This is a genomic window from Corynebacterium sp. 20-84 (assembly GCF_053479455.1).
In genome coordinates, this window is the sequence record NZ_JBRBCB010000011.1 from 56298 (window position 1) to 113277 (window position 56980).

Consider the following 56980-nt stretch of genomic DNA (forward strand, 5'->3'; position numbering starts at 1 on the left):
ACGGCTCCACCAGCGAATCTTTCAGGCCGAGCTCGGTGAAGAAATCCACTGCGTCTTGGCGCCGCGCCATGAACGCTTCGGCACCCATGTCCGTCGGGCCGCCCTCGAAGGCGACGGTGTGCAGCTTGCCGCCGATCCGGTCGGTGGCTTCGTAGACATCGACCTTCGTATCCGTACCGCGGAGTTCGTACGCGGCGGTGAGTCCAGCGAGTCCTGCGCCGATAATGGCGATTTTCATTAGCTCTCCTCGTGAATAATGCGCACAGCTTCGGTGATGGCCTCAGCATCAGTGGTGGGCAGCACGCCGTGGCCGAGGTTGAAGATATGGCCCGTGGCGGTGCCAGCCTCAATCGCGCGAGCGGCCTCGGCCTTGATCCGTACGACCTCCTCGCGGACGACGTCCGCACCGGCAAAGAGCATCGCCGGATCGAGGTTGCCCTGCAGTACGCGCGGCGACGCGAAACGCTCCGCGGCGCGGTCGAGCGGAACACGCCAATCGACGCCCATGACCTCGCTTCCCGCCTCCGACATGGCACCGAGCAGCTCGCCCGTGGACACGCCGAAGTGAATGCGGGGGATCTCGCCCGCGACGGTTTCCAGGATCTCCGTGGAATACGGCAGCACGTGGCGGCGGTAATCGGCCTCGGTGAGGAAGCCTGCCCAGGAATCGAAGAGCTGCATCGCGTCGATGCCCGCAGTGACCTGCGTGCGCAAGAACGCCGTGATCGTGGGCACCAGGCGGCGCATCAGCTCGTGCCACGTGTCCGGATGGTCGTGCATCATGGCTTTGGTCTTCTCGTGGTTCTTGCTCGGCCCACCCTCGACGAGGTAGCTGGCCAGCGTGAACGGCGCGCCCACGAAACCGATGAGCGCCTGGGCGTCATTCAGCTCGTCGAGAATGTGGCTGATGCCTTGAGCGACCTCATCGACCTCGTGGTCGAGGACCGGCAGGTTGGCCACATCCTCCTTCGTGCGGATCGGTGTGCTCATCACCGGGCCGCGGCCCGGCACGATCTCCACGTCCACGCCGGCAGCCTTGAGCGGCACGACGATATCGGAGAACAGAATCGCGGCATCCACATCGTGGCGGCGCACCGGCTGCAGCGTGATCTCCGCGAGCAGCTCCGGCATGAAGCACGAGTCCAGCATGGCGATGCCTTCGCGCACTTCGCGGTATTCCGGTAGGGAACGGCCAGCCTGCCGCATGAACCACACCGGGGTTCGCGACGGCGTGCGGCCATAAGCGGCCTCCACAATGGGGGCTTGATTCAGCTCACGTCGGGTCATGCAGTCCATTGTGGCCCATCGGTGCCACAGGTGTCACAACCGGTTGATCCGGGGGAAACGTCGCGCACGCATCGACAGCACTTCGATGAGCAAGGAGGCACCGAGCATGAGCACCGTCGCGACGATCGGCGGGATCACACCGGCCACCGCGGCGACGAGCACCGCGATGTTGTATCCCCATGCCAGAACCTGGTTCCGGTCGATGATCGCGCCGACGCGCTGCGCGTGAACGATCAACTGCGGCACCGCCATGACGTCGTTGCGCAACAGGACCGCAGACAGCCTACGGCGGCGCTGCTGACCGGTCTCAATATCGTCGGCGGTGGCGTACATCAAACTGACATTCGCCGCCCGCAGCGCATCCGTGATGGTGTTATCGCCGACCGCAGCCACGCGCGCACCGCCCGCGCGGAGATTGCGGATCGCGCCCGGCTTGCGGTCGTGCATGATGCCGGCCAGCACCGTGGACACACCCAGGTAATCGGCATAGCGACGCGCGACGGGATACGTGTCGCGTGTGAGCATCACCGTCTCCAGCCCGCGTGACTCCAGGGCCATGACAGCTGCATCGGCATCGTCCTTGAACGGGTCGAACAGCGTAATCACGCCACGGTTCTTGCCCTTCCAACTCACCACCACAGGGGTGCCGCCGGATGTGGCCGCCACGGCCAAAGCGCCGTGCAGGTTGGACAAGTTCACTGGACGCCACAGCTGCGCATCCACCTGGGTGGCAGTCTCGTGGCCTTCCTCGTCGACATAGATCATCGAGATCCTGCCCGCCATGTCGCCGCTGGGGTGCTGGTCCATGTGGACCAGCTCGTAGCGCACAGGCATATGCGGGTCATCATCCGACTGGGAACGAGCCTCACGCGCCCCGTGCACCAGAGCGCGGGACGCCGGGTGGGACGATTCCATGGACAGCGCACCGGCGATGCGCAGCACCATTTCCTCGCTCTCCCCTTCCAGGGCCGTGACGGACTCGATGAACATCTTCGGTTTCGCCAGCGTACCCACACGGTTGAACACGACTGTGTCCACATCTTCCAGTGCGCGCAGCGTCTCGCCGTCGCGCACGAGAATGCCGTTGCGGGCGGCGGACTCGACACCCAACCGCCGCGCCAGAGCCGGTGACAGGGCGAGCGCCGGCGGGGCGACACCGGACAGCACCGCCAAAGCGGTGCGTAACGCGGCGTTGTAATCCTGGGCGATCAAACCCCACAGGATGAAACTGAAAAACGCCACGGTCATCGCCACCGGCAAAAGCAGCGCCGCTGCGCGGGCGTACTGCACGGACGCGTAGCGCTGGCGGCGCTCCACATCGGTCAGCCAGTGGTGCACCGCCTGCCAACGGGTGGCGTGGCCGGTGCGCTGCGCACGAACCTTGATCTCGCCCTCGCGGATCACGGTTCCGGAGTAGACGACCGAACCGACCTTGACGTCCATCGGCTCGTGCACGTCGATCAAGCCCGGCTCCAGCAGTGCACGGCCACCCATGATCTTGCCGTCCACCGGGATGGTCTCCCCCGCATGCACGACAATGTCATCGCCGCGGTTGATCTCCGAGACCGGGATCATCTCCTCGGCACAGTCCGCGCCGCCGCGCCTTTTACTGATGCGGATGTACTCGGTGTCGGGAGAGACAGTGGCGTCGGTGAGTTCGTCGATAAGCAATGTGCGCGCGCGGATCGAGTACCGCCGCCCGATGAGCAGCAGCGTCGTGATGCCGCAGGCGACATCGAGGAAGAGCTCCGGGCCGTCGGCCGTGCCCGGCGCGAAGGCGAACCAGGAGAATGTGGAATGCCAGCCGCGATGGCCCGTCGGAGCGAATGCGATGACCGCGGCCGACCACACATACGCGATGATCGCCGCGGTCGAACTCGCGCCGTCGAGCGCCGCGATGCCGCGCCGCACACCGCCGAGCATCGCGCGGTGGAACGGCAATGCGCACCACGTGACAACCGGGGTGGCCAACGCCAGCGACACCCACTGCCAGCCGTCGAATTGCGCCGGTTCGAAATACGCCATCACCAGCACCGGGATGGTGAGCACCAGCGCCAACCACATGCGCGCCGGGGTGACCAGGTCGCGGGCGGTGTACAGCACGTCGTCGTGCTTGTGCTCCTGCCGGGGCTGGCCGTATCCTGCCCGGCGCGCCTTATCCATCGAGCGGGCGGCCAGGCGGCGGCGCCGGCGCATGCGGCTGGGCATGTCCTTTACCGGCTTGCGGCGGGTATGGTGCTCGGCTGTCTGCGCCCGCGCCGCATAACGCAGCAGGGACGTCTCCGACATCGTCGCTGAGATTCCTTGGGCGGCGATGGCCTCCAAGATCACCATGGGGCTCATCGTGTCCGGCGCCGTCACCCACGCGGTGGAACTGGGGTAGACAATGCGGCACTGGACTCCGTCGAGTTCTTCCACCGCCTCCTCGACTTCGTTCACGTCCGGAACAGCAGGAAGGTCCTCGAGCAAGAACGAGTAAGAGACGTGCGGGCGGTCCGGCAGGTCACCGACACCGACAGCCGCCCACCCGGAGTGGTCCGAGCTGTCCGGCTCGTCGCCGATGGCGAAGCCCGCCTTGCGCGCGGCCTCGTGCGCGTCCTCGATGGAGCGGCCCAGCGCGCTCGACTCCGATGAATCAGCGGAATCGATCCCTTCAGCGACTTCATAATTGCCGGTCGCTTCCTCCGGCTCCGCCGGGGCAGACGCCGAGTCTTTGTCGTCGTAAGTAGCGAAGTCCCCGCTATCTTCAGCGTTGTCTTGCTCCCCGTCGCCGGAGGTCTCGGCGTTGTCGGAGTCATCGGAGTTGTCGGAGCGGTCGGAGTCTGGGCCGATCGTGCTGGTATTCGCAGCAATTTCGGCATTTTCCGCTGTCTGGCGGATCGATTCCTTGCCTAAAAATCCGCTGGTGTCCGGGTCGCGGATGTCGTCTTCGCTGTGTGCCATGTCGTCTCACCCCTTTCCGTGCTCGGCCATGATCAATTCGTCTTTAGTCGGTCAACACTGTTCGCTCCCCCAACCCCGCATTGTGGGCTCGCAGAGCGACATTAAAATCGCGGGCTCATCTTATCCACGAACGCGTTGGAGTCCGGCCGGAAGGTGAAGAACAGGCCGAAAGCCAGCGCAATGACGATGGACATGGCCGCCCAGAGCGAGAGAACCTTCGTCAAAAATGCAGCCAGGTTGAGAAAGAGCGCCAAGCCGATGAACACGCTGGCCCAGCGGCGCGCGGAGCGGCTGCCCTGGCGGAAGAACGACGCGGCGGAGACCAGCAGCACGGCCAAGATGATGTTGCCGAAAGCAGCGACGCGCATATTGGTCATGAAATACCCGCGCAGGGATTCGTCGATCCCGTCGGGAAGGCCCTGGCTGAGCAGGGTCATTGCGCTGAGCAACATGAGTACAGCCGCGGCGCAGATCAGGTAGAAGCCGATCTGTAGCGGCCGCGGCCATTCATCGCCAGCCTGCCCGGCAGAGCTGCGACGGTTCGCGTCGTCCGGGTGGCTGAGCATCGTGGGGAACATTCCGGCCATGGTCGTGTGACTTCCGATCAGGTTCAAACAGGACTGGAATCATTATGATGGCCGCGTCCGCCTTTAGCATCTTGCTTGGCAATCCACTTCTTGGCTTCGTCCTGCTGGGCGAAGATGAGGCCGCAGATTCCGGCGACACCGGCGATGATCTGGATGATGCCGTCAAGCGCCACCACCGCAGTAGGAATCCCGTCGGTATGCGCGCCAACGACGAGGAAGACGGTGATCATGCGCAGCAGGAAATAGCCGGAGAACACCGTCAGCAGCATGGTGGCATTCTGGGCCCATTTCTTCCGCCGCGCGATCGCTTTCAGCGCCAGCGCAAGCAGCAAGACAACGGCGAGCGCGAACAGCCCCATCAGCACGATCGCGATGTAGACGATCAGCTTGACTTGGTCGTCGCTCACGGCTTCCGCGCCACCGACGGACTTATTCGCCTCGCGCGCGGATTCCATCAGCGCCGTCGGATCAAGCAGCGCCATGGCCACGCCGAAGAGTTGGTGCACGAGCTCGGCGCCGATCATGACCGCCCACGCAAGAAGCAGGTAGCGCACGGCCTCCGGGGGTTTGTGCGGGTCGTGCGCGTCACGCTTTCCGCTTGTCGACGCCCCCTTGTCCCCCGCATTTCCCACCGGCATCATTCCGGGATTAGGCACGGTCATCGCTGCCCCGCCTTGTCCTCGCGGCCAGTGAGAATGCGTGCCGCGTCGAGGGCGAAGTAGGTGAAGATCTGGTCGGCACCAGCGCGCTTGATGGACTTAAGCGCCTCCATCATGGTGGCATCGCGGTCAGTCCACCCGTTGGCGCCGGCAGCTTGGATCATCGCGTACTCGCCGGAGACCTGGTAGGCCGCCACTGGCACAGGGGACATTTCCGCGATCTTGGCCAGCACGTCCAAGTACGGCAGGGCGGGCTTGACCATGACGAAGTCCGTGCCTTCTGCGAGGTCGAGCTCCACCTCGAGCAGGGACTCGCGAATATTCGCCGGGTCCTGCTGGTAGGTGCGGCGGTCGCCGGTCAGCGAGGAGCCGACGGCATCGCGGAACGGCCCAAAGAACGCCGAGGCGTATTTCGCGGAATAGGCCATGATGGCCACATCCTGGTAGCCAGCGTTATCGAGTGCTTCACGGATGACCTCGATCTGGCCGTCCATCATTCCCGAGGGGCTGACAATGTGCGCGCCGGCTTCCGCCTGCGAGACCGCCATCTTGGCGTAGAGCGGCAGCGTGGCGTCGTTATCCACCACATCGTTGCCGTGGGCGTCAGTGACCACGACGCCGCAGTGGCCGTGGTCGGTGAATTCGTCCAGGCAGGTGTCGGCCATGATCAGCAGGTCCTCGCCGAATTCTGCGCGTAGGCGGGCAAGCGCACGGTTCAAAATGCCGTCAGCGGCCCAGGCCTGGGAGCCTTCCGCGTCCTTGTCCTCGTCGAGCGGCACACCGAACAGGTCCACGCAGGGAATGCCGAGGTCGACTGCTTCGCGGCAGATCTCCACCAGGGAGTCCATGCTGTGCTGGTAGACGCCCGGCATCGAGGGGATCTCGCGACGCTCGCCGTGCTCGCCCAAATCGTCGGCGATGAACAGCGGCAGGATGAAATCCGTCGGGTGCAGCTGGGTCTCGGCGACCATCGCGCGCATCACGGGGCTGCGGCGCAGCCGACGCGGACGACGCACGGGACCAGCATTCTGGGGGTTCAAAGCTGAATCAGACACGCACCCCATATTAGGAACTTCGGGGTGCAGGCAAAAATGGCTGACCGAATGCAGTTTTAGGAACGACGCGAGCGACGCTTTTTGCGCGGCGGCGGCAACTGGCCTGCGGCGCGGAGTCCGGCGACATGCTCGGCCAAAGCGTCGACAAGCGAGGGCACGTCAGCGACCTCGGGCACGACGTCGACACGCAGCCCCTGCTCCTTCGCCTCTGCCGCGGCCATCGGGCCGATGCACGCGATGATGGTGCGCGCGTGCGGCTTGCCCGCGATACCCACGAGGTTCTTTACCGTGGATGCCGAGGTGAAGCAGACGGCGTCGAAGCCGCCGGTCTTGATCATGTCGCGCACTTCCGGTGCGGGCGGCGCGGCGCGGACGGTGCGGTAGGCGACCACGTCGTCGACCTCCCAGCCCTTCTCCAGCAGGCCGTCGACAAGCACATCGGTGCCGATATCGGCGCGCGGCAGCAGCACGCGTCCCACCGGGTCGATCTCCTCGACATATTCCGGGAAGACATCCACGAGACCCTGCGCGTTCTGCTTCGTGCGGTGCGGGAGCAGCTCCGGGAACATGCCGCGGGCGCGGATCGCGTCGGCGGTCTTGCCGCCCACGGCCGCGAGGTGCACGCCTGCGAATGAGCGCGCGTCCAAGCCCAGCTCCTCGAATTTGTCCCACACGGCATTCACACCGTTGACGGACGTGAACACGATCCACTGGTAGCGGCCCTCGACGATGCCCTTGATCGCACGGTCCATCTGGGCCGGGTTGCGCGGGGCTTCCATCGAGATCGTCGGCACGGATTGCGGGATCGCGCCGTAGGAGGTCAGGCGGGCATTCATCGGCCCCGCCTGCTCCTTTGCACGCGGGACGAGCACGCGCCAGCCGTACAGCGGGCGGTTCTCCCACCAGGAGTACTTCGAGCGGTCGTCCACAGCGGTGCCGATGGTGACCACGAGGGTGCCGTCCAGGTCTGCGTCGAGCTTGCCCACTGTCCCCAGCGTCGCGTCGAATGTGCGCTGCAGACGCGTCGTGCCATTGACAGTGACGGTCAGCGGCGTCGTCGGCGCATATCCGCGCGCGGTGAGCTCATCAGCGATGACCGGCAGGTGGCGGGCCTCGCCCTGGAGAACCAGCGGCTGCGGGGCGGCAGCCAGGCCGTCCCAGTCCACAGGCTCATTGCCCAGGTCGGCCTCCGTGTACGTGGAACCGAGACCGATGCCGGCGAAAGACGGCACGGTCGACGGCAGGGACATGCCCGGCACGACCTGGAATTCCAGGCCGGCAGCGGCCACGGCGGAGATCTCCTCCATGATCGCGTTGCGGGTCAGCGGGTTGCCCGCCACTAGACGGATCACATCACCGTCGCCCGCTTCCCCGCGGTCGATGGCGGCAGCTGCCTCACCCAGCGCGGTTTCCAGCGGGGCGACAATGCCTTCGCCCTGCGGCGCGGCGTCGCTGAGTTCCGCAGCCGTCGGGCCCGCCGGGCGCGGCGGCTTGCGTCGGGCTCCCGCTTCCTTCGCCTTCGCGCACATTTCCTCGTAGGCCTTCTCCGCGGCCTTCCGCTTGTCCTCCGGCACGGGCAGACCGGCACCGACGACCTCCCGCACACCAGCGGAGACGGCCGGGTCGACCACTGCGACGGCATTGCGCTCGAGAACTTCGCGGGCGCGAATAGTGAGCAAATCCGGGTTGCCCGGACCTGCACCGACGAAAATCACTTTCCCCTTCGGCACGTTCACCTCCACAGAGGTTGCAGACGCGTTTTCGTCCGCGGAAAGCGGCATGGCAGCACTCGTCATTGACTCAAATCTTTTCTAGGCAGATCGCGACAATTCTTACTTACAAAGGTGCGCATCGCGCCTGCTTGAGACCCCCGGAAACACGCAAGGGGGACCAGATGGGAAGCGGCGCTGACGGCGTATGGTAACTACACCTTAATTTAGTAGCGCGATTTCAAGAAATTACCGCGGGAAACGGCGTTTAGAGGAAGCGGGCGGCGCCGCCGTCGAAAAGCTTTTTCGCCACCTCGCGGCCGAGCTCGACCGGGTCGGTGCCCGTTGCTTCCTCGACGAGCTGCGCGGAACCGTCCAACGCGAATACGCCGCCACGCAGCGTGATCTGCTCCCCGTCGATCGTCGCACTCGAAGCGACCGGCGCTGTGCAGCCCGCCTCGAGCTCAGCGAGCACCGTCCGCTCGGCCATCGCGCATTTCGTGTCCTGAGCACTGACAAGCTTATCGACGGCCGCCCTCGCGTACTCGTCGTCTGCCCTGCACTCCACAGCCAACGCACCCTGGGCTGGCGCCGGCATGAACTCAGCCGGGTCGAAGACCTGCGTGGCTTTTCCGCCCAGTCCCACTCGGGTCAGACCCGCGAAGGCCAACACCACTGCGTCGAGCTCACCGCTGGTGACACGTCCCATGCGCGAATCGATATTGCCGCGCAACGGGCGGATATCCAGGTCCGGGCGCATCGCCTTGAGCTGGGAGATGCGCCGCGGCGCAGACGTTCCCACCTTCGCACCCTCCGGCAGGTCCGCAAGCTTCATCCCGTCGCGAGCGATCAGCGCTTCACGACGGTCCTCGCGTGCCGGAATCACCAGGTGCGTGCGCGGCTCATCCGCCGTCGGCAAGTCCTTGAACGAGTGAACGGCCACGTCCGCCTCGTTATCGAATACCGCCTGTCGGATCGCCGTGGTGAACACCCCGACGCCGATGCGCTCCACCGGCGCCTGGCTCAGGTCGCCCGCGGTGGTGACGATGGTGAGCTCGGCGGGGTACCCGGCGTCGATAAGCGCATCGCGCATGTGCCCCGCCTGGGTCTGCGCGAGCTTGGAACCGCGCGTGGCCACGCGCAATATCCGCTGCCCAGCGTTGTCTTTCTCAACCGTGGTCTCGTTCGCGTTCGTCACTGCTCGTTTCCTTTCTCGCAGAACCCGGACAGCGAATTCTTCTCGAATCTGCCCGCGGACTTGATGCCGGTCGCGTCGCCTCTGGCTAACCCTGTCGTCGTGTCTTTGCCGCCGGTGAGCCCGAATAATTCCTCGATGGCGATCTCGTAGCTGACCTCATCGGGCGACGCCGCGAGCTCCTTGATCTTCACTGTCGGCTGGTGAAGAAGCTTGTCCACCACGCGCTTGACCGTGCGGGAGACCTCTTCAAATTCGTCCTCGTCGAGCTGCGGCAAACGCGAGCGCAACCGATCCAGCTCCGCTTTCGCGGTCTGCGCCGCATTGACGCGCAGCTGTTTGACCATCGGCGCGACATCGCGCACGCGCTGCTCGCCGCTGAAATTGGCGATCTCCTGCGCGACGATCTCCTCCGCGCGGCGGCGCGCCACGCTGCCTTCCTCGGTCGAGCCCGGATTGACATCGCCGTCTGCGAGCTTCGCATGCAAAGCCTCGATATTGATCAAGGTGACGCCGTCCAGCTTCCCCACCGCGTCGTCGATATCGCGTGGCAGCGACAAATCCACCAGTGTCGCCGGACCCGAAATGTCTTCAGCCGTGAGCGTGAAGCCGTCGCTCGCCGTGGCGGAGACAGCGATATCCACGCGCGACAACGCGCCCGCCCGCGCCGAGAAATCGACCACCTCCGCGGCCACGCCTGCCTCGCGCGCGTGCTCAGCGAGGCGCTCCGCGCGGGAGCGGGTGCGGTTAGCCAGGATGAGCCGGCTCACGCCACGCTTGCCCAGATTCGTCGCCGCGAGCGACGACATCGCGCCTGCGCCGAGCACGAGCGCTGTTTTCCCCTCGAGGGTGTCCGCACCCATCGCCTTCATCGCCTCATCGAGCGCGAAGGTCACCATGGACGCCCCGGCATCGTCGATCGCCGTCTCGGTGTGGATGCGCTTGCCGGTGTGCAGCGCCGACTGCGCCAGCGCATGAAGCGCCGGGCCGATCGTGCCGCGCTCCGCCGCATCTTGGTAGGCCGCGCGCACCTGCCCGATGATCTGCTGCTCCCCCACCACCATGGAGTCCAGGCCGGAAGCGACCCGCATGAGGTGCTCGGCGGCAGCATCGGCGTAGCGGACGTACAGGTAGCCGCGCAGCTCAGCGACATCCACGCCAGAGAAGCGCTCCAACACGCGCAGCACGTCGTTGACGCCCGTGTGGAAGGCATTCGTGACCGCGTACACCTCGAGCCGGTTGCACGTGGAGATGATCATCGCCTCAGACAGGCTCGGCTGCTGCGTGAAAACCTCGCCGGCCTCGTTCTGCACGGCGTCGTCCATGCTCAGCCGCTCCAGCAGCGCAACGGGCGCCGAGCGATGGGACATGCCCACCACGAGAACACTCACGAAAACTTCCTCCAGACCAGCTCACTGGGGCATCCGGCGCAAAGGCACCGTGCCACAAGTCAACCCAAAGACTACCCCCGGCATCCAACCAGGTCACAAACGCCCAGCCGTTCCGGGGTCACCCGCGATGTGCCTCCAGCTCTGCGGCGAGCTCATCATTATCCACTTCCCAGCAGGCGAATTCCTCGCCGTCGATGACGATCACCGGCACCCGGTCGCCGTACTCAAGCGCGAGTTCGTCGTCGGTGTCCACGTCCACCGTCACCAGCCGTGCCCCGGCGGCACTCACGACAGGGGTGATCTGCTCCACCACGCGCGCGCACGAACCGCAGGTCTGCCGGACCATCACTTCCACCAACTGGGGTTCTGTATCACCGCGCGACATATATGGGGCTCCTTCTCGTCGATGCGCATCTGCGAAGGCTTACGATGGTTAATCAGGCTACCTGTCCCGCACCCCCTTCCAAAGGAGACCACCCCGCCGTGAGCCCCGACAACGGTTCCCTCCCCGGCCGCGATTACCTCGCACAATGGTCCATTTCACGGGGCAATCTGCGCCGCTTCATCGAGGAGACTGCGCTTCCGCCTATCGACGACGACCACCAGCGCGCCGCCGGTGAAGCCGCCGCCGAAGCAGCGATCCAGGAGACCTTCGGAATCGGCATCGAGCAGTTCGCCACGGGCGTCGATTCTGTGTCCGGCGCCGCGGCGAATGCCGGCGGCATGCGGCTCACCCCGCCCGACCCTGACATTCCGCAGCACTCGAGCGCCGCCGCTTTCTTCGACGTGGACAACACCCTGATCCAGGGTTCCTCGCTGATCCTGCTCGGCTTCGAGTTGTTCCGCCGCAAATTCTTGAGCTTGGGCGAGATTTTCCCGTACCTCGTCGCGCAGGTCCAGTACCGCGTCTTCGGTTCGGAGCTGCCCGATGCCATGGGCTCAGGCCGCGAAATGGCGCTCAACTTCGTCAAAGGCCAGGAAGTCGACGCACTGAAGGAAATGTGCAGCGACATCGTCGACGACCGACTGATCGACCGGACGTACGCCGGCACCCGGGAGCTCGCCGGAATGCACATCGCCGCCGGCGAACAGGTCTGGCTCGTCTCCGCCACCCCAGTGCAGATCGGCCAGTTCCTCGCCGCGCGGATGGGCTTCACCGGCGCACTGGGCACCGTCGCCGAAGAAAAGGACGGGAAATTCACCGGCCGTCTCGTCGGTGACATCCTCCACGGCCCCGGTAAGGCCCACGCTGTGGCCGCACTCGCCGCCATTCAAGGCCTCGATCTGGCCGAGTGCACCGCATATTCCGATTCCGCCAACGACATTCCCATGCTGTCCATGGTGGGCACGCCGGTGGCGATCAACCCGGACAGCAAGCTGCGCAAGCACGCCGAAGAGAACGGCTGGCTCATCCGCGACTACCGCCCCGTTCGCCGTCTGCTGTTCAGCTGGGTGCTGCCCGCGGGACTCGCCGCTGGCGCCGCCGGTGCGTTCTTCTGGCGCCGCCGTTCCAAGCGATAAGAAAAGCGCCCGATCCTTCTCCTCGGTTTAAAGGGAGTAGATCGGGCGCTTTTCTTCTGGGCGTGGTTTACTTGCCCAGCTTACGACGCTGAACGCGGGTACGGCGAAGCATCTTGCGGTGCTTCTTCTTGGACATACGCTTGCGGCGCTTCTTGATCACAGAACCCATTAGGTTTCCTCACTTTTCGTCTGTCGTACGTACAGTTCCCTACCGCATCCGCCGGCTGAAACATCGTGTTCAGCGGCGCGTCCCAGGGTGCACTCCCGGGCCAGAATCGAGGAAAATCTCGATGCACGGCACGAATACTGCGAAAATTCTACCGCTGTGGCAGGTCGAAACCAAAAACCGGGCCCTGCTCCTGCGGGCAGACGAAAGCGGCGGCCCGCACCAGATGCCGTGAGAAAATCGACCACACTCCCCAGGCCTGAACCTGGAAAAACCCCCTGACCTGCACTTCGAAAAAGTGCCGTCGCGAGGGCTGGTCGATTTCTTCAGGATGTCGGCGCGGACCGCCGCAAATGAGCCCTAAATAACGGGCTTATCCCACGTCGTAGACGGAGGATTCGAGGTATTCGCTGACAGCCGTCTCGTTCACGCGGAACGAGCGACCCACGCGCACTGCCGGCAATTCACCGGAGTGAACGAGGCGGTACACCGTCATCTTGGAAACGCGCATGATTTCCGCGACTTCGGCCACGGTCAGGAACTTGCCTTTATCTTCATTTGCCATGTGTTTAATCAACCTCCAGCACTGTGGCGCGCTGTAGGCTTCCCCTCCCACAGGACGTACACGCACGTGCCGAGAACAGCCTAGCGTGAAACCCGTGTCACATGCGACTCAAAAGCCGGAAAACTTTAACTTTCTTCACAGTTCTTTCTCGGCTCACTGGTGTCGCTAATTGCACTGCCAGCACAAATAGCTTCTCGGGCACCGCGCCGAAAAATTTTCCGAGAGGGGCCCTACTTGCTACTTGCCAATCTCTCCGGCGCGCGATGCCGCAGCTTCGGTCGCGCGGTAGAACGCCCCGCGCACGCCGGACTCCTCCAGCTCGCGGATCGCCGCCACCGTGGTGCCCGCCGGGGAACTCACGCCTGCGCGAAGCTCCACCGGCGTCTTACCGGAGTGCGCAAGCATGGCGCCAGCACCCTCAGCCGTGGCGGTCGCCAATGCCGTGGCGGTCTCACGGGGCAAGCCAAGGCTGACAGCCGAATCCTCAAGTGCTTCCGCGATCATGAAGAAATAGGCGGGGCCGGAGCCGGAGATAGCAGATGCGGCGTCGATAAGCTTCTCGGGAACGACGACGACCTCGCCGGTAGCTCCCAGCAGATCCGTGACGAGCTCTCGCTGGTCTTCTTCCACGAAGCGGCCGAAGGAGACGACGCACACGCCCTTGCCCACCTGCATCGGCGTGTTGGGCATGACGCGCGCCAGCGGCGTACCTGCGCTCGAGACCGCCTCCGACATCGCATCGAGGGTCACGCCCGCCGCCATGGACACCAGGACCGTCGACGTGTCATTCGCCGCGATCGCGTCCGACAATTCCTCGATCATCTCCGCGATCGCATACGGCTTCACGCACAGAAAACACACCTCCGCGTCCGTGACCGCCTCGACATTGTCGTCGGTGGTGATCACGCCGTAGCGCTGCGTGAGCTCCTCGCGGCGCGCTTCCGTGCGGTTCGTCGCCGTGATGGTCTCCGGGTTGACACCGGAATTGACAAGGCCGGAAATCAGGGCTTCCCCGATATTTCCGGCACCGATAACTGCGATTGTGGTGCTCATGCACCCAAGGGTGCCACAGCAGCCCCGCAGCAGGCCACCGTGGGGCGAAGCGCCGCCGGTCTTAAAGCACCGTCACGGCCGCCGGGCCGAATGTCATTGCGGCGCCTGCAATCGCGGCCAGCGTCATCGTCAGCGCATCGCGGCCCGTCTTCATCGCGCGCACGAGCAGCACCACGCCGCCCGTGACCGCGGCCGCCAGCAGCCCCACGAGAATCGGGCTGAACGACTCCCACAGGTACTGGAAGCCAAGGAACATCAGCACGCCGACGACCAGGCCCGCGAACACCAGCAGCACGAGCAGAATCGGGTTGACGCTCGCGTCTTCCTCGTAGTCCTCGGCCACCTCATCCGCACGCACGGGCTCTTCCGGCAGATGCTCGTCGCGCACCACCGGGCTTTCCTGCGTGACTTCCGCCTCGGAGGGCTCAGCCAAGGACGCACGCTTATCGACGTCCCCTTCACCCGTCTCATCCAACATCACCACTTGGGTGATCGGGCCCGTCTGCTCCGTCTTCGACGGCTGCGGCGCGACGGCCTTGAAGCTGCTGCTGGTCGGGGCCGGGTCCTTCAGCTTCGGTTCTGGCTGCGGCTTCGGTTCTGGCTGCGGCTGCGGCTTCAGCTTCGGCTGCGCAGGCTTAGCGGGCTCGACCTTGACCGACGATGCCGTGGGGGTGCTCGGCGTGGGCTTCGGGGCCGGCTTCGGAGCGACCTTCTCCACCTTCGGTGCGGGCTTCTCGGTCTCCGGAGCGGGGGTGGTGGGCTTCGCCGGCTTTGCGGGCTCGGCGTCGATCGGGTCGGAGGAGTGCTTGACATCAGCCAGGCGGACCTCGACCTTCTTCATCGAACCGGTCAGCTCGGCGACGGAGACACCGCCCTCATCGAGGCTGCGACGACGACGTCGCCGAGGCTGGGCATCCGGGTTTTCTTTCTGGGCCCGGGCCATCAGCTCGGCAACGGTCAGTTGCTTATCAGCCATCTCGTAGTCTCCTTAATTCTGACCTTTGTCGATTTGTCGGAGGATCACGCCTTCGCGCAAAGCCCACGGACAGATTTCTAACTTATCAAGATTAAGTGCGCGCATCGTTGCTTCCGCAACGAGGGCCCCTGCCACGATCTGGTGGGAGCGGTCTGAACTGACGCCCTCCAACTCGGCGCGGTCCGATGCCGTCATGCGGGTGATGAAGGCGATCAGCTGCCGCAGACCCGGCGCGGTGAGCGTGCGCTTGACGTACGGACCTGCCGATGACGGGGCTGAACCAGTCAGGCGTGCCAGCGTGCGGAACGTCTTCGAAGTGCCCACGGCCAAGCCTGCTTCGCCCTGGTCGAGGAAATCGTCCGCGACGGCGGACAACTCCGCGTCAATGTAGTCGCGCAGCGTGTTGACCATTTTCTTTTCCGGCGGGTCCGTCTCGAACCACTCGTGCGTGAGACGGCCAGCGCCCAAATCGAGGGACACGGCGACATCGGGAACCTCGTCGGTACCGGTGGAGATCTCCAGCGAACCGCCGCCGATATCCAGGTTGGTGATCCGGCCGGCGGACCAGCCGTACCAGCGGCGCGCCGCGAGGAAGGTCAAGCGCGCCTCATCCTCGCCGGAGAGGACCTTCAGGCGCACACCCGTCTTCTTCTCCACGTGGTCCAGCACGTCGTCCGAATTCGCCGCCGAGCGGACTGCGGAGGTGGCAAAGGCGAGGAATTCCTCGCACTTGAGGTTGTCAGCCAGATCGGCTGCCTCTTGCACCGCCTCCGTCAGCTTCTTGACGCCTTTGTCGTCGATAGCGCCGTCATCATCCAACATCTCCACGAGACGAAGCGATTGCTTCCAGTCGCTCATGGGGGTCGGACGTCCACCACTGCGGGCATCTACAGCCACAAGGTGGACAGTATTGCTGCCCACGTCCAATACACCTAGTCGCACAGGGTCAACCCTAGACCGTCTACCGTGGTGCAGTGTGAATCAACCTGTGTTTCTTGGGTTTCCGAAGAACTCCCCCGCCGGTAAATCAATCCGCGCCGGCCACGAATTACCGCCGGATTTTCCGCGTGAATGGTTCGAATTCACCCACCCGGACGATCCGCACCACTACTTCAGCATCGACCTGACGTGGCTCGAATCCACGTGGTCGTGCCGCTTCGGCACCCCCCAATGCCGGGGTATCTCGGAAGACCTGCCCGTCGTCGGCTGCTGCATCCACGGGGCCTACTTGTCCGACGAGACAGACCGCGACGACCTCTACAACGCCGTCGCTGAAATGCCCGCGAAATATTGGCAGCTGCGCCCCGACGACGTGGACAGCTATCTCGCCGCCGGCGACCCGGTCGTGCTGGAGCCATGGCTGGAATGGGACGACGACGAAGAAGAACCGTCGCTAAAGACAACGCTTGTCGACGGCGCGTGCATCTTCGCCAACCGCCACGGCCACCCCACCGGCCCCGGTTGCGCACTGCACCAGTGGGCGATGGCGGAAGGACGCAATATCATCGGCTCGAAGCCGGAAGTGTGCTGGCAGGTGCCGTTCTCCCGCGAAGACGAATGGCAGGAGCGCTCCGACGGCCAGGAGATCCTGCGCACCACCATCGGCGAATACGACCGGCGTCAGTGGGGCGACGGCGGCGAGGACTTCGACTGGTGGTGCACCAACGACCCCGCCTGCCATTCCGGCAACAGCACGCCGGTGTGGCAGTCAATGCGGGACGAGTTGGTGCAGTTGATCGGTGAAAAGCCGTACGCGATCGTCGAAAAGCACTGCAAAGCTCGCGCCGCTCTGCCCGCGGACGCGAAATCCGTGCACCCGGCGACGCGCTCCGCTCATTCGTGATGCCGCCGCGGCATCACGCCTCGAATTTGTAGCCCAGGCCGCGGACAGTGATGAGCTGCTCCGGGCGGGACGGCTCCTTCTCGATCTTCGTGCGCAGACGCTTCACGTGCACGTCGAGCGTCTTCGTGTCGCCGACGTAGTCCGAACCCCAGATCCGGTCGATGAGCTGACCGCGGGTGAGCACGCGGCCGGTGTTGCGCATCAGGTACTCGAGAAGGTCGAATTCCTTGAGCGGCATCGGCACCGGAGTCTCGTCGACGAAGACCGTGTGACGCTCGACGTCGAGGCGGACGCGGCCGCCCTCCAGCACGTTCTCCGATGTAGTCTTCGACTCCGGCTCGGAGACATCAGAGCGACGGCGCAGCACCGCGCGGATACGGGCGATGAGCTCGCGGGTCGAATACGGTTTGGTCACGTAGTCATCCGCGCCGAGCTCCAGACCGACGACCTTATCGATCTCCGAGTCGCGCGCCGTGACCATGATGATCGGCACATCAGACGTCGCGCGCAGCTTCTTGCACACGTCAGTGCCTGACATGCCCGGCAACATCAAATCCAGCAGGACGAGATCGATGTCGTTCGCGGCAAAGTCAGAAAGAGCGGTCTGCCCGTCTGCAGCGACGAGAGCCTCAAAACCTTCCTTCTGTAGGAGGTAAGCAAGCGGATCAGCCAGCGATTCCTCATCCTCGACAATCAGGATGGTCGTTGTCATTGCGTGTCCTTAACCTTCTCTAACCTTCTTTGTCCTGGTCCTTCTCCCGCCGGCGCGCCACCACACGGGCGACCGGCGAGGTCTTGGCCAGCTTCGAATCGGACCCATCCCCGTTTTCGAGGCTGTCCAGCTTCGCGATCTCCTCCGGCACCACCGCAGAAGCGAGCTTCTCGGGAGCAAAGACCGGCAGCTCGATCGTGAACGTCGATCCAGTGCCGAGCCTGGACCATAGTTTGATATTACCGCCATGGTTCGCCACCACATGCTTAACGATGGCTAATCCCAAACCCGTGCCCCCTGTTTGCCGCGAGCGCGCCTTGTCCACCCGGAAGAAACGCTCGAAAACGCGCTTCTGATCCTCCGGGGCAATGCCGATGCCGCGGTCCGTGACGCGGATCAGCACCACCGAGTCGCGCACGACCTTCTGGGTGACGCTGACCGCCTTGCCCTTCGGCGAATAGTTGATCGCATTAGAGATCAAATTGGACAAGGCCGTGACCAACATGGACTTATCGCCCACGACGTGGGTGTCGTAGCGCTCGCCGCGGTTCAGCTCGATCTCGTTGTTGTCGGCGGTGAGCTGGTTGCGCTCCACCGCCTCATCGATAATGTCGTCGACCCGCACCGGCGCCATCTCCGGCAGAGCCTCAGCTCCTTGCAGCTTGGACAAATTGATCAAATCGGCGATCATCGCGCCCATGCGGTGCGCCTCACCCAGCAGTTTCTCGCCGAAGTAGTTCACCAGTTCCGGGTCGTCGGGGTCTTCGAGCAGCGCTTCCGCCAGCAGCGACATACCGCCCACCGGAGTCTTCAGCTCATGGGAGACATTGGCGACGAAATCGCGTCGCGCGGATTCCATGCGCACATTCTCCGACTCGTCCATGGAGTAGACGATGATGTGCTCCGTCTCCGACAGCGTCAACGGCTGCACCACAGCACTCACATTGTTGACGCGGCTGCCGGTGGAGCGGTTCTTCAGGTTCATCTCCAGGTCGCGAGCGTCGCCATCGGCGAAGACCTTCTTGCCTACGTTCCACACCTCGGGGTTCAAGGTGCGGTCGTGCACGATCGACATGTGGTGCGCTGCCGCATTCGACAGAATCACTTCACCCTTGCGGCCGACGACGGTAATACCCGTCGGCGAACCCTGGATGACCAAATGCAGGATCTGGCTGACCGTGCGGACCTTGGTTTCTTCGGCGTTGATCTGCGCACGGCTGCGCCCCCGCCACTGTCGGTACCTAAGGGATCCGACGGCGACGAGGGCGGCAACTGCCACTCCCGCGAGGAAAGCGAGAAGAGTGTTCACGGAGACGAAAGTTACTTATTCCCCTGGTTGGCCACGGCAGCAGCGCCCTCAGCGGCGGCCTCCGGGTCGAGGTAGGTGCCACCCGGGTTGGTCACGTTGCCTTCGGCATCGAACTCGTAGACCAAGGGCATGCCGGTCGGGATGTTCAGGCCGGCGATGTCCTCGTCGGAGATATTGTCCAGGTACTTCACCAGCGCGCGCAGGGAATTGCCGTGCGCTGCGAGCATGACATTCTTACCGGCGAGCACTTCCGGCAGCACGGAGTCGATGTAGTACGGGGTGAAACGTTCCACGACGTCCTTCAGGCACTCGGTGCGCGGCACCTCAGGCAGGAAGGAGTAGCGCGGGTCATCGGTCTGCGCGTATTCGTTATCCGTATCGATCTCCGGCGGCGGAGTGTCGTAGGAGCGGCGCCACTCCATGAACTGCTCTTCGCCGAATTCCTCGCGGATCTCAGCCTTATTCAGTCCCTGCAGCTTGCCGTAGTGACGCTCGTTGAGGCGCCAGTTGCGCTCGACCGGGATCCAGTGCCGGTCAGCCTCGTTCAGCGCGATATTGGCGGTGCGGATCGCGCGACGCAGCAGCGAGGTGAAGACGATGTCGGGGAGGATCCCCTTTTCCTTCATCAGCTTGCCGGCGTTGACGGCTTCAGCTTCGCCTTTTTCAGTCAGGTCGACGTCGACCCAGCCGGTGAATTGGTTGGATTCGTTCCACTGGCTTTGCCCGTGGCGGACGAGGATTAGCTTTCCGTTGCTCATGATCTCCAGCATGCCAGTTTCATGCGCTTCCCGCTGCGGTTCGGACAAGGGGGTGCGGGGGTGATGCGGCCATGTTCCCGTGCGAACAGGAGCAACAGGATTCACAGGTTTGAGGCGCCACGGAAGGGGCCTAAGTGGTCTACATTCACTTGTGTGATTGTGCGTCGAATTGTTTCTCAAGTTGCCCTTCTCGGCCTCGCGCTGAGTGTCACTCCGATCGCCCAGGCGGTCCCCGATTCAGGTACTGAGAAGCAGGTGAACGCCATTGCGGCACCTGGCGCACCCATGCGCGTGCGCCCATACGACGTCGAATATCCGTTCGGCCCGGAGTATCCGGATGTTCGCGAGACGACGGGCCTGGACACGCACCCCGAGATGTTCACGAAGACGTGCACGCAGGGCCCCGTCGGCGATGTCGCTCTCGACAGCGGCGACAAGCAGCGCGTCATGCTCACCGCCGGCCACTGCGTGACGGGCATTTCCGATCAGGGCGTCCTCATGGGACAGGATGTCTACGCGCCCGTCCGGGGCGGCTACCAGCGCGTCGGGGGCACAGGTCTTGTGCACACGGTCAACGTCCCAAGTGGGTACGACGGCTTATCGACGTCCCTTCGTAAAGCCCGCAACTCCACCGACTGGGGCATTGTGGTGCTGGATCCGTCCACGTCCGCCGACGGAGCCGCTGCCTCCCGCGATAAATTCGGCGGCCACCCCAGCACCCCGGTCCCCATGACCGGTGTGCGCGACTACCCGACGCTCGCGCCCGGCCAGATCCGCCTCGACAATTTCGGCCAGCCGGTGTGCAAGGACGGTGCGATGGGCGCACGTAAGTGCGGCTACCAGCTGGCCTACAATTCCGACACGGTGTGGAGCTGGGCCCTCGATTACAAGCCCGGTGATTCCGGCGGCGTGAATTACGACCCGAAGACCGGCAAGATCGTCGGCATGACCTCCCTGGGCATCGGCCCGATCGGTGCTGCGCAGCGCGCCGACCGTGCTCTCGAAGAGGGCTACGGCATCCCCGACGGCCAGGTCAACGAGAAATTCACCCCGGCGCCCCCTGCCGACGAGCGCGCCGACTTCGTCCCCGGCGAGGAAGAAAAAGCCGAGATCGAGCAGTACCTGCGGGACAAGAACCCGGGCCTGCCCGAAGAAGCGATCACCCCGCCGAGCCCGAAGGAGCAGTTCGACGGTGTCGTGAGCGCAGCGCAGCGCGACGCCGCCACCATCGCCGACGACACGCGGACCCTGGCGGTGTCCGCCACCGTCGCTCTCGCCACCGGCGGTGCCACCCCTGCCGAGGTCGGCGACACCGTCAACCGCTTCGGCACCATCGCCGGCTCCTACGCATCCGCTCACGCGGACAATATCGCCAGTGCCGGCCTGAACTGGGCGCTCGACGAGATGGGCTACAACTAAGCCAGTTAGTCTCCGGTGGCGTGGCGGCGCTCGGTCGTGGGCTCGAAGCCTGACCGCGCCTTTTCGTACACCTGCTTCAGCGCAGCAGCCGAGGCCGACCAACTGAACTGGGCGGCGCGTCCGACGGCGGCTTCGGCCATGGAGAGACGACGGGCGTCGTCGTCAAGCAAGCTTGCAAGCGCATCCGCCCACGCATCCGCATCGTGCCCGTCGACAAGCACCCCCGTCTCCTCGTCCGCGACAGCGAGCGGCAACCCGCCGACGCGCGCGGCAACCACCGGCGTGCCCGTCGCCTGCGCCTCCACCGCGACCAGGCCGAAAGACTCGTTATAGCTGGGCACCGCCACGAGATCCGCGGCCTGATAAACCGCCACCAACTCCTCCGGCGGGCGCGGCCCCAAAAAACGCACTGTGCGGCTCAGCCCCAGCTTGTGTGCGAGCGCGCGGTAATAATCCACCGACGCATCGCTTCCCGACGCCCCACCGCACACAATCACCCTGATATTCCGCTCCGGATCCCGCTCCACCATCTCCGCGGCAGCCCGGAGCAGCACCTGCGGCCCCTTGAATTCCTGCAACCGGCCCACGAACGCCACCACCTGGCTGTCCACCGGGATGCCCAGATGGCGCCGCGCCCGCTCCGTATTGCGGTTCGTGCCCGGCGTGAACAAGTGCGTGTCCGCCCCCGGAGTGACCACGCGGATCAGCGACGGATCGACATCGTAATGGTGGCTGAGCTGGTCAATCTCATCGTCGGTGTTGACCACGAGCACATCCGCGTTATCCACCAGCTGCTGCTCGCAAATCCGCCGCGCCTCTGTCTCCCCCTGGGCCCCGCCTGTGCTCTTTTGCGCGGCATTTTTCACCGCCGCCCACGTGTGCCCGGTATGGATGAGCGGCACCCGCACCAAATCACGCAACAGCCATCCCACCTGGCCAGAGAGCCAATAGTGCGAATGAATCAGGTCATAATCACAGCCCTGCTTCCGCGCGAACTGGACGATTCCGCCAGCGAATGCCGCCAGCTGCGTGGGCAGATCCTCCTTGGCCAGGCCCTCGTACGGACCTGCCACGACGTTGATCACCCGTAACCCGTCTGCGACGTCGACGACCTCGCCCTGGCTCGGCCTCGTCGCGCGGGTGAACACGTCCACCTCCACGCCCGCCGCCGCGAGCTCGCGCGCAATATTGAGGACATAGACATTCATTCCGCCCGCATCACCCGAGCCCGGCTGTTCGAGCGGGGAGGTGTGCATGGAGATCATCGCGACGCGCATGCACCCAAGTCTAGAAAGTTCCGCGTCTAGCGCGCGTGCTTGTGCCACTGATCGAAGTCCACCGCGATCATCGCCGCCAGATTGCGGTACGCGCGCAGTGTATTCGGCCTCAGCCGCTCGATGTCCACGACCGCGCCCTCCGCCAAATGCGGGTCGAACGGAACGACGTGCACCGCCCGGGTTCGCGCCGCGAAATGCGCGATCACTGCCTCCATGTCGACGGCTGTCTTCTGGGTCGCCGGTGCGGACACCACCACGACGGCATTCGCCGCCAACCGGCCGTACCCGTGCAGCTCCAGCCAATCCAGCGTCGCCGCCGCCGACTGCGCTCCGTCCAGCGCCGGTGAGCTGACCAGCACTAGCGTGTGCGCGAGGTCGAGAACACCCGCCATCGCCGAGTGCATCAGCCCCGTCCCGCAATCCGTGAGAATCAAGTTGTAGTGGTGCTGGAGAATATCCACCGCACGGCGGTAATCATTCTCGCTGAACGCTTCCGACACCGCCGGGTCCCGCTCGCTGCCGATCACTTCTAGGCGCGAAGCCCCCTGCGTGGTGAATGCTTTGATCTGCGCGTACCGCGACGTGTCCTCCGCCTGCAGCAGGTCCCTGATTGTCGCCGGCCCCGGCGCAGCCACACGCTGGGCCAGGGTGCCGAAGTCCGGGTTCGCGTCGATCGCTATCACCCGGTCCCCGCGTGTTTGCGCCAGCACCGACCCCAGCGCCACCGTCGTCGTGGTCTTGCCCACCCCTCCTTTCAGCGACATCACCGCGATGCGGTAATCACCGCGCAATGGCGTCCGGATCGCATCTGTCACCCGCGCACGCTGCTCCTCCCGGTGCGACTGCCCCGGGTTCACCTTCCCGCCCGTCGCCCCGTGGACGAGTCTGCGCCAGCCTTGCCGCGGCGGCGCCTTCACCGGACGACGCACAATATCGACGTAATCGAGCGGTTGGGGCTGCTGCGGCTCGTGCACCTCCACGGGCTCGGGTGCTGCCGCCGGCGGTTCCTGCCGCTCAGGCGCGCGATGCAGCCCCACCCCCATTTCTGGCACCCACTCCCCTAATCCGGTGTTGGCGTAGCGACGGTATTGGATCTCGGCCTGAATATCAGTCACGTGCTCTACCCCCCAAGGCATCTCTTTGCTGAGTGACTCCCACAAGTGACACTACGTGGGTCTGCCGCAACCGTGGGGTCGAGAATGTCTACTTCAGTGCGCAACGGAGCACCTACGGACGTGAGCCGCACCCCTCATCGCCCCCCGATTCGTGACCGAGATCATAAATTATCTGACAACCCACTGAAATCACTTATATACTTTGTCGGAGTAAATCAATCGGAAATTTACTAACCGCCGTACGACCTACTGACGAGACACATTTACGGAGGGCAGACCATTGTCGGCATTTGAGGAAAAAGCCTGGCTGTCGAGCTACGCGGAGTGGACCCCCGCGGAAGTCGATCTCGGCGACGACACGCTTCTGGACCTGTACGAAGAGACCCTTTCCAAGCGGTCCTACAAGAACGCTATGTGGTTCTTCGGCCGCACGATCACCTACTCCGAGCTGGACAAGCAGGTCCGCAGCTGTGCCGCCGGCCTGAAGGCCTTCGGTGTTCGCCCGGGCGATCGCGTCGCGCTGGTCATGCCGAACTGCCCCCAGTTCGTCATTTCCTTCCTGGCGGTGCTCCGTCTCGGCGCATCCGTCGTGGCGCACAACCCGCTGTACACCGCGCATGAGCTGCGTGGCCAGTTCAACGACCACGGTGCCCGCGTAGCCATCATGTGGGACAAGGCCGTCGAGGAGCTGGCGGTCCTGCGCGGCGATACCCCGCTGGAGACCATTGTTTCCGTTGACATGACCAAGGCCATGCCGAAGTACATGGAGCTGGCCCTGAAGTACGTGCCGCTGAAGAAGCTGCGCGAATCCCGCAAGAAGCTCTCCGGCCCGGCACCGGACACCATTCCGTTCGAAACGCTGCTGTCCGCGGCGATCGGCGGCGAGGGCCACAACCTCGAGACTCCGGAAATCACCCAGGACACCACCGCCGTTATCCTGTACACCTCCGGCACCACCGGTGAGCCGAAGGGCGCTCAGATCACCCACGGCAACTTCAACCACCAGATGAAGGCCGGCAGCGCCTGGATGAAGGACCTGGGCAAGGAAGACGAGAAGGTCCTGGCGGTGCTGCCGCTGTTCCACGTCTACGGCCTTGCCCTGAACTTGGGCCTGGGTCTGCTGGTCGGCGCGGAGATCACGCTGCTGCCGGCACCGGAGCCGGATCTGATCCAGGACGCGCTGAAGCGCAACCCGCCGACATTCGTCCCGGGCGTCCCCACTCTGTACCAGCGGATCGCTGCCTCGGCTGCTGAGAAGGGGCAGAAGCTGTCGTCGATCCGCAATTCCTTCTCTGGCGCCTCCACCCTGCCGGTGTCCACGATCGAGAGCTGGGAGAAGATCACGGGCGGCAAGCTCGTGGAGGGCTACGGCCTGACGGAGACCGCCCCGATCGTCACCGCGAACCCGATGGATGGCAGCCGCCGCCCGGGCTACATCGGTGTGCCGTTCCCGAACACCTTGGTGCGCATCGTCGACCCGGACAACCCGACGGAGCTGATGCCGGACGGCGAGCCGGGCGAGGTCCTGGTCAAGGGTCCGCAGGTGATGAAGGGCTACCTGAACAAGCCGGAGGCCAACGAGAAGGCATTCGTCGACGGCTACTTCCGCACCGGCGACATGGGCGTCATGGAGGAAGACGGCTGGATCCGCCTGGTCTCCCGCATCAAGGAGATGATCATTACGGGCGGCTTCAACGTCTACCCGGACGAGGTGGAAAACGTGATGCGTGCGCACCGCGACATCGCGGATATCGCAGTCGTCGGCCGTCCGCGCGAGGACGGTTCCGAGGACGTCGTCGCGTGTGTCACGCTCGAGGAGGGCGCCGCGCTGGATCCGCAGGGCCTGCAGGACTTCGCCCGCGAGCGCCTCACTCCGTACAAGGTGCCGCGCACGTTCTACCACTTCGAGGAGCTCAACCGCGATATGACGGGCAAGATTCGTCGTCGCGAGGTGCAGCAGTCGCTCATCGACCGCCTCAACGCAGGCACGGCCGCTGACGGCGAGAATGCCGAGGGCACGCCCGAGGAGCCGACCGAGGAGCAGATCCAGCAGGGCGAACAGGAAAACGGCTGGTCGCTTGAGAAGGGGCCGGACGCTGACGGCGGCGACGATGCGGGCCGCCACCGCCTCGAGGACAACTAGTCCATCGACAGCCCGATCCACACGGGTTCGGGCACAAGTTCGACGTCGAAACGCTCGCGCACACCGTCACGCACAGTGCGCGCTAGCTTGACGACGTCATCTGCCACCGCCCCTGACCTGTTTGTCAACGCCAACGTGTGTTTGGTGGACAACCGGGCAGGGGCGTTGTCGTCGGGGAACCCGCGGTGAAAACCAGCGCGCTCGATGAGCCACGCGGCAGACAGCTTCACCTTGCCGTCGGCCTGCGGGTACCGGGGCATGGTCTCCCCTTCGCCGGGCCTTTCTGCCTCGACGATGCGGGCGATCTCGTCAGCGAGTTCCGGTGCGACGACGGGGTTGGTGAAAAACGACCCCGCTGACCATGTGTCGTGGTCGTCCGGGTCGAGCACCATGCCTTTGGCGGCGCGGACGCGCAGGATCTCCTCGCGGGCTTCTTTCAGCGGGAGCTGCTTTCCGCCCAAATGCCGCAGCGGAATCGATAGTTCAGCCGGGGTGAGCTGCAATTCGATCTCCAGCACCACCGCGCGACCGGTGAACTTCAGGTTGGAAAAGCGGTACGCCAATTCCAGGTCACTGGCCGGCACCCACTCAGTCTCACCGGTTTCACGGTTATACAGGTGCACGCGGGTGAGCACGTCGCCGACCTCGGCCCCGTACGCCCCGACATTTTGCACCGGCGTCGCGCCCGCGGAGCCTGGAATCCCTGACAGGGTCTCGATCCCAGACAGCCCCGCGTCCACCGCAGCGGCGACAACGTCGTCCCACACAGCGCCAGCACCGGCGCGGACCAGCCCGTCGGGGCGCACGTCAATGTAGTCGTTGCCCGCGATCACCACAGTCAGGTCCACATCTCCGTCGGCCACCACGAGGTTCGACCCGCCGCCGAGAATGAGGAGGGGCTCACGGGCGGCGTCGAGAAGCGAAACTGCGTGCGCGAGCTCCGACGCGGAATGTGCGCGCCACACCGCGCGCGGCGCACCACCTATGCGCAACGTCGTCAAATCCTTCAGACGCACGCCGTCCAAACGCTCCAATTCCAGATGAGTCGCAGATGTTTCAGCCACGACAACAACGGTAGTCTGTGGGGCATGGCTACTCATAGCGACAACACCGTTACCATCAACCAGCCCGCCGAGAAGGTTCACAAGGCGTACTCCACCCGCGAATACTGGGAGTACATCGCCGCGAACCTCTCTCCCGAACCGGGCGAGGTCAACGAATTCACCGACAACTCCGTCACCCTTTACGAAGTTCTCCCGCAGACCCTGCTGCCCGAGGCCGTGCGCGCCATGGTCTCCCAGGCGCTGAAGGTCAAGCGCGTCATCAATATCGGCGCACTCGAGGGCGACAACGCCGACATCTCGTTCACCGCCGATGTGAAGGGCACCCCGGTCGACTTCGGCGGCTCCATCAAGCTCGCCGGCGAGGGCGAGACCACCAAGCTCAACTACGAGACCGAGACCTCCGTGAATATCCCGTTCATGGGCCCCGCCATCGAGCCGAAGGTCGCTGAGGCGCTCGAGGACCTGTTCACCCAGGAGGGCGAGCTCACCGACAAGTGGATCTCTGAGAACCTTTAAGCCCCCTTCCTTACAGCAATGGCCGACCATGCCCACAACCTGCGCGCGCAGGGCGGGAATGGCCGGCCATTCGGCGTTATTACGCGCGGCACGACGGGCTACAACCGGCTGCGGCGCTCCGACCGGTGGACGCGCTACCACCCTGATATCCAGTCGCTGCTGCGCGGGGTCAGCGAGCCGCTCGCCGTGGACGTCGGCTACGGCGCATCCCACACCACCACCGTCGAATGGGCGGGGTGGTTGCGGCAGATCAACCCGCGCACCCGTGTTCTCGGGCTGGAAATCCACCCCGACCGCGTCCTGCCGCCGCGCGACGGCGTCACCTTCGAACTCGGCGGCTTCGAACTCGCCGGGTACACGCCGCACCTCGTCCGCGCCTTCAACGTCCTGCGGCAGTACGACGTCGACGATGTCGTGAGCGCGTGGGAGACCGTCGCTTCACACCTCGCCCCGGGCGGGCTGTTCATCGAAGGCACCTGCGACGAACTCGGCCGCCGCGCCGCATGGCTGCTTATCGACGCCACCGCCCACCCCCGTACCCTCACCCTCGCCTGGGCCCCCGACGACGTCGACCGGCCCAGCGACATCGCCGAACGCCTCCCCAAGGCCCTGATTCACCGCAACGTCCCCGGCGAACCGATTCACGAACTCCTCTCCGCCGCCGATGACGCGTGGGAGCGCTCCTCCGGCTGGGCGCCCCACGGCCCACGCGTCCGTTGGCGCCACGCTCATCAGCTGCTTATCGACGCCGGATGGCCCCTCGAACCTGTGCGTCGCCGCATACGGGACAACACGTTGACTGTGGATTGGTCCACGGTGGCCCCGAACAGCTGATTTACCGCGCCTCCCAGCGGTGGAAAAGGTTGTCAAACATAAGAACTCTCACGCACAATGGGCATCTATGACCCGCACTTCCACTGGCCGGGGATGGAAAATCCTCCTAGGCATTGTCGTCGGCCTCATCATCCTGCTGTTCCTCGCGGAAATCGCCGTCCGCGGGTTCATCGCGCAGCAGATCCGGGCTAGCGTCCGCGATTCGGTCCCGGAGAGCGCCGACATGCGCGAAGACGCCTCCGTCCACTTCGGCGCCTCCCCCGTCTTGCTCGGCCTCGCCCGCGGGAAACTCCAGTACATCAACATCGACGTGCCGTCGACACTCGTGCCGGATAGAGACGAGATCGTGGGCAACCCGCCCGCCACGATCGACGCAACCGGCTTCGTTCTCGACCTTGACAACCCCAGCGCTGAACAGTTGGTCCTCCACACGGAGCTGCCCCAGGCACTCGTCCGCGACATGCTGCAGCAGGAGCTGCGCCGTTCGCTCGATGAGGCCCAGGACGGCCGTTTCGCCGAATACGACGAGATCCTCACCGTGTCCGACGTCCGCACCGACCCGGCCGCAGGAACCTTCACCGTGACGTTCTCCAACGGCGCTTTCGGCGTGGAGCTGCGCCCCGAGGTCGTGGACGACCAAATGACATTCACCGCCGAATCCACCCAGATTCTGGGACGCAGCTTGCCGGATTTCTTCTCCGAGGCCGTCAGCAACGCTCTGCAAAAGGGGCTGGATGAGGATGTCGTGGGACCGATGCAGATTCAGCAGTTCCAGGTCATCGATAACGGGTTCCGCATCACCGTCGCTGGGGAGAATGTGAATCTCAACGAACTGCCTGTCTAGCACCGACCCCAGACTGCAGTTCAGCTACCAGCCGTAATTTCCGCGAAGGATATTATTCAGCTGCGGCCTGACATCGAAGAAGTACACGCCGATGCAGACGCAGCCGATGATGCCGAGAAACATAACCGAGCTCAGGCAGGCGATGCCGCTGGCGATCAAGATGGCTGCCCATGCGGCCTTCGGCATGCGGTCGCCTGCGTCGAAGGCATCGGGACGTGTCAGCCCCACCATCACTGCCCCGGCGAGCCCTGCGATCCCCACGAGAGCCATGAGTAGCGCACGCAGCAGCGCCGGCGTGAGGATAATCCAATTGGCCAGTGTGAGGTCCGGAAGCTGGAGCAGCATCATCGGGAAGGTGTGGCTTTCTCGTTCGGGTTCTAGTTTTTCTTCGGATCAGTGTCGAAGCCGCGATCCTCGACGACTTCACCGTCGATGATATCGGAGGCGGTGTCGGTGACCGACGGCGCATCGTCGCCGGAAGCGGAGCGGTCGAAGACGGAGCTGAGGCGGTTGATCATGTCGTCGAGACGCGAACGCATGTCGGCGATGGTGTCCTCGGTGGTCTTGTCGCCAGCGTTCGCCGTGGCAGCAGCGGCCTTGTCGCCGCCGTTCTCGCTGCCGCGGTTGCGCACCTGGTTCACCGCGACGTTGAAGGTCTCCCGGACCTCGTCGGCGGCGTCGCGGAAGGCGGACTTCATCTGGTCGGCCTGGTCGGACTCGCGGGAGGCGTCAGCAGCGCGGGTGACGCTGCCGGCGAAATCCCGGAAGATGGACTCAGCGTCACCGGCGAGGGACGCAGTAGCAGCGCGGAAATCGCGGTCGTTTTCCGCACCCTCGTAAGCTTGGCGGGCGTTCGCGATGGCGGCCTTGAACTGGTCGTTGAAACCCACATGGTCGTCGGTGAGATCCTCAGTGTCGGCGGCGTGGGCACCACCAGCGACATCCGCGTCGCGGTCGGCGCGGAAATTGCGGCCGAACTCGCCGGCCAGGTCGCCCAGGCGGGACCACGCGTTCAGGGAAGCCTCGCCGGCGCCCTTGAGGGTGTTCATGATGCCGTCTTCATTGGCATCCTTGTCCTTGCCGGCAGAATCGTACGGGTTAGTGGAGGAGGAATTGTCGGTCATGGCGGTGTCTCCTTATGGCGCGTGAATCTAAAACAGTATCTGCGTCACAGTGTAAATAACCAGGCCTGCTAGTGCACCGACAATTGTGCCGTTGACGCGGATGTACTGCAGGTCTTTGCCCACCATGAGCTCGATCTTGTCGGCCGCCTCCCGCCCGTCCCAGCGTTCGATGGTGTCGGAGATGATGGCGGTGATATCGGCGGCGTAATTGTCGGCGATGAACCGGGACGCACCCTGGATCCGGTCGTCCAGAGAGGCACGGAGTTCAGGATCGGTGGCTATGCGCCCGCCCCATTCCTGCGCCAGTTCGACGACGCGGCGGCGGAGGGGGGATGAGGGGTCGAAGGAAGCGTCGATAAGCGATTGCGAGACAGTGCCCCACATCTCGCCCGCGACGGACTTGGCGGCCGTAGACCCCATGATGTCGCCTTTAAGCGACTCGACGCGCGTGATCATGTCGCTATCAAACTGCAGGTCGGACGCGAATTGTGCGATGATGCGACGGATCGCATTGCGCGCGTCGTGGTTGGGGTCGGTGTCGATCTCGCGCATGAAATCCACCAGCTCGCGGTAGACGCGCTCCCCCACAAGCTCTTTCGCGAAGCGCGGCGCCCAGCCCGGCATCCGCTCGTCGATCATCGTGACCACCGACTCCTCCATAGTGCCCACCTTCGCGCGCCCCCACGAGATGATGTCCTGCACAACCGGCTCGACCTTTCCATCCGCGATCAACCCGTCGAGCATGCGGCCCAGCGGCGGCCCCCACGCCGGTTCCGCGATGCGGTCGAGCACCTGGTGATTGATCAGCGCCTCCGCATCCTTCGGGTCAATCGCCGCGATCGCGTTGCCCGTGAAGCGACCGACCTGCTCGGAAACCTTCTCCGCGTTCTCGCGCCGCGACAGCCACGCACCCGTGCGTTCCGGGAGGTTCGCCTCCGCGACCTTCTCCGTGATCAGCTCCGCATTCAGGAAATTTTCGCCGACGAATTCGCTGAGCGCGCCGCCGATCTGGTCCTTCTTCTTCGGCACGAGCGCCGTGTGCGGAATCGGGATGCCCATCGGGTACCGGAACAGCGCCGTCACCGCGAACCAGTCCGCCAGCCCGCCAACCATGCCAGCCTCCGACGCCGCGCGCACATACGGCACCCAGCCGGGCGCCGCACCGCGCGTGATCCACCACTCGCACGCGATATAAACCGCCGCCGCGAGCACCAGCAGCCCTGTCACCCAGGCTTTATGGATCCGCAGCGAGCGCCGACGCTCCGCCTCCACCTCCGGCGAGGGACCGGGCACAGCGAGCTTTCCGCTTATCGACGCCCCCTGCCCCTCAAGATCATGCTTTCCCATGCACCGTATTAAAGCGCAAAAGAACCTCCCACTCACACCTGTGCGCGCGAGTGGGAGGCTTCAAGCGGGCCCCGGGGCTTGGAAACTAGTTCCGGCGGCCGGTGGCCTTCCGGTACTTACGGTAGCCGGAGCGGCCAACACGGATCGTGACGAAACCACCGATGAGCGTCACGGCCGTCAAGATGCCGCCGACGATCAGCAGCATCTCGGAGATGTCCTCGCTCGCGCCGTGGCCCCAGATCGTGGTGGCCGCGCCGTAGATCAGCGTGCCGAAACCTGCCAGCGACGCCAGGATCAGTGCCATACCGACCCAGGTGATGTGCTTGACCAGCGAGGAGTGCGGAGCGCCCAGCGACACCGGGTCGTAGCCGTCGACGTAGCTGTCCTGGATGGAGGTGCCGTACTCCGGGAAGCTCTCAGTCGAAATATCCGCAACCGGTGCGGGTCCTGCGTGTCCACTCATGGAACTATCTCTCTTTCCTAGTACCTATTACGAGGGGGTGCCCTTTGCCGCTTCCGCAGCGATGATTCCCATTATAGGTGGGCTGCCGCGGGGAGCACGCTGTGTCGCTCCCCGCATTGGCGGGCCCTTTTTAGTCGTCCTTGCCGCGGAATGCCGCGCGTGCGCGCTCCTTGTTGATCGCGCCGACAGCCTCCAGCGGGATGCCCGCCGGGCAGACGTCTGCGCACTCGCCGAAGAGGGTGCAGTGGCCGAAGTTGGTCTCCAGCTCGTCCACCATCTGGCGTGCGCGCTTGCCACGCTCTTCCTGGCCCAGCGGCAGGAGCTTCAGGTGGTTCAGCTTCGCGCCGGTGAACAGGTGGGCTGCACCGTTCGGGCACGCCGCGACACAGGCACCGCAGCCGATGCAGGCAGCGAAGTCGAGTGCCTTCTCGGCGGTCTGGTGGTTGACGTGCAGGGTGTCAGCGTCCGGGGCCGTACCTGCCTGGATGGAGACGTAGCCGCCCTGCTGCATCACGCGGTCCAGAGCGGAGCGGTCCACGGTAAGGTCCTTGATCACCGGGAACGCAGCCGAGCGGAACGGCTCGATGCGCAGCGTGTCGCCGTCCTTGTAGTTGAACAGGCGCTGCAGACAGGCCGTGGTGTTCTGGCCTGCACCGTGCGGGCGGCCGTTGACGGAAACGCCACAGGTGCCGCAGATGCCCTCGCGGCAGTCGGAGGCGAACGTGAACGGTTCCTCGCCTGCTTCGACGCGGTTGTTGTTGACGTGGTCCAGCAACTCCAGGATCGACATCTGCTCGACAGCGTCGTCAACCTGAACGGTCTCGAAGTTGCCCTCGGCGTCGGGTCCGGCCTGACGCCAGATCTCAAGTGTCAGTTTCATTACTTGTAGTTCCTTGTCATCAGCGGGATCGAATCGAAGTACAGAGGTTCGGCGTGGCGGATGAATTTCTCATCGCCGCCCGGCTCCCATGCGGAGACGAAGCACCAGTTCTCGTCGTCACGCTCTGCCTCGCCGTCCTCGGAGAGGTGGTCCTCGCGGTAGTGCGCACCGCAAGACTCGTCGCGGTCGAGAGCGTCGATGATCATGAGCTCACCCAGGTTGATGTAGTCCGCGACACGGATCGCGTTCTCCAGGGTCTGGTTCATGTCCATCGCTTCGCCCGGGATGTTCACGTTGGCCCAGAAATCGCGGCGCAGCTCGCGCACTGCCTTCAGGCCCTTCTCCATCAGTTCGACGTTGCGGGAGACACCGCAGGATTCGTAGAGAATCGCGCCGAGCTTCTCGTGGTAGTAGTCCGGGCCGTGCGGCTCGGCACCCTGGATATTCATCAGTCGGTCGATGAGCTCCTGGGAGCGGGTCACAGCGGCGGAGACCTCCGGCGCTTCCAGGCTCAGGACCTCTTCGTTGAGGTGGCCGGCCAGGAAGTTCGGAACCGTGAACGGCAGGGTGAACCAGCCGTCGACGGACGCCGACAGCAGCGAGTTCGCGCCAAGGCGGTTCGCACCGTGGTAGGTCCAGGAGCACTCGCCGGCGGCGAACAGGCCGTCGATGGACGTCATCTCATTGAAGTCGGTCCACAGGCCACCCATGGTGAAGTGGACGGTCGGGGCGATGCGCATCGGCACCTCGTACGGGTCCTCGCCGATGGAGTCCTCGTACATCTCGAACAGGTTCGAGTAACGCTCGCGGATGGTGTCCTTGCCCAGGCGCTCGATAGCGTCGGAGAAGTCCAGGTACGCGGCGTTGTTCAACGGGCCGATGCCGCGGCCGGCGTTGATCTCCTTGGAGATCGCGCGGGAGGCCACGTCACGCGGGACCAGGTTGCCGAAGGCCGGGTAGCGGCGCTCCAGGAAGTAGTCGCGCTCTTCTTCCGGAATATCGGCCGGGTTGCGGTCGTCGCCCTGCTCCTTGGGGACCCAGATGCGACCGTCGTTGCGCAGGGACTCCGACATCAGCGTCGTCTTCGCCTGCCACTTTGCGTTGACCGGCAGACCCGTCGGGTGGAACTGCACGAACGCCGGGGACGCCAGGTATGCGCCATGCTCGTAAGCGCGCATGATGGCGGAGGCGTTGGAGTTCTTCGCCAGGGTGGTCTTGTGGTACACGTTGCCGTAACCGCCGGTGGCCAGCACGACTGCGTGACCGGTGAACGGCACCAGCTCGCCGGTGATCAGGTTACGGGTGACAATGCCCTCGCAACGCTTCTTGCCGTCTTTTTCAGTGATGATGAAGTCGACCAGGTCGTTGTGGGTGAAGATCTCCACGTTGCCCAGGTGGATCTGACGCTGCAGCGCCGATGCCGTGGACAGCTGGAGCTGCTGACCTGTTTGGCCACGGGTGTAGTAGGTGCGGGACACCTGGACGCCACCGAAGGAGCGGGTGGCCAGTGCGCCGCCGTACTCGCGGGCGAACGGAGCGCCGATCGCGTTCATGTGGTCGATCACGCGGACCGACTCGACAGCGAGGCGCCAGCAGTCAGACTCGCGGCAGCGGTAGTCGCCGCCCTTGACGGTGTCCTTGGTGTGGCGGTACGCGCCGTCGTTGTCCATCTTCTTGCCGCGGGCGGAGTTGACGCCACCCTGAGCAGCAATCGAGTGCGCACGGCGCGGAGCGTCGTGGTAGGTGAAGTTCTTCACGTTGTAGCCGAGCTCGCCGAGAGCGGCCGCAGCTGCGCCGCCGGACAGGCCGGTACCGACAACGATGACGGTGAACTTGCGGCGGTTGAGCGGGGAAACGAGCTCCATGTGGTCCTTCTGGTAGGTCCACATGTCGCGCATCGGGATGCCCTTGGGCTCGTTGCTCTCCAGGATGTTGCCCGGGGTGACGCCGGCGGCCTTGGACTTCGGGTTGGTGAAGTCCTTGTTCTCGTCCTTCTCGGCGGCCGGGGTGTCGGTTGCCCCCTTGGCCTCGGCCGGACGGTCCTTGGTGGCCTGGGTGCTCATTGCCTTGGCGGCCGCACTGCCAGCCTTGTTCTCAGCCTGAGCCTTCTTGACGTTCGGCTTCTGGTCAGCGCTCTTCGGGGCGGTCTGGGAGCGCGGCGGCTCCTTGCCGTCGACGCCGTTGGCGGGAGCCTTCTCAGCTGCCTTCTTCGGCTTCTTATCGCCCGAGTTGTATGCAGTAGTCATTTGCGTTCCTCCAGCCGTTCCTAAGACACCATTCCGAATGCGATGGCCAAAGGCATCACAATGTTGCCGATCACCACGATGGCGGGGATCCAGTACGCGAGCACGACCATGATGGCGCTGCCGCGCTTACCCAGCCAACCCAAGTCGGAGACCGCCAGGTACACACCGTGGGTGAGGTGCAGGAACAGGGCGATCATCGCGATGACGTAGAACACCGTGACAAACCAGCGCTCAGGAGCGAACGTGGCCAGCAGGTTGTTCTTGACTGCGCCGTGGGTGAATGCCTCGGACGCGACGACCTCGCCGACAGTCAGGTCGAGGATGTGGAAGATGATGAACAGCAGCAAGATGATGCCGGTGACGATCATCCAGCGTGCGGCGGTGGACTGCAGGCCGCCCATCAGGTTGGTGCGGCGGAATTTACCGCGGGACTTGCTCGATCGCGCCTTCAGAGCAAGAGCGCCCCAGACGTGCAGCACGAGACAGGCGAGCAGGACGATGCGGATGATCCACAGCAGCGAGCTGCCGGGGAACAGCGGCTGGCCCATCTCGCGCAGGAATGTGCCGTATTCGTCGATTGCGGCACCGCCAGCGTGGTCGGGCATGAAGATCTTGAGGTTACCGACCATGTGGCCGATGACGAACAAGAAGAAAATCAGGCCGGTGACGGCCATTATGAGCTTGAGCACCCAGGTAGGCACTCCGGGCCGCTCGCGCAGCGGCTCCTCAGTGATTTTGCCGTGACGAATTGCGTCACGATCTGCATGTTGAACAGTCATGGCACCTCCAGTGTCGATTCAACTTTACGATTAACCCAAGGTTCACCACTACTCGACGTGCCACCTCACCCCCACTGAGCTGTCGCGCACGCAGCATTTCCGCACCACCGGCTCCAGCACACGTCCAACATCGCAGTTCACATCTGCAACAGCTTTTCGACGCCCACCGCCACCCCCGAAATGTGAATTACCCCACCTACACCCACCCCGGGCATTGTGCGGCACATTCATCACCCCGAAGGGTGTCAAACTTTGGTTTGTTAAGTCGCCCTTATCTCCCAGCCCTGCGTAAACCTAGGGCGACGAGGCAGATCGCCAGACTTCGTTACAGTGGGGCCCATGACTGATACGAATTCTGCAACCCGAACCATCGACGCATCCGCCAACGACATTTTCGCGCTCCTGTCCGACCCGTCCCGCCACGCCGAGACCGATAACTCCGGCATGGTCGTCTCCGCCGACACCGACGCCAAGCTGGAGAAGGTCGGCGACATCTTCGTCATGAACATGACCAAGGAGGACGGCGACTACCAGACCCGCAACGAGGTCTTCGCCTTCCAGGAGAACAAGGTCATCGGCTGGAAGAACCTGGCTAACCTCACCGCTGATGTCGAGGTCGGCGCGAAGTGGCTCTACGAGCTCTCCCCCGAGGGCGCTGACAGCACCTCCGTCACCCTGACCTACGACCGCAGCGAGATCGCCTCCGACGAGGTGCGCAAGATGTCGGAGAAATTCGACGACGCCGTGATGGAAGAGTCCCTCGCCGCTCTGGCTTCCGCTGTCGGCGGCACCGACAACCCGACCCAGAAGGGCTAAACGCAAAGCAAAAAGCGCCCCGCCACAACTCGTCGATAAGCTGTGGCGGGGCGCTTTCGCGTGGCTTTACTTCAGCGCGAAGAACTGCTTCTCTTCCTTGAAGTCCACCCTGATCGCCAGCGTGCCTTCGTCACCGTTGTCCTCCGGGATCGGGTAGACGATGTTGCCCGTCGTCGATGCACCGGAGTACAGGGTGTTGCTCATGTCGAAGTCATCGTCCATCAACACAATCGTCTCGAACTGGCCCACGGTCTGGCCGTCCGGCGAAATGTACTCGACCGTGAACAGCGGTTGCTTGCCCTGCGGATCATCACCGACGTACTCGGCGGTGATGTTGGCCATCATGTACTTCTTGCCCGCCTCCGGATCCTTGTTGTAGTCGTTGGCCTTCTTAATATCGTCGTTGGCGTTGAGGTTCACCGAGTTCAGGGTGACCTTCCAGTCCTTGTTCTCAATCGTCGAACCGACCGGAAGCGGGTTCTCGCGGGTGCTACCCTCCTTGCCACCCTTCTTCTTGCCCTTTCCGTCGTCGCCCTTGCTGGTGCTCGTCGATTCGGTGGCTTTGCCCGTGGACTGCTGCGCGCTCGTGGTCTTATCGTCGTCGCCGTTGTCGCTTTCCTTATCGTCCCCGCCAGAGGTGAGGAAGTAGATCAGGCCGCCGATCAGAGCAAGCGCAACAATCAGGCCGCCAATGATCGCGATGATCTTGCCGCTGCCACCGCCGCCATTGCCGTCCTGACCACCCTGGCCGTACGGCGCGTTCATCTGCTGCCCGTACTGGCCCTGCTGGTCATAGCCCTGGGCGTAACCCTGGTGGTCGTAGCCTTGCTGGCCGTAGCCCTGGTCGAAGCCCTGGCCGTAGTCATAGCCCTGCTGGCCATAGTCGTAGCCTTGCTGGCCGTAGCCGTCGTAGCCGTACTGGCCCTGCTGCCCGGACTCCGACTCGGAGAACGGGTCCCGGTTGGGGTTGATGCTGCTAGACATTACGTTTCCTTGCTATCGGCCCCACCGGCAAGCGGCGGAGCGACGGATCAGTTCTAAGCGCCTGTTAAGACTGGCTGCGTTTCACTCTAACGTCGAAATCACTTTTCGTCGTGCTAACCCGCTAAATCTCTTTTCTAAACACCAGCCATGAGACCACAGGAAAACGCCCCGAGCAGGGCTCGGAGCGTTTTCCAGCCGTCGATAAGCAAACTGCTTAAAGATTGATCATGTGGCCCTCGACGCCGTGCGCGACTTCCTTGAGCACCTCGGACAGCGTCGGGTGGATGTGCACGCTACGCGCAATTTCGCCCGCGGTGAGGTCGAAGCGCTGCGCCAAGTTGATCTCCGGCAGCAGCTCGGAGACATTCGCGCCGACCAGGTGCGCACCGAGGATCTCGCCGTACTCGCCGTCGACGACGAGCTTGCCGAAGCCCTGCGACTCCGCCAGACCCAGCGCCTTGCCGTTCGCGGAGAACGGGAAGGTAGCGACCTTGATGTCCTTGTCCGCGAACTTCTCGCGCGCCTGCTCCTCGGTGTAGCCCATGGAGGCGACCTGCGGGTTGCAGAACGTCGCGCGCGGCATCATCTGGTAGTCGCCGAGCTCCATCGTCTCAGCGTCAGCAATGGTCTCAGCCGCAACGATGCCCTGTGCCTCAGCCACGTGCGCGAGCTGGAGCTTCGCCGTCACGTCGCCGATCGCGTAGATGCCGTCGACGTTGGTGCGCATGCGCTCGTCGACGTTGATGGCGCCGCGGTCCGTGAGCTCGACGCCCGTGTTCTCGAGGCCGTAACCCTCGGTGCGCGGCTGGAAGCCGACGGCGACCATGACGCGGTCGACAGTGATGGTCTCCGTGTCGTCCGAGCCCTTCTTCTGGATGTCCACCTCGACTGAATCGCCGTTGTCGCGCACAGCCGTCGTCGCGTGACCCGTCAGAAGCTTCACGCCGAGCTTCTTGTACGCCTTCGCGATCTCCTTGGACACGTCCTTGTCCTCGTTCGGCAGGACACGGTCCATGAACTCGACGACCGTGACCTCTACGCCATAGTTGGACAGCACGTACGCGAACTCCATACCGATCGCGCCAGCGCCCACGATGACCATCTTCTCCGGGGCCTCCGGGTTGAGGATCTGCTCCTCGAAGGACACCACGTTCTCGGACAGCTCGATGCCCGGCAGGGTCTTCACCACGGAACCCGTAGCGATGATGCAGTCATCGAACGTGACCGTCTTGCCCTTGTCATCGCCCTCGGTGATCTCCAGCGTCTTCGCATCCTTGAAGGAACCGACACCGTTGATCTCCGTGATCTTGTTCTTCTTCATCAGGTAGTGGACACCGCCGACGATCTTCTCCGAGACCTTGCGGGAACGCTTGTGCGCGTCCCCGTACTCGAAGGAAACATCGCCCTTGATGCCGAACGTCTTCGCCTCGTGGTTGAAGATGTGCGCCACTTCAGCGTTCTTGATCAACGACTTCGACGGAATGCAGCCCACGTTCAGGCACACACCGCCCCAATACTGCTTCTCTACAACCGCGACCTTCTTGCCCAGCTGGGCTGCGCGAATTGCGGCGACATAGCCACCGGGGCCAGCGCCAAGTACAACAACGTCAAAATGTTCATTAGCCACGTCCCCTAGGATACGTGCGCTCGCGCCAACTCGCTGCGGGGGTGCTTTCCGCTTCAAAGTTCCGCCCACTTTTGGCATGATGTAGCAAGCTTCCCATTAGTTAGTAGCGAAGGAACCTCAAGTATGAAGCTGTCCCGCCCCGCACTCGCGTCCGTCGCCGCGATCGCCATCGCAGCAGGGTCGCTCACAGCAGCCAGCGTCGTCAACGCCGAAGACACGCTTATCGACGACACCGTGACCGGCCCCTCCGCCGAAGCCCCCGCCGGGGAGCCCGGCGCCAGCGATGACGCGGCTGGTGAGACTCCCGCCGATGAAGAGGAAGAGCCTGCCGATATTGAGGGCACCGACGCTCCTGCTGCTGATTCCGACGTTCCTGCTGCTCCCGGCACCGACTCCAACGCTGGCGAAACCGGTGTCGAAGGTGGCGCCGGTGAGGGCATTCAGGATGTGCAGGCCTTCGCCAGCGGACTGACCGAGCAGGGCAACCAGGATATCGATCAGGAACTCTTTTCCGCCGCCCAGAATGTGCCCGACAACGACGAAGCTCCGGCGAAATTTGCCGACATGCGCAAGATGACCGGCCCGGAAGATGCCCCGAAGAAGGTCTCCGGCAACACGAAGCAGGCCCAGGACTGGTACGGCACAAAGGGCGTCGAGGGCTGGTACGTCTACTCCGAGTCCATGAAGCGCGACATTCCGGTCGCGCTCGTCCGCGCCACCGACGAAGACGGCAAGCCTGTTGCCGGCGCTCCGACGCTGTACATGCTCAACGGCGCCGGCGGCTCCGAGCAGACCGGCGACTGGATTTCCGTTGCTGAAGCCCAAAAGGTCTACAAGGGCAAGGGCGTGAACCTGGTCGTCCCGATGGAGGGCGCATTCTCCTACTACGTCGACTGGCTCACCGACGGCGACACCCTGAAGGAAAAGTCCGACTACTTCAAGGGCGAGCAGAAGTGGTCGACGTTCCTGGGCAAGGAGCTGTGGCCCGCCGTCGAAGAGGAGCTCGGCGCGAACGACAAGCGCGGCATCCTCGGCTTCTCCATGTCCGGCACCTCCTCGCTCCTGCTCGCGGAGCACCACCCCGAGCTTTACCACGCCGTCGGTTCCTTCTCCGGCTGCGCCGCCACCTCCACCCCGCTGCCGTGGGCATTCGCCGCACTGACGGTGAACCGCGCAGCCAATGAGCCGAATTACTCCTCGGTCACCCCCGCTCACATCTGGGGTCCGATGGGCAGCCCCTACAACCGTTACAACGACGCCCTCGTCAACGCCAAGAAGCTGCGTGGCAAGGCCCTCTACATCTCCAACGGCTCCGGCACCGCGTCGCAGTCCGACATGGTCGGTTTCCGCGTCGCCAATGGCCAGAACCTTGCCCAAGCCATCGGCGGTTCCATGACCACCACCGTCGAAGGTGGTGTCATCGAGGCTGCGACCAACTCGTGCACCCACGATCTGCGCGCCAAGCTGGAAAACGAGAACATTCCGGCGCACTACGAGTTCCGCAAGGCCGGCACCCATGCCTGGGCCGTCTGGCTCGACGACCTGTACCGCTCCTGGAACACCACCTTCGGCCCTGAGCTCGTCGGCGATGACTTCGTCGAGGCTGTCCCGGACCCGGAGGAAGGGTTCCCCGAGCGCGCCACCTGGGATGCTGACAGCAGCAGCTAAAGCATAAAAGCGGCCTTCTCTAGCCGCTTTCCCGGGTTTTCGCCCGTTTTTCACGCCCTGTGACCTGCCCGTTTAGGCGATGTCTACTGAAGTAGACATCGTTTCGTAGACGATGAGTTGCGGGGCGTTTAACGTTTGTGCTGTGAACGATTTTGACGCGTTTTTAACAACACTCGGCAGTCCGATGGACATCCTGGCCGGTTTCGACCGCCAGGCTGCTCAGGCTGCCGGCGTCAAACCCACCACCTATATCGAGTGGGAAAAAGCCCACGAGACCTACTTCGGCACGACCCGCTCCACCCGCAAGCAGGCCCAGGCGGTACGCATCGCCCGCGAAACCGGTAAATCACTAGACCAGATCTTGTTCATCGAACAACAAGTCCGTCCGTTGGGCTCGGAGAAGGAGAAGTGGACAATCCGCCTGGCGTTGTTGTCGGTGCGGGGTAACTACGAGACGTTGAAGCGCCGCGCCAAAGACATCGTTCCTGAGGTGGATACACCTGCCCCTGAGTCGGCGGTGCGGTTTGGTAAGGAGCGGAAAGGTAAGCGCACTTTTAGTGCTACTGGTGATGCGAGTGATATCGCTGCTCTTGAGTACGCGTTGCGCCAAAAACTGGACGCTAACCGTCCTGAGGGCCCGCAGATGTATGAGGCATTTCACGACCTGCTGCACAACGACGGTGCTGTTGCGGATGCTGTTCCACGCCCACTGGTCCAGATCCCGCTGGCGGATTACATCTCAATCCTTGGCGGCCAGGGCGATGACACCATCCTGGGGCTGTCTGATGGCACGACGATGACTGGTGCGGAGTATCTGACCCACCACCACTCCAAGGACCTTGAGGTGGCACTCTTCCACCCTCAGGTGGGCCCGGTGAACCTGTACAACACGAAGCGGTTCGCCAATAAGAAACAACGCGACCTCGCCCGGGCAACACTGACGACGTGTCCGGTACCAGATTGTCGGCATGCTGCTGATAACTGCGAAGTCCACCACATCGAACCCTGGGCCCGCGGTGGGCCGACGAACATGAACAACCTGTCGGTGTTGTGCAGGTATCACAACCGCACCAACGATGATGATCCGGACATGCACAACAGGGGTCGAATACAGGTGCGCGATGGGACACCGACATGGGTTTCACCGCGCGGAACACCAGTACCAAACCGGACACACCAATACGGAGCCATGCACCTGTTGTTCGGAACATAGCCGAGGGGCCACCACACCCCACGGCCACTTCCGCACGCCCAAAAACAAAGACCGGGCCCCACAACGGGACCCGGTCTTTGACGCGGCGTTTTTAGAACATGCCCATGCCGAGAGCGATCGTGGACGAGGTGGAGGACATCTGGTGGAAGATGCCGCCGAGGAACTCGTTGATCATGAGCTGGAACTGCTCGAGGGGGTGGAGGCCGTTGGCGTTCATAGGGAGAGTCCCTTTCTTTTCTTTTTCTGTTTCTTATTCAGATTGGTTGACGCTTCCGTCACCGCTTGCGGGCGGCTGCGGACTCACGCTGTCTGTCGGTTTCAGATGCACTCGCGTTACGCCGTCTGACGACGACACAGAGGCGACAATACTCGCCCGACGGATCGTAACATGATTAACTTTAATCACAACTGAAACATTGTGTGTACTTGAATGCCAGCTCACCCACCAATAAAGTCAAGGGCGCTTTGAGGTTCCACCGCGGTAACACAACGCTCATTAGCAGCGAATAACCGGGGTGGAACCGCAAACCGCGGTACAACGCAATAACGCTCCCACCACTGAAGGAATACTGACCATGAAGCTCGTCCGCACCGTCGCCGCAGTCACCGCCGCTACGGCTCTCGCTTTCGGCGCAGCAGCCCCCGCTTTCACGGCTGATGCCGCCCCAGTCACTGCGGCTCAGGTCGCGGGCAATACTCCGGTGGGCACAGTGAAGAACTGGAATGCACACCCCGCACCGACGGCTGTGACAACGGGTGAAACTGCCAAGTGGGTCAGCCAGGTCAACCACAAGGATGTGTGGGCGTTCTGGGTGAGCTCCCCGTCAATGGGCCGTGATATCCCGGTCGCAGTCATCCCGGCACGCAACGGCGCGGGTGAGCTGGTGAAGAATGCCCCGACGGTTTACCTCCTCAACGGTGCTGGTGGCGCGGAGCAGAACGCAGACTGGCTGACGTACGCAGAGTCCGCGAAGTTCTACAAAGACAAGGGCGTCAACGTGGTCATCCCGATGGAGGGCGCGTTCTCCTACTACACGGATTGGCTGCAGACACCGAAGGCGGAGTACTTCAAGGGCCCGCAGAAGTGGGAGACGTTCCTGACGAAGGAGCTGCCGGGACCGATCGAGAAGCGCCTCGGCGCGGACAACCGCCGCGCGGTCGTAGGTTTCTCCATGTCGGGCACGTCGGCACTGGTTCTGCCGACGAAGGCCCCGGGCTTTTATGACGCCGCCGCAAGCTTCTCCGGTTGCGCAGCCACGTCGACGCCGGCTCCGTACAATTTCGCGCGCCTGACCGTGAACCGCGGCGCGGGTGCAGCCGCGAACTTCCAGACGGTGACGCCAGAGCAGATGTGGGGGCCGATGGGCGGCGCGTATAACCGCGCGAATGACGCACTGGTCAACGCGAATAAGCTGCGCGGAACGGCGCTGTATGTCTCCACGTCGACCGGTTTGGCGGCGAAGGAAGACATGGTCAGCCATATCGCAAGCAGGGGCGCAACGGAGATCCAGGCGCACGCGGCGGCGATGACTCTGCAGGTCGAAGGCGGAGTGATCGAGGCAGCCATCAACACGTGCAACCATGATCTGCGCGCGAAGCTGGACAGCCTGAAGATCCCGGCGCATTACGAGTTCCGCAACGTGGGCACGCACTCGTGGCCGACGTGGCGCCAGGACATGGAAACCTCCTGGCACAAGACGCTGAAGCCCGCGTTCAAGATGTAAACAAAACAGCATCAACCCTCGGGCATATCCGCCGGCATTAGGGTGGCGGATATGCCCGTTTTTTCTATTGAACCATCGCTTCTCGACGACATCACCGGCGACGCAGCCCTCGCTTGGGCCACGAGCTGGTCGCGCGAGACAGAGGAACGCACAGCAGCTGATCGCGACACAGCCGCACTCGCGGAGCGCATCCGCGGCATCCTCGACACGGACGACCGCATCCCGTATGTCACCCGCCGCGGGGACTTCCTCTACAACTTTTGGCGCGACCGGGAGCATCCACGCGGTCTGTGGCGCCGGACCACCACGGAGGACTACCTGGAGGAAAAGGGGTGGGAGGTGCTACTGGACGTCGATAAGCTCGCTGCGGACGAGGCGGAAGACTGGGTGTTCAAGGGCGCGGCCGTGCGTCCCCACGCACACGACCGCGCGCTCGTCCGGCTGTCGCGCGGCGGGGCGGACGCGGTCGTCGTGCGCGAATTCGACCTCGCCACCCGCACGTTCGGCGGCTTCGAACTCCCCGAAGCGAAAACCGAGGTCAGCTGGGTTGATCGCGACACGCTCTTCGTCGGCACGGACCTCGGCGGCGAAACGCTCACCACCTCCGGCTACCCCGTCGAAGTGCGTCGCTGGCAGCGCGGCACGGACCTGCGCGACGCCCCCGTGATCTTCCGCGGCGAACGCTCAGACGTCGCCGTCGGGGCCGCCCGCGACCACACGCCGGGCTTCGAACGCACCATCTTCACGCGCGCGCTCGATTTCTACAACCAGCGCACGTACATCGAGGACACGCTTATCGACGTCCCCACCAACTGCACCCCCATCCCCCACCGCCAGTGGCTCTTCCTGCTTCCCCGCACCGAATTCGCGGGTCTGGCCGGCGGCGAACTCGGCGTCATCGAGCTCGACCGGTTCCTCGCCGGAGACCGCGACGTGCGCGCGCTCGTGAGCGGCACCACCGTGGAAGATTTATCGTTCACCGCGTCGTCACTTTTGGTGACCACTCTCGACGACGTAGCGACGCGCATCAGCTCTTTCGACCTGGGCACTTGGGAGCGCACCGAGCTTTCGCTTCCCGACGCCGCCACCGCCCACGTCGTGAGCACCAGCCCCCTCGACGGCGACGAGGTCTGGATCAACGCCTCGTCGTTTTCCACCCCGTCGACCTTGTTGCGCAACGGTAAAGTCGTGCGCCGTGCGCCAGCGCTTTTCGACGCCTCCCGCATCGAAACCCGCCAGCACTGGGCCACCTCCGCCGACGGCACGAAAATCCCGTACTTCATCACCGGCGACTTCTCCCTCGGCGCGCGCCCGACCCTCGTCGGCGGGTACGGCGGCTTCGAAGTCTCCCTCACCCCGTCGTATTCGGCCGTCCGCGGCGCCGCATGGCTGGAGCGCGGCTATTTCTACGTGCAGCCTAATCTGCGCGGCGGCGGTGAATTCGGCCCCGAGTGGCACTCTCAGGTGGTGAAAACGAACCGCCACAAGGTGTGGGAGGACCACCGCGCCGTCCTCGAGGACATCGTCGCCCGCGGCTACACCACCCCGGCCCAACTGGGCATCCGCGGCGGCTCCAACGGCGGACTCCTCACCTCAGGTGCACTCGTCCAATACCCCGAACTCTTCGGCGCCGCCGTGATCCAGGTTCCGCTCACCGACATGCTGCGCTATCACACCTTGTCCGCCGGTGCGTCCTGGATGGCCGAGTACGGCGACCCAGAGGTGCCGGAAGAGCGCGCCTCCATCGAGACGTGGTCGCCGTTGCACAATATTTCCGATTCCTCCGCGGTGTCGTACCCGCCGGCCCTCGTGACCACCTCGACCCGCGACGACCGCGTTCACCCCGCCCACGCACGTACCTTCGCGCTTGCTCTCGGGAAAGCAGGGCAGCCCGTCGACTACTTCGAAAACACCGCTGGCGGCCACGCCGGCGCCGCGGACAACGAGCAGGTCGCACGAGTTGAATCCCTCATTTACAGCTGGCTCGACGCCCGCATCGGCGATGCCTCCACCCCGGCCGGGAACTAAGCATCCCCAACTTCCGACTACCCCTGATGCCAACGAAACAGAGAAAACCAGACGCGAAATAGCGGAACTCTGCGGCAGTCGGGAAAGGACACCCACCCCATGAACAAGAAGATCACGGCCCTGGTCGCCGTCCTGTGCGCAGGCACCCTCGGACTGACGGGCTGCTCCAGCGACAGCACCGAAAACACTGACAGCGCCGACAGCGCAAACAGCTCGGCCCAGACCGCGACCCCTACCGACGCCGGGAACACGGAGCTCGAATCCACCTCCATCTCGCTTGCCGACGGCTACTGCCGCGCCAAGGACGAACAGTCCGACATGACCGCCTGCTTCGGAACCCTGACAAACCCCTCGTCTTTCGACATCACCGTGGAGTCCTTCACCGCACCCGATCTTGAAGGCGCCTCCACCGAGCTGCACGAAGTCGTCGACGGCAAAATGCGCCAGAAGAAAGGCGGCTTCTCCATCCCGGCGGGCGGCTCCCAAGAGCTCGCCCCGGGCGGCGAGCACCTCATGATCATGAACTACACCGACCCGATCCAGGCCGGGGAAACTCTCTCGATCAACCTCGTAATGGGCGACGGTTCCGAATTCACCGCCGAGTTCCCAGTGCGCGAACAGCCGTCCGGCGAGGAAGACTACGCCGGAGGTGAGCACGATTCCCACGGGCAGCACCACTAACCCGGACGACAGGCAGAACCCCTCCCCTGCGACTTCCACGCGCCGCCAGTTTCTGCGCGGCGTCGGCGTCGCTGGTGCCGCGACCGCAGTGGCGGCCGGCGCGAGCGCGTGCGGGAAGGAGGAGGAAAAGGGGGGTCGGGGAGACGTCGATAAGCCTGCTGATGCGTGGCCCGGACAAGGAACCGCGGACGACAATACCCTCGTCGCATTCGACGGGGAGCACCAGGCAGGCATCGCAACGCCTGAGCAGTCGTTCTGCAAGCTGATCGCGTTCACTGTCAAAGACAACAAGCGGACGCGTGAAGACATGGTGCGCCTCATGCGCCTGTGGACAGACGACGCGCGACGCATGTGCGGCGGCCGCGCGGGGCTGGCCGACCTCGAGCCGGAGAATCTCCAGTCGACAGCAAACCTGACGATCACCGTCGGGTACGGACGCAGCCTGCTCGACAAGCTCGATCTCTCGGACGAGGCGCCCGACTGGCTCGCCGAACTGCCGGCCTACAGCCGCGACGAACTGCGCGAAGAGTGGTCCGGCGGCGACATCTGCCTGCAAGTCTGCGCTGACGACCGCTTCACCGTGGCGCACGCTGCCCGCTTCATGGTCAAAGGCGCACGCAGCTACGCCGACGTCGCATGGGTCCAGGACGGCTTCCTCCACGCGCGCGGCTCGATCCAGCCGGGCGAAACGCCGCGCAACCTCTTCGGGCAGCTCGACGGCACGGGCAACCCGGCGGTCGACGAATTCGACAGCGTCGTCTGGATCGACGAAGGCCCCGCCTGGACGAAGGGAGGGACGGCGATGGTGGTGCGTCGTATAGCAATGCTTCTCGACGAATGGGACATCCTCGACCGCCCCTCCCGCGAAGTAGTCTCCGGCAGGCGACTCGACAACGGTGCCCCGCTAAGCGGCACCGACGAATTCGACGAGCCTGACCTGGACGCCCGCGACGAATTCGGTCTGCCCGTCATCGACCCGAATTCGCACATGGCGCGCGCCAAGTCGACGGACCCCGCAGAGCGCATTCTCCGCCGCCCCTACAACTACGACATGCCGCCCGGCCCTGATTCCCGCGGCACGTCCAATGCGGGACAGATGTTCATCTGCTTCCAGAAAAACCCGTTGAGACAGTTCGACCCCATTCAGCAAAGGCTCGACAGCGCCGACCGCCTCAACGAGTGGATCACCCACATCGGGTCCGCCGTCTTCGCTGTCCCCCACGGCACCGCCGACGGCGAATACTGGGGTCAGGATCTCTTTGGGGGTCGCGGGTAGAGTTACCCCTCGATGAAATCCCTGTCTTTCGCGACCTTGTTCGCCGCGCTGTCCGGCTTCGTGGTGCTGTGGGTCGCGTCGTGGTCCCTCGACGCGGAGACCCAGATGCCGCTGTTCCAGGCGTACTGGAGCTTATTCTTCGCGTCGGCCGGGTTCATCGACGGGATCACGCAGGAGACCACCCGCGCAGTCGCCTCCGCTCGCGAACGCGGTGTGCGGGGGTCAGCGAACCCCTGGCATCTGGCTGGTTTCGCAGCTGCAGCGGTCGCTACTGTGACCTTGGCCGCGGGCGCCGTCGCGATGGCGCACTTCGTCCCGCCCTCCCCTGCCCTGGCCACGGGGCTCCTGGTTTTCGGCCTAGCTAGCTACGTCTTTCAGGCAGTTCTGTCCGGCATCTTGAGTGGCGCGAACCTCTGGAACCAATATGCCGGACTCGTCGCCCTCGACTCAGGCATCAGACTCGTTCTGGCCGGTGTCGCCTGGGCTGCCGGGTGGGGCCTGCCGGCGTTTCTGGCCATCACGGTGATCGGTGCGGCGTCGTGGGTGGCCATCCTCGCCGCATCGAAGCAAGCCCGCGGGCAGATCCGCGCGGCTCTCGACGTCGACCGCCCGACATTTGTCCGCCGTGTCCTTTCCGCGGTCTTGGCCACCGGCGCTTCAGCTCTTCTGATCACGGGTTTTCCCGCCATGACCACCGCTGCGTTCGCCGCAGGCGACGGCACCACCGTCGGAACGGGTTCCGGAACGGGCGCCGCTGTCGCCGCGATCAACCAAGCGGTGTTGCTCACGCGTGCTCCGGTGCTGGTTCCGCTGCAGCGCTTCCAGTCTGCACTGGTGGTTCGGTTCGTGGAACAGCGCGACCGCATCTACTCCTCGCTCGCGGTGCCGATTGGCGCGATCCTCAGCGTCGGCGCCGTCGGGTTCGTCGCGGCGTGGCTGGTCGGCCCGTGGATTCTGCGGGTGTTCTTCCCGCCTGAGCTCTTCGTCCCCGGTCTTCCCCTCGGGCTTTTGACGTTCGCTTCGGCGCTCATGGGCGCTCTCATCATCACCGGCACCGCCGTTTTAGCTTTAGAGCAGCACGCCTGGTACGTCGCTGGGTGGGTCACTGGAGCAGTCGTGGCGTTCGGCCTGTTGTTCGCGCTCCCAGTAGCGCTCGGCACCGGAGTCACAGAAACAGTCATTGTCGCGCTCACTGTCGGCCCGCTCGCTGGTGCGGCGGTGCACCTGGCAAGTCTGACTGGTGGGGCGAGGACGGCCAGCGGGGCAACGAGCACGGCGGCCACCCAGCACACCAACTGAAACGCCCCGACCCGAAATGGCTCCTGTCCCCGCGGTGAAAGCGCAGTTCGCCAGAGCTGCACGGCGCAAGACCGGCGACGGGATAGCATGGCCCTCATGACTCACGACCCAGCTCATCCCCCGGCTGCTTCGGCGACCAACGCCAGCTCGACGATGCTCGTGACAGGCGGTGCCGGTTTCATCGGCGCGAATTTCGTGCGGATGGTGGCACACCGCCAGCCGGAGACGAAGATCGTGGTGCTGGACGCGTTGACGTACGCGGGCAACGCTAAGAATCTGGCGGGGCTCCCCGAAGAGAGGGTCGAGTTGGTGGAGGGGAGGGTGGAGGACCAGGGGCTCGTCGATAAGCTGTGCGCGGATGCGGGCACGGTCGTGCATTTCGCGGCGGAGTCGCACAACGACAACTCGCTGCGCGACCCGTCGCCGTTCGTGCAGACGAACCTGGTGGGTACGTTCACGCTGCTGGAGGCGGCTCGCACGTACGGCAACCGGTTCCACCATGTCTCGACGGATGAGGTGTTCGGCGACCTCGCCATCGACGAGGCGACACGGTTCACGGAGGAGACGCCGTACCGGCCGTCGTCGCCGTATTCCGCGACGAAGGCTGGGTCGGATCACCTGGTGCGCGCGTGGGTGCGCTCGTTCGGGATCGACGCGACGATTTCGAATTGCTCGAATAATTACGGCCCGTACCAGCACGTGGAGAAGTTCATTCCGCGGCAGATCACGAATCTGCTGACGGGGCGCCCGGCGAAGCTCTACGGCACGGGCGAGCAGGTGCGCGACTGGATTCATGTGGACGACCACAATGACGCGGTGCTCGCGATTCTGGAGCGCGGCCGAACAGGTGAGACGTACAACATCGGCGCGGACGGCGAGCATTCGAATAAGGAGATCATCGAGCTCATCTGCGAGCTGATGGGCGGCGAGTACGAGCACGTCGCGGACCGGCCGGGGCACGATCAGCGGTACGCGATGGACGCGTCGAAACTCGCACGTGAGCTCGGCTGGCGGCCGCAGAAGCGCTCGATGCGCGAGGGTTTGGAGGAGACGATCGCGTGGTACCGCGACAACGCGGCGTGGTGGCGCGACGCGAAGGACGCTGTTGAGCAGGGCTACGCGGCGCGCGACCAGTAAGGTGGCGGGCATGACGGGAACGCGCATCGAGGGGCTCACGGTCCATAAGCTCACGGTTCACGGGGATAACCGCGGATGGTTCAAGGAGAATTGGGCGGGCACGCCGCCGCTGCGCGTGGAGCAGAACAACGTCAGCTTCAACGCCGCAAAAGGCGCGACGCGCGGGATGCACGCGGAGCCGTGGGACAAGTACGTCTCGGTCGCGACGGGGCGCGTGTACGGCGCGTGGGTGGACATGCGCGAAGGTTCCGCTACGTACGGCGAGACATTCGGCTGCGAGATCGGCCCGGACACCGCGGTGTTCGTGCCGCGCGGGGTCGCGAACGGCTTCCAGGCGCTCGAGGACGCGACGACCTACATCTATTTGTGCAATGCGCGCTGGTCGCCGGAGGCTCGTTACGCGTTCTGCTCGTACAAGGAGATCGACTGGCCGCTCGAGCCCACAGAAGTTTCCGCGAAAGACAACACCCACCCACCGCTTATCGACGCCTCCCCCGTCCCTCCCCGCCAACCCCTCATCCTCGGGGCGAATGGTCAGTTGGGGCGTGCTTTGCAGAAACTGCTGCCGGACGCGGAATTTAGCGGACACTCCGACTTCGACCTGACGTGGCCGGTGGAGAAGATGCTGGAGAGCCGGGATTGGTCGCAGTATTCGGCGATCATCAATGCGGCGGCTTTCAACGATGTCAATGGTGCGGAGACGCTTGAGGGTAGGACTGCTGCGTGGGAGGTCAACGCGCTCGGCCCGGCGAAGCTCGCGCAGGTGGCCAACAGGTACGACCTGACCTTGGTGAACGTCTCCACCGACTACATCTTCGACGGGACGGTGGCAGAGCACACAGAGGATGAGGTGCCGAGTCCGTTGGGGGTGTACGGGGCGTCGAAAAGCGCGGGCGAAGCTGCGGCTGCCGCGGCTGCGAAGCACTATATTGTGCGCACGAGCTGGGTCTTCGGCGACGGCGGCAATTTCATGGCCACGATGGCGCGGCTGGCGCGCGGGGGCGTGTCGCCGAAGGTGGTCAACGATCAGCGCGGGCGTCCGACGTGGGCGGAGGACCTCGCGAAGGGGATCGTGCACCTGCTGGAGACAGACGCCGACTACGGCATTTACAACATCACCTCCACCGGCGACGCGGCGACGCGCGACGAGATCGCCATGGCCGTCTTCGTCGCTGCTGGCGCAGATCCCGCCGACGTCCACCCGGTCAGCTCCGCCGAGTACCAGGCGGAATTCGGCCCCGAGGCGCCGCGGCCTGCGGAGTCGACGCTGACGCTCGACAAGATCGAGGCGACCGGATTCACGCCGACGAACTGGCGCGTGGCGCTCGCCCTGTACATGGGGTAGCTAAACTCCCAACCATGAAGGGCATCATTCTCGCCGGCGGGTCGGGCACGCGGCTGTACCCGATCACGAAGGGCATCTCGAAACAGCTCATGCCCATCTACGACAAGCCGATGATCTACTACCCGCTGTCCACGCTGATCAGCGCGGGGATTCGCGAAATCTTGATCATCACCACGCCGGAAGACCAGGACGCATTCAAGCGTCTGCTTGGCGACGGCTCTGCTTGGGGCCTCATGCTCGACTACGCCGTCCAGCCCTCCCCCGACGGGCTCGCCCAAGCCTTCATCATCGGTAAGGACTTCATTGGCGACGACTCCGTGGCACTGGTGCTTGGCGACAATATCTTCGACGGCGCGGAACTGTCCCGCCTGATGGGCGAAGCTTTTGACCCTGACGGCGGCGCTATTTTCGCCTACGAGGTCTCCGACCCAGAGCGCTACGGCGTGGTCAGCTTCGACGAGCACGGCACCGCCACCGCCATCGAGGAAAAGCCCGAGCGCCCGCAGTCCAATTTCGCGGTGGTGGGATTGTACTTCTACGACAACGACGTGGTGGAGATCGCGAAGACCATCACCCCGAGCGCACGTGGCGAATTGGAAATCACCAGCGTCAACGAGACCTACCTGCGCCGCGGCGATCTGAAAGTCCACCGCCTGCACCGCGGCGACGTGTGGCTGGACACCGGCACCATCGACTCGATGAGTGAAGCCAGCTCGTATGTCGAGGTGATCCAGAAGCGCACCGGCACCATCATCGGATCACCCGAAGTGGCCGCATTCCGCCAAGGCTTCATCGATGCCACTGCCCTGGAGGGACTCGCCGAACCAATGCTGAAATCCGGCTACGGCCGCTACCTTCTCGACGCCGCACGGGAGCGCGCATGACCAGCCCCCACGACCTGCGCCCCGGCGCCGTCACCGTCCTCATGTCCGTCTACCGCAACACCACGGCAGACGAGCTCTCTCACGCCCTGAACAGCATCGCCGCCCAGACACGCCCGCCGGAAAGAGTGTTGGTGGTGAGGGACGGAGAGGTGCAAGAGGACGTCGATAAGCTTTTGGCGTCTGTGGACACCGTGACCTTGTCTGAAAACCGCGGGCTCGGCATCGCCTTGCGCGAAGGCCTGGCTGCCGTGGACACCGAATTCGTCGCGCGTCTCGACTCCGACGACGCCGCATACCCGCAACGGCTTGAAAAACAGCTGGATTTCATGGCTGCGCACCCAGAAATCTCCGTCCTCGGCACCGCCATGCAGGAATTCGACGGCGACACTCTCGGCGGCGTGCGGCGCCTGCCCGAAACCCACGACGCGATCGCGCGGTACGCGAAAATCAACTCGCCGATGAACCACCCCTCAGTGCTCATGCGCACAGCCGACGTGCGCGATGTCGGCGGCTACCGCCCCATGCACAACATGGAGGACTACGACCTGTGGGCGCGCCTTGTCGCTGGCGGCAAGAAGCTGCATAACCTGCCGGAACCGCTGACCTACTTCCGCGTGAACGACGCGCAGATGAAACGCCGCACCACGCCCGAAACCCGGCGTGCGGAGCGCGCCATGCAGCGCGCGCTGGTGAGCTACGGGCTGATCTCGCGCCCGCGTGCCGTCGTGAATTACGCCGCGCGCAACCTCTACCGCGCCCTCCCTCTGGGGGCCATGCGGCGCGTGTACTCGCGTCTTTTCCACCGCGGGGACTAGAGTTTGCGTTCATGACCCAGCAGCGACCCTTCGATGACACGTGGCTCATCGTGCCCTGCTACAACGAAGGCCCCGTCATCGGTGACGTGCTGCGCGATGCGTTGCAGACATTCCCCAATATCGTCGCGGTCAACGACGGCTCCGCCGACAATTCCGCAGCTGCCATTCACGCCGCAGGTGCACACCTGGTCAACCACCCCGTGAACCTCGGGCAAGGAGCGGCAATCCAAACCGGCGTGGAATACGCGCGGGCACAGCCGGGGGCGCGCTACTTCGTCACCTTCGACGCCGACGGGCAGCACCAGGTCGCGGACGTGGTGCGCATGGTGGAGCGGCTGCGGACGGAGCCGGTGGACATCATCGTCGGCACGCGTTTCGCCGATGGCGCCGCCACCGACAACGTTCCGTGGATCAAGCGCGTCGTGCTGAAAACCGTCGTGTTCCTCTCCCCACGCAGCCGGAGGCTCGGGCTCACCGACGCCCACAACGGCCTGAGAGCGTTCAACGCGAAAGTGGCCGCGGAGATGAATATCCGCATGAACGGGATGTCGCATGCCTCCGAGATCGTCACCATGATGGACAAACTGAACTGGCGCGTCGCGGAGGAACCCGTGGACATCCTCTACACCGAATACTCCATGTCCAAGGGCCAGTCGCTGGTCAACGGCGTGAATATTCTTGCCGACGGACTCGTCGCCAGGAGGCTCCCATGATCCAGATCCTGTTGCTGCTCGCCGCTTTCGCGCTGGTGCTGTATTTTTTCACCAACCGCAAGAAAGCCAACGCGAAAGCCTGGGTGAAGCTCGGTTTCGTCCTGCTGGTCATCGCGGCTGTGTGGGCGATTCTGCGCCCCGACGACGTCACCGTCGTCGCCAACTGGCTGGGTGTCGCCCGCGGCACCGACCTGATGCTATACACGCTAATCATCGCGTTTTTCTTCACCACGTTGTCCACGTGGGTGCGGTTCCGTGAGCAGGAGCTGCGGTACGCGCGTCTCGCACGGGCGGTGGCGCTACAGAATGCTGTGCCGCCGGCGCCGCACCAGCCACCGGAAACCGAGCCCCAGGGCGAGCACTAGCGCTTCGGGGGACTAAGATTGGTGCCTATGAGCACGAAGTCGGCCACTGCCAGCACCACCAACAGCAAGGACCGCGGCGGAGCAAAAGTCCCGCCCCTGATGTGGGGATTCGCCGCGGTGCTGGCTTTGGGCACCGGTTTAGGCGGCTATTTGATCGGCGACCACCAGGGCTACGAGCGTGCGTCGCAGGCGTACGAGGCAGGTGAGCTGCCGGAGAAGAACTCGACTCCTGCGACGGAGATCCCGGAGAAGGCGACGCCGGGCACCGATTTTTCCGAGCCGGAGGCCAGCGAGGAAGCCGCGCTGATTCACGGGCCGGGCTCGGAGATTACGTCGCGGCAGGACATTTCGAATTCGGCACGCCGCGACCCGAATGACCCGTTCGCGGTGGGTGCTGTGGATGCGCCGGTCGTGATCGCGGAATTCACGGACTGGGATTGCCCGTTCTGCATCCGCCACGCGAATGAGACGGAGCCGGAGTTGATGGCGGAGTACGTCGATAAGGGCTTCGTGCGCATCGAGTGGAACGACATGCCGATCAACGGCGACGCGGCGCACGCTGCGGCGCGTGCGGGCCGCGCGGCGGCTGAGCAGGGCAAGTTCGCAGATTACAAGAAGGCGTATTTCGCCGAAGCTGCCGGAACGCAGGGCCACCCGGGCTACGGCCTCGAGGATTTCGTGCGGTTCGCGGAGGCGGCAGGGGTGCCGGACATCGATAAGTTCCGCGAGGACGCGCAGAGCGACAAGTACGACGACGCGATCGCGGAGGCCCTCGATTACGCTCAAGGCCTAGGTATCACGGGCACGCCGGGCTTCATCGTCAACGACGAGTTCATCGGCGGCGCGCTGCCTATCGACGACTTCCGCAAGGTCATCAACTCCGAACTGCAAAAGACCGTCCAGGATCAGTAGCCGCCGAAATCGGCTTTACGACGCTGCGACGATGCCCGCCACGCGAGCGTGCCCGCGCTGCGTCACGTGCACCGGCGCGTTGCCCGGGCCAGCGTAGAAGTCGATGAGACCGGCGAACTCGCGGTCACCATCGCGTGCGCACATCCCGTTCTTCGCGGTGCCCGGCTTCAGGTTCACGAACTGGGTGCCCGTCGCGCGCGCCAGATCCTGGTTCATCCACTGCGCGAGGTTCTCCCAGTAAGCGACCTCCGGGATCGGCGTGGCGTCGTACATATTCGGGCCGATGTGGAACAGGCAGACGCGGTCGCCGCCCGTGATGGTCGGGTAGCCGACAATCTGGATGCGGGCGTTCGGCGCGGCGCGGCGGATCTTGTCCACCTGCGGGCGCATGAAGTTCACGTAATTGCGACGCACGGTATTCGGGTGCTCGCCGCGGTGGTTGTAGGTGTCGTTGAAGCCGGTCTGCAGCACGACGCGCTTGGTGTTGCGGTCGAGGCCGCGTTCGCGGACCGCGCGGTCGATCTGCGTGGAGATATTCGGGCCGCGGGAGATGCTCACCGCACCGGGGCAGGAGAAATCGCGCGGCTGCAGGCCGAGGCGGCGGGCGGCCTGCTTGCCGAAGTTATTGGCGCTCGTCGGGCACCAGCGTGCCGGGTCGGATTTGCCGTTCGGGTGCAGGCCGACGCGGGCGCTGAGGTATTCGAGCGACGGCGCGTCGGCGACGACGGAATCACCGAAGATGACCATGTTGCCGTTGTCGGCATGGGCATTCGGGGTGGCCGGCCCCGCGATGATTCCGGCGCCCATCAAAGCGGCGGCGACGAAGGCGGTGACGCGACGGCGAGTCTGGGTGAGCATTGTGCATCAACTTTCTGCTGGTCGGTGTACCTGGTACCTGTCGGGGCGGGAACCGCCTCACAGTTGGCTGGTCGGTTTCTCCGAAAGGAATGTTACACAAACCACTGCCACACAGGCCACAACAATCACATTTTTATCTTCAGTCACTATTTTTCCGCGGGGAATTAACAAAATATCCCACTCAAAACGATAACGGTGTGATACGCCTAACGAGACGAAATTAACGGAACTCGGCTCCCCGCACCCCGGACGACGAAAGGCTCACATCCATGGCCAACCAGAGCAGTTACACCCCCATCCAGCGCATCGGCGCCTTCGCGGAACTCGCATCCCTGATCGTGCGGCGCCGCATCGTCAGCTTCGAGGGCGGCTTCGGGGTCTTCCTCCGCGGCTTCGGCGACCTGCCGCGCTGGGGCATCACCGCCGCCCGCGAAGTCGAACAAGGTGCACGCTGCTGCCCGGAACGCACCGCGCTTATCGACGACTCCGGCCTTCTCACCTACCAACAACTCCGCGACGCCTCCCGGAAACTCGCCCGGTGGCTCGTCAAGCACAAGCGCGATGCCAACCTGCGCGAACTGCGCGTCGGCATCATGGCGCGCAACGGTCGCCACTTCATCATTCCGTTCGCGGCGAAGAGCTACGCCGGCGGCGCCGCATTCCTGCTCAATGTCGGCTCCTCGCCAGAGCAGCTCGCCGGCTGCATCGAAGAAAATGACATCAACGTCTTGTTCATCGACGCCGAATTCGCCGACCGCATCCCGGCCGATCACCCGGCCATGGAGAATGTGACTGTGGTGTGGGGATACGGCGGGAAGGGTGAGGGAAGCGTCGATAAGCTTCTTGCTTCTGACG

At 64.2% G+C, this 56980-nt stretch carries 55 protein-coding genes (2 of these 55 only partly in view); 23 read left to right on the forward strand and 32 right to left on the reverse strand.

The window, feature by feature from the left end; all coding sequences use genetic code 11:
* From ACUY2Y_RS09350 to ACUY2Y_RS09395, 10 genes are all read right to left on the reverse strand, one after another.
* Positions 1-238 carry the 5' end (the start) of a protoporphyrinogen oxidase gene (locus ACUY2Y_RS09350; protein ID WP_448325970.1) on the reverse strand. It extends 1160 nt beyond the left edge of the window, so the window shows 238 of its 1398 coding nt (coding positions 1-238); its start codon is at positions 236-238; its stop codon lies off the left edge, out of view.
* A complete protein-coding gene (hemE, locus tag ACUY2Y_RS09355) occupies positions 238-1287 on the reverse strand; it encodes a uroporphyrinogen decarboxylase (RefSeq protein ID WP_448325972.1) in 1050 nt (349 codons plus the stop codon). The genes ACUY2Y_RS09350 and hemE overlap by 1 nt, the downstream gene beginning before the upstream one ends.
* A gap of 33 nt (positions 1288-1320) precedes the next feature.
* A complete protein-coding gene (locus ACUY2Y_RS09360) occupies positions 1321-4230 on the reverse strand; it encodes a heavy metal translocating P-type ATPase (protein ID WP_448325974.1) in 2910 nt (969 codons plus the stop codon).
* A 101-nt stretch (positions 4231-4331) separates the two neighbouring features.
* On the reverse strand, positions 4332-4817 hold the full coding sequence (locus ACUY2Y_RS09365) for a hypothetical protein (RefSeq protein ID WP_448325976.1): 486 nt from the start codon (positions 4815-4817) through the stop codon (positions 4332-4334).
* A 23-nt stretch (positions 4818-4840) separates the two neighbouring features.
* A complete protein-coding gene (locus ACUY2Y_RS09370) occupies positions 4841-5479 on the reverse strand; it encodes a hypothetical protein (RefSeq protein ID WP_448325978.1) in 639 nt (212 codons plus the stop codon).
* Positions 5476-6540, reverse strand: a complete 1065-nt coding sequence (hemB, locus tag ACUY2Y_RS09375) for a porphobilinogen synthase (RefSeq protein ID WP_448325980.1) — start codon at positions 6538-6540, stop codon at positions 5476-5478. Before hemB ends, ACUY2Y_RS09370 begins: the two co-directional genes overlap by 4 nt.
* Before the next feature lie 47 nt (positions 6541-6587).
* A complete protein-coding gene (locus ACUY2Y_RS09380; protein ID WP_448326048.1) occupies positions 6588-8312 on the reverse strand; it encodes a uroporphyrinogen-III synthase in 1725 nt (574 codons plus the stop codon).
* Between the two features lie 196 nt (positions 8313-8508).
* On the reverse strand, positions 8509-9387 hold the full coding sequence (hemC, locus tag ACUY2Y_RS09385; RefSeq protein WP_448326049.1) for a hydroxymethylbilane synthase: 879 nt from the start codon (positions 9385-9387) through the stop codon (positions 8509-8511).
* A 47-nt stretch (positions 9388-9434) separates the two neighbouring features.
* Positions 9435-10805, reverse strand: a complete 1371-nt coding sequence (locus ACUY2Y_RS09390; protein WP_448326051.1) for a glutamyl-tRNA reductase — start codon at positions 10803-10805, stop codon at positions 9435-9437.
* Positions 10806-10944: 139 nt separating this feature from the next.
* A complete protein-coding gene (locus tag ACUY2Y_RS09395) occupies positions 10945-11211 on the reverse strand; it encodes a glutaredoxin family protein (RefSeq protein ID WP_448325982.1) in 267 nt (88 codons plus the stop codon).
* Positions 11212-11309: 98 nt separating this feature from the next.
* Between ACUY2Y_RS09395 and ACUY2Y_RS09400 the strand changes: the two genes are divergently transcribed.
* Positions 11310-12347 carry an HAD family hydrolase gene (locus tag ACUY2Y_RS09400; protein WP_448325984.1) on the forward strand — a complete coding sequence of 346 codons (1038 nt, stop codon included), beginning with the start codon at positions 11310-11312 and terminating at the stop codon, positions 12345-12347.
* 67 nt (positions 12348-12414) lie between these two features.
* On the opposite strand, the gene ACUY2Y_RS09405 is transcribed toward ACUY2Y_RS09400, so the two are convergent.
* From ACUY2Y_RS09405 to ACUY2Y_RS09425, 5 genes are all read right to left on the reverse strand, one after another.
* Positions 12415-12516 (reverse strand): 30S ribosomal protein bS22, encoded by a 102-nt coding sequence (locus ACUY2Y_RS09405; protein WP_003855542.1) that lies wholly within the window; start codon positions 12514-12516, stop codon positions 12415-12417.
* Between the two features lie 370 nt (positions 12517-12886).
* Positions 12887-13078: a helix-turn-helix domain-containing protein gene (locus ACUY2Y_RS09410; RefSeq protein ID WP_076598083.1), complete on the reverse strand. Its 192-nt coding sequence runs from the start codon at positions 13076-13078 to the stop codon at positions 12887-12889.
* A 237-nt stretch (positions 13079-13315) separates the two neighbouring features.
* Positions 13316-14131, reverse strand: coding sequence for a pyrroline-5-carboxylate reductase (gene proC, locus ACUY2Y_RS09415; protein WP_448325987.1), 816 nt, complete (start codon positions 14129-14131; stop codon positions 13316-13318).
* Between the two features lie 61 nt (positions 14132-14192).
* Entirely contained in the window at positions 14193-15107 is a 915-nt protein-coding gene (locus tag ACUY2Y_RS09420; RefSeq protein WP_448325989.1) for a hypothetical protein, read from the reverse strand.
* A 12-nt stretch (positions 15108-15119) separates the two neighbouring features.
* Entirely contained in the window at positions 15120-16049 is a 930-nt protein-coding gene (locus ACUY2Y_RS09425; RefSeq protein WP_448325991.1) for a Ppx/GppA phosphatase family protein, read from the reverse strand.
* Positions 16050-16083: 34 nt separating this feature from the next.
* Here ACUY2Y_RS09425 and ACUY2Y_RS09430 point away from each other — a divergent pair, with 34 nt between their 5' ends.
* On the forward strand, positions 16084-16950 hold the full coding sequence (locus ACUY2Y_RS09430; protein WP_448325993.1) for a hypothetical protein: 867 nt from the start codon (positions 16084-16086) through the stop codon (positions 16948-16950).
* Between the two features lie 13 nt (positions 16951-16963).
* Here the strand turns inward: ACUY2Y_RS09430 and ACUY2Y_RS09435 are convergent, their stop codons facing one another.
* The 3 genes from ACUY2Y_RS09435 to ACUY2Y_RS09445 are packed head-to-tail and all read right to left on the reverse strand — an operon-like array spanning position 16964 to position 19729.
* A complete protein-coding gene (locus tag ACUY2Y_RS09435) occupies positions 16964-17662 on the reverse strand; it encodes a response regulator (protein WP_448325995.1) in 699 nt (232 codons plus the stop codon).
* A 19-nt stretch (positions 17663-17681) separates the two neighbouring features.
* A complete protein-coding gene (locus ACUY2Y_RS09440; protein WP_448325997.1) occupies positions 17682-18971 on the reverse strand; it encodes a sensor histidine kinase in 1290 nt (429 codons plus the stop codon).
* 11 nt (positions 18972-18982) lie between these two features.
* Positions 18983-19729, reverse strand: a complete 747-nt coding sequence (locus ACUY2Y_RS09445; RefSeq protein ID WP_210572841.1) for a phosphoglyceromutase — start codon at positions 19727-19729, stop codon at positions 18983-18985.
* Between the two features lie 153 nt (positions 19730-19882).
* On the opposite strand from ACUY2Y_RS09445, the gene ACUY2Y_RS09450 reads away from it, so the two are divergent.
* Complete coding sequence (locus tag ACUY2Y_RS09450; RefSeq protein ID WP_448325999.1) at positions 19883-21148, forward strand: hypothetical protein; 1266 nt, start codon at positions 19883-19885, stop codon at positions 21146-21148.
* Positions 21149-21153: 5 nt separating this feature from the next.
* On the opposite strand, the gene mshA is transcribed toward ACUY2Y_RS09450, so the two are convergent.
* Together mshA and ACUY2Y_RS09460 are read right to left on the reverse strand one after the other, a co-directional pair.
* Positions 21154-22425, reverse strand: coding sequence for a D-inositol-3-phosphate glycosyltransferase (gene mshA, locus ACUY2Y_RS09455; RefSeq protein ID WP_448326001.1), 1272 nt, complete (start codon positions 22423-22425; stop codon positions 21154-21156).
* Positions 22426-22451: 26 nt separating this feature from the next.
* On the reverse strand, positions 22452-23468 hold the full coding sequence (locus ACUY2Y_RS09460; protein WP_448326053.1) for a MinD/ParA family ATP-binding protein: 1017 nt from the start codon (positions 23466-23468) through the stop codon (positions 22452-22454).
* A gap of 352 nt (positions 23469-23820) precedes the next feature.
* Here ACUY2Y_RS09460 and ACUY2Y_RS09465 point away from each other — a divergent pair, with 352 nt between their 5' ends.
* Entirely contained in the window at positions 23821-25683 is a 1863-nt protein-coding gene (locus ACUY2Y_RS09465) for a long-chain-fatty-acid--CoA ligase (RefSeq protein ID WP_448326002.1), read from the forward strand.
* Here ACUY2Y_RS09465 and ACUY2Y_RS09470 read toward each other — a convergent pair.
* Entirely contained in the window at positions 25680-26747 is a 1068-nt protein-coding gene (locus tag ACUY2Y_RS09470; RefSeq protein ID WP_448326004.1) for a UDP-N-acetylmuramate dehydrogenase, read from the reverse strand. The two genes, ACUY2Y_RS09465 and ACUY2Y_RS09470, sit on opposite strands and share 4 nt — an antisense overlap.
* A gap of 24 nt (positions 26748-26771) precedes the next feature.
* Here ACUY2Y_RS09470 and ACUY2Y_RS09475 point away from each other — a divergent pair, with 24 nt between their 5' ends.
* The 3 genes from ACUY2Y_RS09475 (at position 26772) to ACUY2Y_RS09485 (ending at position 28941) form a co-directional block, all read left to right on the forward strand.
* The gene (locus tag ACUY2Y_RS09475) at positions 26772-27263 is read left to right on the forward strand and encodes a DUF2505 domain-containing protein (protein WP_296148834.1); all 492 of its coding nucleotides are present in this window, start codon (positions 26772-26774) and stop codon (positions 27261-27263) included.
* 18 nt (positions 27264-27281) lie between these two features.
* On the forward strand, positions 27282-28097 hold the full coding sequence (locus tag ACUY2Y_RS09480) for a class I SAM-dependent methyltransferase (protein ID WP_448326006.1): 816 nt from the start codon (positions 27282-27284) through the stop codon (positions 28095-28097).
* A 67-nt stretch (positions 28098-28164) separates the two neighbouring features.
* On the forward strand, positions 28165-28941 hold the full coding sequence (locus tag ACUY2Y_RS09485) for an LmeA family phospholipid-binding protein (RefSeq protein ID WP_448326008.1): 777 nt from the start codon (positions 28165-28167) through the stop codon (positions 28939-28941).
* 24 nt (positions 28942-28965) lie between these two features.
* Here ACUY2Y_RS09485 and ACUY2Y_RS09490 read toward each other — a convergent pair whose 3' ends face one another.
* From ACUY2Y_RS09490 to ACUY2Y_RS09520, 7 genes are all read right to left on the reverse strand, one after another.
* Positions 28966-29289 carry a DUF2516 family protein gene (locus ACUY2Y_RS09490; protein ID WP_448326010.1) on the reverse strand — a complete coding sequence of 108 codons (324 nt, stop codon included), beginning with the start codon at positions 29287-29289 and terminating at the stop codon, positions 28966-28968.
* A gap of 29 nt (positions 29290-29318) precedes the next feature.
* The gene (locus ACUY2Y_RS09495; RefSeq protein ID WP_448326012.1) at positions 29319-30065 is read right to left on the reverse strand and encodes a CGLAU_01105 family protein; all 747 of its coding nucleotides are present in this window, start codon (positions 30063-30065) and stop codon (positions 29319-29321) included.
* A gap of 27 nt (positions 30066-30092) precedes the next feature.
* Positions 30093-31412 (reverse strand): DUF445 domain-containing protein, encoded by a 1320-nt coding sequence (locus ACUY2Y_RS09500; protein WP_448326014.1) that lies wholly within the window; start codon positions 31410-31412, stop codon positions 30093-30095.
* 85 nt (positions 31413-31497) lie between these two features.
* Positions 31498-31875 (reverse strand): hypothetical protein, encoded by a 378-nt coding sequence (locus ACUY2Y_RS09505; RefSeq protein ID WP_448326016.1) that lies wholly within the window; start codon positions 31873-31875, stop codon positions 31498-31500.
* Between the two features lie 130 nt (positions 31876-32005).
* Positions 32006-32755 (reverse strand): succinate dehydrogenase/fumarate reductase iron-sulfur subunit, encoded by a 750-nt coding sequence (locus ACUY2Y_RS09510; RefSeq protein ID WP_210572816.1) that lies wholly within the window; start codon positions 32753-32755, stop codon positions 32006-32008.
* The gene (locus tag ACUY2Y_RS09515) at positions 32755-34818 is read right to left on the reverse strand and encodes a fumarate reductase/succinate dehydrogenase flavoprotein subunit (protein ID WP_448326054.1); all 2064 of its coding nucleotides are present in this window, start codon (positions 34816-34818) and stop codon (positions 32755-32757) included. The genes ACUY2Y_RS09510 and ACUY2Y_RS09515 overlap by 1 nt, the downstream gene beginning before the upstream one ends.
* Before the next feature lie 203 nt (positions 34819-35021).
* On the reverse strand, positions 35022-35780 hold the full coding sequence (locus tag ACUY2Y_RS09520) for a succinate dehydrogenase cytochrome b subunit (RefSeq protein WP_210572814.1): 759 nt from the start codon (positions 35778-35780) through the stop codon (positions 35022-35024).
* 339 nt (positions 35781-36119) lie between these two features.
* On the opposite strand from ACUY2Y_RS09520, the gene ACUY2Y_RS09525 reads away from it, so the two are divergent.
* Positions 36120-36596, forward strand: coding sequence for an SRPBCC domain-containing protein (locus ACUY2Y_RS09525; RefSeq protein WP_448326018.1), 477 nt, complete (start codon positions 36120-36122; stop codon positions 36594-36596).
* 66 nt (positions 36597-36662) lie between these two features.
* Here ACUY2Y_RS09525 and ACUY2Y_RS09530 read toward each other — a convergent pair whose 3' ends face one another.
* Both ACUY2Y_RS09530 and lpdA read right to left on the reverse strand, forming a co-directional pair.
* Complete coding sequence (locus ACUY2Y_RS09530; protein ID WP_448326020.1) at positions 36663-37580, reverse strand: DUF4352 domain-containing protein; 918 nt, start codon at positions 37578-37580, stop codon at positions 36663-36665.
* A 214-nt stretch (positions 37581-37794) separates the two neighbouring features.
* Positions 37795-39207: a dihydrolipoyl dehydrogenase gene (gene lpdA / locus ACUY2Y_RS09535; RefSeq protein WP_210572810.1), complete on the reverse strand. Its 1413-nt coding sequence runs from the start codon at positions 39205-39207 to the stop codon at positions 37795-37797.
* 123 nt (positions 39208-39330) lie between these two features.
* Here lpdA and ACUY2Y_RS09540 point away from each other — a divergent pair, with 123 nt between their 5' ends.
* A complete protein-coding gene (locus tag ACUY2Y_RS09540) occupies positions 39331-40875 on the forward strand; it encodes an alpha/beta hydrolase-fold protein (protein WP_448326023.1) in 1545 nt (514 codons plus the stop codon).
* A 142-nt stretch (positions 40876-41017) separates the two neighbouring features.
* The gene (locus ACUY2Y_RS09545; RefSeq protein WP_448326025.1) at positions 41018-42088 is read left to right on the forward strand and encodes an HNH endonuclease signature motif containing protein; all 1071 of its coding nucleotides are present in this window, start codon (positions 41018-41020) and stop codon (positions 42086-42088) included.
* Between the two features lie 91 nt (positions 42089-42179).
* On the opposite strand, the gene ACUY2Y_RS09550 is transcribed toward ACUY2Y_RS09545, so the two are convergent.
* A complete protein-coding gene (locus tag ACUY2Y_RS09550; protein ID WP_282597856.1) occupies positions 42180-42305 on the reverse strand; it encodes a hypothetical protein in 126 nt (41 codons plus the stop codon).
* Between the two features lie 358 nt (positions 42306-42663).
* Here ACUY2Y_RS09550 and ACUY2Y_RS09555 point away from each other — a divergent pair, with 358 nt between their 5' ends.
* The 12 genes from ACUY2Y_RS09555 (at position 42664) to ACUY2Y_RS09610 (ending at position 55267) form a co-directional block, all read left to right on the forward strand.
* Positions 42664-43812 (forward strand): alpha/beta hydrolase, encoded by a 1149-nt coding sequence (locus ACUY2Y_RS09555; RefSeq protein ID WP_448326028.1) that lies wholly within the window; start codon positions 42664-42666, stop codon positions 43810-43812.
* Between the two features lie 51 nt (positions 43813-43863).
* Positions 43864-45840, forward strand: a complete 1977-nt coding sequence (locus tag ACUY2Y_RS09560) for a prolyl oligopeptidase family serine peptidase (RefSeq protein WP_448326030.1) — start codon at positions 43864-43866, stop codon at positions 45838-45840.
* Between the two features lie 99 nt (positions 45841-45939).
* Complete coding sequence (locus ACUY2Y_RS09565; RefSeq protein WP_448326032.1) at positions 45940-46521, forward strand: copper chaperone PCu(A)C; 582 nt, start codon at positions 45940-45942, stop codon at positions 46519-46521.
* Positions 46499-47797, forward strand: coding sequence for a Dyp-type peroxidase (locus ACUY2Y_RS09570; RefSeq protein WP_448326056.1), 1299 nt, complete (start codon positions 46499-46501; stop codon positions 47795-47797). Before ACUY2Y_RS09565 ends, ACUY2Y_RS09570 begins: the two co-directional genes overlap by 23 nt.
* Before the next feature lie 12 nt (positions 47798-47809).
* Complete coding sequence (locus tag ACUY2Y_RS09575; protein ID WP_448326034.1) at positions 47810-49096, forward strand: hypothetical protein; 1287 nt, start codon at positions 47810-47812, stop codon at positions 49094-49096.
* A gap of 96 nt (positions 49097-49192) precedes the next feature.
* Positions 49193-50233 carry a dTDP-glucose 4,6-dehydratase gene (gene rfbB, locus ACUY2Y_RS09580; RefSeq protein WP_448326036.1) on the forward strand — a complete coding sequence of 347 codons (1041 nt, stop codon included), beginning with the start codon at positions 49193-49195 and terminating at the stop codon, positions 50231-50233.
* A gap of 10 nt (positions 50234-50243) precedes the next feature.
* A complete protein-coding gene (locus ACUY2Y_RS09585) occupies positions 50244-51578 on the forward strand; it encodes a sugar nucleotide-binding protein (RefSeq protein WP_448326038.1) in 1335 nt (444 codons plus the stop codon).
* A 14-nt stretch (positions 51579-51592) separates the two neighbouring features.
* On the forward strand, positions 51593-52462 hold the full coding sequence (rfbA, locus tag ACUY2Y_RS09590; protein WP_448326039.1) for a glucose-1-phosphate thymidylyltransferase RfbA: 870 nt from the start codon (positions 51593-51595) through the stop codon (positions 52460-52462).
* Entirely contained in the window at positions 52459-53277 is an 819-nt protein-coding gene (locus ACUY2Y_RS09595) for a glycosyltransferase (protein WP_448326041.1), read from the forward strand. Before rfbA ends, ACUY2Y_RS09595 begins: the two co-directional genes overlap by 4 nt.
* 11 nt (positions 53278-53288) lie before the next feature.
* The gene (locus ACUY2Y_RS09600) at positions 53289-53990 is read left to right on the forward strand and encodes a glycosyltransferase family 2 protein (protein WP_210572797.1); all 702 of its coding nucleotides are present in this window, start codon (positions 53289-53291) and stop codon (positions 53988-53990) included.
* The gene (locus ACUY2Y_RS09605; RefSeq protein ID WP_210572795.1) at positions 53987-54355 is read left to right on the forward strand and encodes a DUF2304 domain-containing protein; all 369 of its coding nucleotides are present in this window, start codon (positions 53987-53989) and stop codon (positions 54353-54355) included. The genes ACUY2Y_RS09600 and ACUY2Y_RS09605 overlap by 4 nt, the downstream gene beginning before the upstream one ends.
* A 27-nt stretch (positions 54356-54382) precedes the next feature.
* Positions 54383-55267: a DsbA family protein gene (locus tag ACUY2Y_RS09610; protein ID WP_246874905.1), complete on the forward strand. Its 885-nt coding sequence runs from the start codon at positions 54383-54385 to the stop codon at positions 55265-55267.
* 15 nt (positions 55268-55282) lie between these two features.
* Here ACUY2Y_RS09610 and ACUY2Y_RS09615 read toward each other — a convergent pair whose 3' ends face one another.
* A complete protein-coding gene (locus ACUY2Y_RS09615) occupies positions 55283-56125 on the reverse strand; it encodes a GDSL-type esterase/lipase family protein (protein ID WP_210572793.1) in 843 nt (280 codons plus the stop codon).
* A 269-nt stretch (positions 56126-56394) separates the two neighbouring features.
* On the opposite strand from ACUY2Y_RS09615, the gene ACUY2Y_RS09620 reads away from it, so the two are divergent.
* Positions 56395-56980 carry the 5' end (the start) of an AMP-binding protein gene (locus ACUY2Y_RS09620; RefSeq protein WP_448326043.1) on the forward strand. Its footprint extends 1076 nt past the window's final position, so 586 of the gene's 1662 nt are visible here — the first part of the coding sequence; the start codon lies at positions 56395-56397; the stop codon falls past the right edge of the window.

Coding starts and splice junctions, on each gene's coding strand:
- hemE (WP_448325972.1), bottom strand. CDS start 1,287: ATGACCCGACGTGAGCTGAATCAAGCCCCCATTGTGGAGGCCGCTTAT.
- ACUY2Y_RS09360 (WP_448325974.1), bottom strand. CDS start 4,230: ATGGCACACAGCGAAGACGACATCCGCGACCCGGACACCAGCGGATTT.
- ACUY2Y_RS09365 (WP_448325976.1), bottom strand. CDS start 4,817: ATGGCCGGAATGTTCCCCACGATGCTCAGCCACCCGGACGACGCGAAC.
- ACUY2Y_RS09370 (WP_448325978.1), bottom strand. CDS start 5,479: ATGACCGTGCCTAATCCCGGAATGATGCCGGTGGGAAATGCGGGGGAC.
- hemB (WP_448325980.1), bottom strand. CDS start 6,540: ATGGGGTGCGTGTCTGATTCAGCTTTGAACCCCCAGAATGCTGGTCCC.
- ACUY2Y_RS09380 (WP_448326048.1), bottom strand. CDS start 8,312: ATGCCGCTTTCCGCGGACGAAAACGCGTCTGCAACCTCTGTGGAGGTG.
- ACUY2Y_RS09390 (WP_448326051.1), bottom strand. CDS start 10,805: ATGTCCCATCGCTCGGCGCCCGTTGCGCTGCTGGAGCGGCTGAGCATG.
- ACUY2Y_RS09395 (WP_448325982.1), bottom strand. CDS start 11,211: ATGTCGCGCGGTGATACAGAACCCCAGTTGGTGGAAGTGATGGTCCGG.
- ACUY2Y_RS09405 (WP_003855542.1), bottom strand. CDS start 12,516: ATGGGTTCTGTGATCAAGAAGCGCCGCAAGCGTATGTCCAAGAAGAAG.
- ACUY2Y_RS09410 (WP_076598083.1), bottom strand. CDS start 13,078: ATGGCAAATGAAGATAAAGGCAAGTTCCTGACCGTGGCCGAAGTCGCG.
- proC (WP_448325987.1), bottom strand. CDS start 14,131: ATGAGCACCACAATCGCAGTTATCGGTGCCGGAAATATCGGGGAAGCC.
- ACUY2Y_RS09420 (WP_448325989.1), bottom strand. CDS start 15,107: ATGGCTGATAAGCAACTGACCGTTGCCGAGCTGATGGCCCGGGCCCAG.
- ACUY2Y_RS09435 (WP_448325995.1), bottom strand. CDS start 17,662: ATGACAACGACCATCCTGATTGTCGAGGATGAGGAATCGCTGGCTGAT.
- ACUY2Y_RS09445 (WP_210572841.1), bottom strand. CDS start 19,729: ATGAGCAACGGAAAGCTAATCCTCGTCCGCCACGGGCAAAGCCAGTGG.
- mshA (WP_448326001.1), bottom strand. CDS start 22,425: ATGCGCGTCGCGATGATCTCCATGCACACCTCCCCGCTCGAACAGCCG.
- ACUY2Y_RS09460 (WP_448326053.1), bottom strand. CDS start 23,468: ATGGGGGTGGGGCTGCATCGCGCGCCTGAGCGGCAGGAACCGCCGGCG.
- ACUY2Y_RS09475 (WP_296148834.1), top strand. CDS start 26,772: ATGGCTACTCATAGCGACAACACCGTTACCATCAACCAGCCCGCCGAG.
- ACUY2Y_RS09480 (WP_448326006.1), top strand. CDS start 27,282: ATGGCCGACCATGCCCACAACCTGCGCGCGCAGGGCGGGAATGGCCGG.
- ACUY2Y_RS09485 (WP_448326008.1), top strand. CDS start 28,165: ATGACCCGCACTTCCACTGGCCGGGGATGGAAAATCCTCCTAGGCATT.
- ACUY2Y_RS09490 (WP_448326010.1), bottom strand. CDS start 29,289: ATGATGCTGCTCCAGCTTCCGGACCTCACACTGGCCAATTGGATTATC.
- ACUY2Y_RS09495 (WP_448326012.1), bottom strand. CDS start 30,065: ATGACCGACAATTCCTCCTCCACTAACCCGTACGATTCTGCCGGCAAG.
- ACUY2Y_RS09500 (WP_448326014.1), bottom strand. CDS start 31,412: ATGGGAAAGCATGATCTTGAGGGGCAGGGGGCGTCGATAAGCGGAAAG.
- ACUY2Y_RS09505 (WP_448326016.1), bottom strand. CDS start 31,875: ATGAGTGGACACGCAGGACCCGCACCGGTTGCGGATATTTCGACTGAG.
- ACUY2Y_RS09510 (WP_210572816.1), bottom strand. CDS start 32,755: ATGAAACTGACACTTGAGATCTGGCGTCAGGCCGGACCCGACGCCGAG.
- ACUY2Y_RS09515 (WP_448326054.1), bottom strand. CDS start 34,818: ATGAGCACCCAGGCCACCAAGGACCGTCCGGCCGAGGCCAAGGGGGCA.
- ACUY2Y_RS09520 (WP_210572814.1), bottom strand. CDS start 35,780: ATGACTGTTCAACATGCAGATCGTGACGCAATTCGTCACGGCAAAATC.
- ACUY2Y_RS09525 (WP_448326018.1), top strand. CDS start 36,120: ATGACTGATACGAATTCTGCAACCCGAACCATCGACGCATCCGCCAAC.
- ACUY2Y_RS09530 (WP_448326020.1), bottom strand. CDS start 37,580: ATGTCTAGCAGCATCAACCCCAACCGGGACCCGTTCTCCGAGTCGGAG.
- ACUY2Y_RS09540 (WP_448326023.1), top strand. CDS start 39,331: ATGAAGCTGTCCCGCCCCGCACTCGCGTCCGTCGCCGCGATCGCCATC.
- ACUY2Y_RS09550 (WP_282597856.1), bottom strand. CDS start 42,305: ATGAACGCCAACGGCCTCCACCCCCTCGAGCAGTTCCAGCTCATGATC.
- ACUY2Y_RS09555 (WP_448326028.1), top strand. CDS start 42,664: ATGAAGCTCGTCCGCACCGTCGCCGCAGTCACCGCCGCTACGGCTCTC.
- ACUY2Y_RS09560 (WP_448326030.1), top strand. CDS start 43,864: ATGCCCGTTTTTTCTATTGAACCATCGCTTCTCGACGACATCACCGGC.
- ACUY2Y_RS09565 (WP_448326032.1), top strand. CDS start 45,940: ATGAACAAGAAGATCACGGCCCTGGTCGCCGTCCTGTGCGCAGGCACC.
- ACUY2Y_RS09575 (WP_448326034.1), top strand. CDS start 47,810: ATGAAATCCCTGTCTTTCGCGACCTTGTTCGCCGCGCTGTCCGGCTTC.
- rfbB (WP_448326036.1), top strand. CDS start 49,193: ATGACTCACGACCCAGCTCATCCCCCGGCTGCTTCGGCGACCAACGCC.
- ACUY2Y_RS09585 (WP_448326038.1), top strand. CDS start 50,244: ATGACGGGAACGCGCATCGAGGGGCTCACGGTCCATAAGCTCACGGTT.
- rfbA (WP_448326039.1), top strand. CDS start 51,593: ATGAAGGGCATCATTCTCGCCGGCGGGTCGGGCACGCGGCTGTACCCG.
- ACUY2Y_RS09595 (WP_448326041.1), top strand. CDS start 52,459: ATGACCAGCCCCCACGACCTGCGCCCCGGCGCCGTCACCGTCCTCATG.
- ACUY2Y_RS09600 (WP_210572797.1), top strand. CDS start 53,289: ATGACCCAGCAGCGACCCTTCGATGACACGTGGCTCATCGTGCCCTGC.
- ACUY2Y_RS09605 (WP_210572795.1), top strand. CDS start 53,987: ATGATCCAGATCCTGTTGCTGCTCGCCGCTTTCGCGCTGGTGCTGTAT.
- ACUY2Y_RS09610 (WP_246874905.1), top strand. CDS start 54,383: ATGAGCACGAAGTCGGCCACTGCCAGCACCACCAACAGCAAGGACCGC.
- ACUY2Y_RS09615 (WP_210572793.1), bottom strand. CDS start 56,125: ATGCTCACCCAGACTCGCCGTCGCGTCACCGCCTTCGTCGCCGCCGCT.